This window comes from Vreelandella venusta (genome assembly GCF_015689495.1).
Lineage (GTDB): Bacteria > Pseudomonadota > Gammaproteobacteria > Pseudomonadales > Halomonadaceae > Vreelandella > Vreelandella venusta.
Genome location: NZ_CP065135.1, coordinates 3847652 through 3905040, shown reverse-complemented (window position 1 = coordinate 3905040; position 57389 = coordinate 3847652). Strand labels below are relative to the sequence as shown.

General features: G+C 55.1%; 49 protein-coding genes and 1 pseudogene (2 of these 50 running past the window's edge). 28 read left to right on the top strand and 22 right to left on the bottom strand.

Annotated elements, in window-relative coordinates; all coding sequences use genetic code 11:
* Together pxpB and IR195_RS18135 are read right to left on the bottom strand one after the other, a co-directional pair.
* A protein-coding gene (pxpB, locus tag IR195_RS18140; RefSeq protein ID WP_172422187.1) for a 5-oxoprolinase subunit PxpB crosses the window boundary here: on the bottom strand, nt 1-256 show its beginning. 449 nt of this gene lie to the left of the window's left edge; only the first 256 of its 705 coding nucleotides appear in the window; its start codon is at nt 254-256; its stop codon lies beyond the left edge, outside the window.
* Nucleotides 253-1005, bottom strand: coding sequence for a 5-oxoprolinase subunit PxpA (locus tag IR195_RS18135; protein WP_206048247.1), 753 nt, complete (start codon nt 1003-1005; stop codon nt 253-255). Before IR195_RS18135 ends, pxpB begins: the two co-directional genes overlap by 4 nt.
* Nucleotides 1006-1445: 440 nt before the next feature.
* On the opposite strand from IR195_RS18135, the gene IR195_RS18130 reads away from it, so the two are divergent.
* The 5 genes from IR195_RS18130 (at nt 1446) to IR195_RS18110 (ending at nt 5678) form a co-directional block, all read left to right on the top strand.
* Nucleotides 1446-1661, top strand: a complete 216-nt coding sequence (locus tag IR195_RS18130) for a hypothetical protein (RefSeq protein ID WP_125752152.1) — start codon at nt 1446-1448, stop codon at nt 1659-1661.
* 8 nt (nt 1662-1669) lie between these two features.
* Nucleotides 1670-2659, top strand: a complete 990-nt coding sequence (locus IR195_RS18125) for a LysR family transcriptional regulator (protein ID WP_125752148.1) — start codon at nt 1670-1672, stop codon at nt 2657-2659.
* Between the two features lie 32 nt (nt 2660-2691).
* Nucleotides 2692-3681 (top strand): TRAP transporter substrate-binding protein, encoded by a 990-nt coding sequence (locus IR195_RS18120; RefSeq protein ID WP_146944439.1) that lies wholly within the window; start codon nt 2692-2694, stop codon nt 3679-3681.
* A 105-nt stretch (nt 3682-3786) separates the two neighbouring features.
* Nucleotides 3787-4350 carry a TRAP transporter small permease gene (locus IR195_RS18115; RefSeq protein ID WP_125752142.1) on the top strand — a complete coding sequence of 188 codons (564 nt, stop codon included), beginning with the start codon at nt 3787-3789 and terminating at the stop codon, nt 4348-4350.
* A 23-nt stretch (nt 4351-4373) separates the two neighbouring features.
* Nucleotides 4374-5678, top strand: coding sequence for a TRAP transporter large permease (locus tag IR195_RS18110; RefSeq protein WP_125752139.1), 1305 nt, complete (start codon nt 4374-4376; stop codon nt 5676-5678).
* 14 nt (nt 5679-5692) lie between these two features.
* Here the strand turns inward: IR195_RS18110 and IR195_RS18105 are convergent, their stop codons facing one another.
* Nucleotides 5693-7225, bottom strand: coding sequence for a GGDEF domain-containing protein (locus IR195_RS18105; protein WP_125752136.1), 1533 nt, complete (start codon nt 7223-7225; stop codon nt 5693-5695).
* 218 nt (nt 7226-7443) lie between these two features.
* Between IR195_RS18105 and IR195_RS18100 the strand changes: the two genes are divergently transcribed.
* The 9 genes from IR195_RS18100 (at nt 7444) to IR195_RS18060 (ending at nt 18639) form a co-directional block, all read left to right on the top strand.
* A complete protein-coding gene (locus IR195_RS18100) occupies nt 7444-10143 on the top strand; it encodes a bifunctional diguanylate cyclase/phosphodiesterase (protein ID WP_206048246.1) in 2700 nt (899 codons plus the stop codon).
* Nucleotides 10144-10260: 117 nt separating this feature from the next.
* Entirely contained in the window at nt 10261-10989 is a 729-nt protein-coding gene (locus IR195_RS18095; protein WP_125752130.1) for an HAD family hydrolase, read from the top strand.
* Nucleotides 10982-11692 carry a UTRA domain-containing protein gene (locus IR195_RS18090; RefSeq protein ID WP_206048245.1) on the top strand — a complete coding sequence of 237 codons (711 nt, stop codon included), beginning with the start codon at nt 10982-10984 and terminating at the stop codon, nt 11690-11692. The genes IR195_RS18095 and IR195_RS18090 overlap by 8 nt, the downstream gene beginning before the upstream one ends.
* A gap of 140 nt (nt 11693-11832) precedes the next feature.
* Nucleotides 11833-12882, top strand: coding sequence for a putative 2-aminoethylphosphonate ABC transporter substrate-binding protein (locus IR195_RS18085; protein ID WP_125752124.1), 1050 nt, complete (start codon nt 11833-11835; stop codon nt 12880-12882).
* A 43-nt stretch (nt 12883-12925) separates the two neighbouring features.
* A complete protein-coding gene (locus IR195_RS18080; RefSeq protein ID WP_206048244.1) occupies nt 12926-14050 on the top strand; it encodes a putative 2-aminoethylphosphonate ABC transporter ATP-binding protein in 1125 nt (374 codons plus the stop codon).
* Complete coding sequence (locus IR195_RS18075; RefSeq protein ID WP_146944427.1) at nt 14047-15741, top strand: putative 2-aminoethylphosphonate ABC transporter permease subunit; 1695 nt, start codon at nt 14047-14049, stop codon at nt 15739-15741. Before IR195_RS18080 ends, IR195_RS18075 begins: the two co-directional genes overlap by 4 nt.
* A gap of 53 nt (nt 15742-15794) precedes the next feature.
* On the top strand, nt 15795-16931 hold the full coding sequence (locus IR195_RS18070) for a 2-aminoethylphosphonate--pyruvate transaminase (RefSeq protein WP_206048243.1): 1137 nt from the start codon (nt 15795-15797) through the stop codon (nt 16929-16931).
* A complete protein-coding gene (gene phnX, locus IR195_RS18065) occupies nt 16931-17749 on the top strand; it encodes a phosphonoacetaldehyde hydrolase (protein ID WP_125752112.1) in 819 nt (272 codons plus the stop codon). The genes IR195_RS18070 and phnX overlap by 1 nt, the downstream gene beginning before the upstream one ends.
* Nucleotides 17746-18639, top strand: coding sequence for an EamA family transporter (locus IR195_RS18060; protein WP_206048242.1), 894 nt, complete (start codon nt 17746-17748; stop codon nt 18637-18639). The genes phnX and IR195_RS18060 overlap by 4 nt, the downstream gene beginning before the upstream one ends.
* Before the next feature lie 7 nt (nt 18640-18646).
* Here the strand turns inward: IR195_RS18060 and IR195_RS18055 are convergent, their stop codons facing one another.
* The 4 genes from IR195_RS18055 to IR195_RS18040 form a co-directional block, all read right to left on the bottom strand.
* Entirely contained in the window at nt 18647-19390 is a 744-nt protein-coding gene (locus tag IR195_RS18055) for a sulfite exporter TauE/SafE family protein (RefSeq protein WP_206048241.1), read from the bottom strand.
* Between the two features lie 101 nt (nt 19391-19491).
* On the bottom strand, nt 19492-20295 hold the full coding sequence (gene iolB / locus IR195_RS18050; RefSeq protein ID WP_206048240.1) for a 5-deoxy-glucuronate isomerase: 804 nt from the start codon (nt 20293-20295) through the stop codon (nt 19492-19494).
* 86 nt (nt 20296-20381) lie between these two features.
* Nucleotides 20382-21377 carry an inositol 2-dehydrogenase gene (iolG, locus tag IR195_RS18045; RefSeq protein WP_206048239.1) on the bottom strand — a complete coding sequence of 332 codons (996 nt, stop codon included), beginning with the start codon at nt 21375-21377 and terminating at the stop codon, nt 20382-20384.
* A gap of 37 nt (nt 21378-21414) precedes the next feature.
* Nucleotides 21415-22284, bottom strand: coding sequence for a MurR/RpiR family transcriptional regulator (locus IR195_RS18040; protein WP_146944415.1), 870 nt, complete (start codon nt 22282-22284; stop codon nt 21415-21417).
* A gap of 239 nt (nt 22285-22523) precedes the next feature.
* Here IR195_RS18040 and IR195_RS18035 point away from each other — a divergent pair, with 239 nt between their 5' ends.
* From IR195_RS18035 to IR195_RS17995, 9 genes are all read left to right on the top strand, one after another.
* Complete coding sequence (locus IR195_RS18035; RefSeq protein WP_206048238.1) at nt 22524-23462, top strand: sugar ABC transporter substrate-binding protein; 939 nt, start codon at nt 22524-22526, stop codon at nt 23460-23462.
* Between the two features lie 55 nt (nt 23463-23517).
* Nucleotides 23518-24648, top strand: a complete 1131-nt coding sequence (locus IR195_RS18030; protein ID WP_125752091.1) for an ABC transporter permease — start codon at nt 23518-23520, stop codon at nt 24646-24648.
* A gap of 1 nt (nt 24649) precedes the next feature.
* Nucleotides 24650-25537: an ATP-binding cassette domain-containing protein gene (locus tag IR195_RS18025; protein WP_125752088.1), complete on the top strand. Its 888-nt coding sequence runs from the start codon at nt 24650-24652 to the stop codon at nt 25535-25537.
* Nucleotides 25538-25546: 9 nt separating this feature from the next.
* Nucleotides 25547-26344, top strand: coding sequence for a TIM barrel protein (locus IR195_RS18020; RefSeq protein WP_206048237.1), 798 nt, complete (start codon nt 25547-25549; stop codon nt 26342-26344).
* Nucleotides 26345-26434: 90 nt separating this feature from the next.
* Nucleotides 26435-28393 carry a bifunctional 5-dehydro-2-deoxygluconokinase/5-dehydro-2-deoxyphosphogluconate aldolase gene (locus IR195_RS18015; protein WP_206048236.1) on the top strand — a complete coding sequence of 653 codons (1959 nt, stop codon included), beginning with the start codon at nt 26435-26437 and terminating at the stop codon, nt 28391-28393.
* Between the two features lies 1 nt (nt 28394).
* A complete protein-coding gene (iolD, locus tag IR195_RS18010) occupies nt 28395-30242 on the top strand; it encodes a 3D-(3,5/4)-trihydroxycyclohexane-1,2-dione acylhydrolase (decyclizing) (RefSeq protein WP_206048235.1) in 1848 nt (615 codons plus the stop codon).
* 86 nt (nt 30243-30328) lie between these two features.
* Nucleotides 30329-31231, top strand: coding sequence for a myo-inosose-2 dehydratase (iolE, locus tag IR195_RS18005; RefSeq protein ID WP_206048234.1), 903 nt, complete (start codon nt 30329-30331; stop codon nt 31229-31231).
* Between the two features lie 36 nt (nt 31232-31267).
* Nucleotides 31268-32770 carry a CoA-acylating methylmalonate-semialdehyde dehydrogenase gene (locus IR195_RS18000; RefSeq protein ID WP_206048233.1) on the top strand — a complete coding sequence of 501 codons (1503 nt, stop codon included), beginning with the start codon at nt 31268-31270 and terminating at the stop codon, nt 32768-32770.
* A 299-nt stretch (nt 32771-33069) separates the two neighbouring features.
* Nucleotides 33070-34197, top strand: coding sequence for a Gfo/Idh/MocA family protein (locus IR195_RS17995; RefSeq protein ID WP_206048232.1), 1128 nt, complete (start codon nt 33070-33072; stop codon nt 34195-34197).
* Between the two features lie 153 nt (nt 34198-34350).
* Here the strand turns inward: IR195_RS17995 and IR195_RS17990 are convergent, their stop codons facing one another.
* The 9 genes and pseudogenes from IR195_RS17990 to hemP form a co-directional block, all read right to left on the bottom strand.
* The gene (locus IR195_RS17990) at nt 34351-35727 is read right to left on the bottom strand and encodes an aldehyde dehydrogenase family protein (protein WP_206048231.1); all 1377 of its coding nucleotides are present in this window, start codon (nt 35725-35727) and stop codon (nt 34351-34353) included.
* 323 nt (nt 35728-36050) lie between these two features.
* The gene (gene mgtE, locus IR195_RS17985; RefSeq protein WP_125752062.1) at nt 36051-37406 is read right to left on the bottom strand and encodes a magnesium transporter; all 1356 of its coding nucleotides are present in this window, start codon (nt 37404-37406) and stop codon (nt 36051-36053) included.
* 216 nt (nt 37407-37622) lie between these two features.
* Nucleotides 37623-37997 (bottom strand): YbaN family protein, encoded by a 375-nt coding sequence (locus IR195_RS17980; protein WP_232060280.1) that lies wholly within the window; start codon nt 37995-37997, stop codon nt 37623-37625.
* 121 nt (nt 37998-38118) lie between these two features.
* Nucleotides 38119-38820, bottom strand: a pseudogene (locus IR195_RS17975) (ATP-binding cassette domain-containing protein); the annotation flags it as partial.
* Between the two features lie 53 nt (nt 38821-38873).
* Entirely contained in the window at nt 38874-39914 is a 1041-nt protein-coding gene (locus tag IR195_RS17970; protein ID WP_125752052.1) for a FecCD family ABC transporter permease, read from the bottom strand.
* On the bottom strand, nt 39911-40780 hold the full coding sequence (locus IR195_RS17965; protein ID WP_206048229.1) for a heme/hemin ABC transporter substrate-binding protein: 870 nt from the start codon (nt 40778-40780) through the stop codon (nt 39911-39913). The genes IR195_RS17970 and IR195_RS17965 overlap by 4 nt, the downstream gene beginning before the upstream one ends.
* Complete coding sequence (locus IR195_RS17960; RefSeq protein WP_206048228.1) at nt 40777-41829, bottom strand: ChuX/HutX family heme-like substrate-binding protein; 1053 nt, start codon at nt 41827-41829, stop codon at nt 40777-40779. The genes IR195_RS17965 and IR195_RS17960 overlap by 4 nt, the downstream gene beginning before the upstream one ends.
* A gap of 31 nt (nt 41830-41860) precedes the next feature.
* On the bottom strand, nt 41861-43834 hold the full coding sequence (locus IR195_RS17955; protein WP_206048227.1) for a TonB-dependent receptor domain-containing protein: 1974 nt from the start codon (nt 43832-43834) through the stop codon (nt 41861-41863).
* Between the two features lie 110 nt (nt 43835-43944).
* On the bottom strand, nt 43945-44112 hold the full coding sequence (gene hemP, locus IR195_RS17950; protein ID WP_125752040.1) for a hemin uptake protein HemP: 168 nt from the start codon (nt 44110-44112) through the stop codon (nt 43945-43947).
* Nucleotides 44113-44369: 257 nt separating this feature from the next.
* On the opposite strand from hemP, the gene IR195_RS17945 reads away from it, so the two are divergent.
* Nucleotides 44370-46502, top strand: a complete 2133-nt coding sequence (locus IR195_RS17945; protein WP_206048226.1) for a PhoX family protein — start codon at nt 44370-44372, stop codon at nt 46500-46502.
* A 119-nt stretch (nt 46503-46621) separates the two neighbouring features.
* On the opposite strand, the gene IR195_RS17940 is transcribed toward IR195_RS17945, so the two are convergent.
* A complete protein-coding gene (locus IR195_RS17940; protein ID WP_125752034.1) occupies nt 46622-46942 on the bottom strand; it encodes a hypothetical protein in 321 nt (106 codons plus the stop codon).
* 185 nt (nt 46943-47127) lie between these two features.
* On the opposite strand from IR195_RS17940, the gene IR195_RS17935 reads away from it, so the two are divergent.
* Entirely contained in the window at nt 47128-48021 is an 894-nt protein-coding gene (locus tag IR195_RS17935; protein WP_206048225.1) for a LysR substrate-binding domain-containing protein, read from the top strand.
* Between the two features lie 92 nt (nt 48022-48113).
* Here IR195_RS17935 and IR195_RS17930 read toward each other — a convergent pair whose 3' ends face one another.
* Nucleotides 48114-48752: an NAD(P)-dependent oxidoreductase gene (locus IR195_RS17930; protein WP_206048224.1), complete on the bottom strand. Its 639-nt coding sequence runs from the start codon at nt 48750-48752 to the stop codon at nt 48114-48116.
* 110 nt (nt 48753-48862) lie between these two features.
* On the opposite strand from IR195_RS17930, the gene IR195_RS17925 reads away from it, so the two are divergent.
* Nucleotides 48863-49762 carry a LysR family transcriptional regulator gene (locus IR195_RS17925; protein ID WP_206048223.1) on the top strand — a complete coding sequence of 300 codons (900 nt, stop codon included), beginning with the start codon at nt 48863-48865 and terminating at the stop codon, nt 49760-49762.
* Nucleotides 49763-49789: 27 nt separating this feature from the next.
* Here IR195_RS17925 and IR195_RS17920 read toward each other — a convergent pair whose 3' ends face one another.
* Nucleotides 49790-50443: a TetR/AcrR family transcriptional regulator gene (locus IR195_RS17920; RefSeq protein WP_125752024.1), complete on the bottom strand. Its 654-nt coding sequence runs from the start codon at nt 50441-50443 to the stop codon at nt 49790-49792.
* A 100-nt stretch (nt 50444-50543) separates the two neighbouring features.
* Between IR195_RS17920 and IR195_RS17915 the strand changes: the two genes are divergently transcribed.
* Both IR195_RS17915 and IR195_RS17910 read left to right on the top strand, forming a co-directional pair.
* Entirely contained in the window at nt 50544-51704 is a 1161-nt protein-coding gene (locus tag IR195_RS17915; RefSeq protein WP_206048222.1) for an efflux RND transporter periplasmic adaptor subunit, read from the top strand.
* Nucleotides 51691-54789 (top strand): efflux RND transporter permease subunit, encoded by a 3099-nt coding sequence (locus IR195_RS17910; protein WP_206048221.1) that lies wholly within the window; start codon nt 51691-51693, stop codon nt 54787-54789. The genes IR195_RS17915 and IR195_RS17910 overlap by 14 nt, the downstream gene beginning before the upstream one ends.
* Before the next feature lie 68 nt (nt 54790-54857).
* Here IR195_RS17910 and IR195_RS17905 read toward each other — a convergent pair whose 3' ends face one another.
* The 3 genes in view from IR195_RS17905 to IR195_RS17895 are tightly spaced (at most 33 nt apart) and all read right to left on the bottom strand, a layout consistent with a single transcriptional unit that may run on beyond the window.
* The gene (locus IR195_RS17905; protein WP_198350388.1) at nt 54858-55619 is read right to left on the bottom strand and encodes a M15 family metallopeptidase; all 762 of its coding nucleotides are present in this window, start codon (nt 55617-55619) and stop codon (nt 54858-54860) included.
* A gap of 33 nt (nt 55620-55652) precedes the next feature.
* Nucleotides 55653-56930: a TRAP transporter large permease gene (locus tag IR195_RS17900; protein WP_206048220.1), complete on the bottom strand. Its 1278-nt coding sequence runs from the start codon at nt 56928-56930 to the stop codon at nt 55653-55655.
* Nucleotides 56927-57389 carry the 3' portion of a TRAP transporter small permease gene (locus tag IR195_RS17895; RefSeq protein ID WP_120386249.1) on the bottom strand. The gene runs 29 nt beyond the window's last position, so 463 of the gene's 492 nt are visible here — the last part of the coding sequence; the start codon falls outside the window, past its right edge; it ends in the stop codon at nt 56927-56929. Before IR195_RS17895 ends, IR195_RS17900 begins: the two co-directional genes overlap by 4 nt.

Genomic DNA, 57389 nt, shown 5'->3' with positions numbered 1-57389 from the left:
TCTGCGATTCGCTAGGCTTTAAGTGGCGCAAGGCACTGCGAATCAGCGTCGCGACTTGGCCAAAGGTGAGTTGCTGGCTGTCGTAGTGCACCAGCAGCGTGGTGTAAGAGGGAATCAGGTCAATGAGTGCCTCACCCAGCGTATCGCGCAGGGTTTGATCGGCAGCGATGATCCACGCCATATTGGATTCATCAATAGTGTCAAACAGCCGTACCGTTACGGCGTCCATGGCCGCCGTTTCTAAACGCAGTTTCACGCAGACTCCAGCGCCGTAAAGGCATCACGAATAGCACGCACGGCAGCGACTGACTCAGGGTTGTCGCCGTGCACGCACAGGGTGTCGCAGGGCAGGTGCAGCGCGCTACCATCACGGGAGGTCAGTGCTTCGCCTTTGGCGAGTGCAACGGCTTGCGCAACGATAGTGGCTTGGTCGTGATGGACAGCGCCTGCTAGGCGGCGAGAAGCGAGGTGGCCGGTTGCTTCATAAGCGCGGTCAGCGAACGTTTCAAACCATAGGGTAACGCCCATTTTTTTCGCCAACTGACGATGAGGTTCCGGGTCGGCAGTTGCCATGACCATCAGCGGAAGACTGGCATCATAAGCGCGTACCGCGCGCATGGCACCTTCCAATAGCTCAAGATTCGCCGCCATGTCGTTATACATCGCCCCATGGGGCTTTATGTAGCTCAGCGTCGCACCTTCGGCTTGGCAAATTCCGGCCAGCGCACCGACCTGGTACAGCATCATATCCTCTACTTCTGCGGGCGAGCAGGCCATAGAGCGACGACCAAACCCCATTAAATCGGGATAGCCGGGGTGGGCGCCAATACGCACGCCATGCTGGCTGGCCAGAGCGACCGTGCGGCGCATTACATGGGGGTCTGAGGCATGATAGCCACAGGCGATATTGGCGCAATCGACATAAGGCATTACGTCGGCATCTAAGCCGATTGACCAATTACCGAAGCTTTCGCCCATGTCGCAGTTGAGCAGTGGGGTTGCCATATCGTCTCCTAGCCTGTTTTGAATTTATTGGAGTCACTTGTTGGTTAACAGCGAGTTGTTCGTTAGCTGCGTTGGCAAAGAACGCTTATTTTTAATTAAGAAATGCTAATGTTGAAGAATTTGTTGTTAAAGGTGCGATTGTCTGTGTTTGTTATGACTGACCAGTGTAAATAGTTAGCTTGATTATTACTGTGACGTCTTAAAACCAATATATGAACCTATCTTGTTAAGTTCCAATCGTTTTTAGCGATACTTAGTATCGGTGCTTCCTATCGTGCTGTTATTTATTGGGAAAATGGTTGACGCTAGGGGGGAATGCGATTATCAAATAAATAAAGCAGCTCAATAAAAGATTATAAAAAACGCTCACGCCAGCCCTAACGAATATCCGCAGCGCTAATAATAATCGGCGGCCAGTGAGTCGTTTTGAGGAGTGAAACATGCAAACATCGGCCATGAGTCAGCTTGTCACTGTTCGGTTAGACGCTGTTCAGCGAGAAACAGAAGGTAATCTCACGATGCTGGCTCTAAAATTGCATGACACAGCAATGCGACTATTTAACCCAGTGACACATCGCGCTAGGGAGCGGCACTGCGCGCGACGTTACCTGTGCTGTGAAGGAACCCACGCCGATGTTACTGCAACCGTTGGTTAGGCAAACGTATGCTTGATTTCAAGGAGCTAGACGCTTTTGTATGGGCGGTAAAACTTGGCTCTTTTCGTAAGGCGGCGGTACGCCTGCATATCACACAGCCTTCTGTTTCCGAACGTATTTCACGCTTGGAAAGCACCGTAGGCGAGCTGTTGCTTGAGCGCTCGGCGCGCCCGGTTCAGCCGACCATGCGTGGCCGCGAGTTCTTTCTGCACGCTGAGCGCATACTGCATCAGCGTGATGAGGCGCTGAAGCTGTTTGATAGTGCCGAAACTTTTTCTGCGCCACTTAGGCTTGGCACCATTGAAACCATTGCGCATAGCTGGTTTCCCGCATTCATTCAGCAGCTTACTGCGCGTTTTCCTGAGCTTATCATTGAGCTAACCGTCGATTACTCGCCGGTCCTCAATGATCGGCTGATGCGCAACGAACTTGATATTTTGCTGGCAATGAATGGTTACTTGGCCCCGGAGCAAATTGAGTGTGAGACGTTAAGTCCTTATGAAATGGGTATGTTTGTTTCGCCTCGTCATGCCGCGTTGCTAAACGAACACCCTAATGCTTGGTGTCAGTCGTTGCCGTTTATTTCCTTTGGCCGGCAGGCTCGCCCCTACGAAGAGCTAGTCCGTTACCTTTCTGACGTGGGCGTTCGACAGCCTCGTATCCATAGCGTTAGTACATTGATGACCATTGCGCGGATGACGATGGAGGGGCTGGGAATCGGCGCGCTCCCGGTCGCCACCGTATTAGATGAGTGGCGACGGGGTGATCTATACCGTTTAACGCTACCCGTACCGTTGCCGCCTATGAACTATGATGTGATATGGCGCAGTGCAAATCATCCGCGCTTTTGTCGCAGCGTGGGCCGAATTGCCCAAGAGTGTGCAGTTAACTATGCCAGAGAGCGGCGCGCTGATATGGCAAACACATGTGTTACCGGTCGCTGGGTTCGTCCTAGCGCAATTTCTACCACTCCCGAAGCAGCACCTCGATCAACCTGAGCTTCCATTAATATGAATAAGAGGACGTCCCCATGCATAAACGTATAACAACGCCGTTACTATTAGTGACCGCTTGCAGCCTTGCCGCTGCGGCAACCGCCCAGGCGGCTGAATGGACCATGGCAACGCCTTATGGTGATGCAAGTTTCCATACTCAAAACAATAAACAGTTTGCAGAAGATGTGGCTGAGGCCACAAACGGCGAGTTAACTATTACGGTGCACAGCGGTGGTTCGCTGGTCTCTCATGGTGAAATTAAACCGTCGGTGCGCCGCGGTACAATTGATGCTGGCGAAGTATTCCTCTCGATTCTTTCAAATGATGACCCTATTTTCGAAGTGGATACGCTGCCGGGGGTAGCCGGTAGCTATGAAGATGCCTATGCCTTGTGGGAAGCCACTAAGCCGATGATTACTGAGCTATTTGCCTATGAAGGAATGGTGCCTTTGTATGCTGTTGCTTGGCCAGCCCAGGGCATTTACACCTCTGCGCCGTTAACGGATCCCGGCCAGTTCGACGGCTTGCGGGTGCGTGCGCCGAATATTAATACCCAGCGCTTCGTCGATAATTTAGGTGGCAGCCCGACAGAAACCGAAGAGTCCGATATTCCTACCGCTTTTAGCACCGGACGTGTGGATGCCATGATTACGTCCAGTTCTACCGGTAACTCCATGGCAGCCTGGGACTATGTAACCGATTACACCGATGCCAACTTGTGGCTGCCTAAGAACATTGTGTTCATGAGTCAGCGCAGCTTTGATCGTTTAGATGAAGCTACCCAAGAGGCGTTGATGGAAGCCGCAGCTCGTGCCGAGGAGCGTGGCTGGCAAATGAGCCGCGAGAATAATGAAGCTAGTCTGGAAGCACTGAAAGAAAATGGTATTTCGGTTTCTGAGCCTAACGAAGCGGTTTCTACTGCCCTGCAAGCGGCAGGGGATGAGCTATTTGCCGACTGGGAATCCCGTGCTGACGATGACGCAAAACAAGCCTTAGAGAGCTATCGCGAACAGCGCGGTAACTAAGTCTTAATGGCTAGTTTTAAGCGCTAGCTTTAATCACTAATGCTGGCTTTAAGGGCGGTTTTTTGTACCGCCCTTACCACCCACGCGCTCAATGAGACTGCGAACATGATGTTTAAATTCGACAAACTCTACCGCCTCGGGGCTTGGGGTGCTGCCGCGTGTATGGTGGCTATTTGTACACTTATTGCACTGCAGGTTACGTTTCGGTTAGTAGATGCGTTGCTTGTTTTGGTTGGCCTTAGCCGGCTCGGCGTGAGCATCACCGGCGTTTCTGAGATGGCGTCTTATCTGTTAGTTGGGGCAACGTTTCTTGGGCTTGCCTACACCTTTGTTCACCATGCGCATATTCGGGTGACGCTGCTGATCTCGCGCCTACCTTCTGCTATACGCGTCTGGTTTGAGGTGTTTGGGCTGCTCATTGCGGTAGTAATTAGCCTGTTGCTGGCCTATGGCTTGATTGGGCTGGCAAGAGAAAGCTTTCAATATAACGATGTGTCGTCGGGCTTTTTATCGATTCCCTTGTGGATACCGCAATTGGTATTGGTTGTTGGGGTAGGGCTCTTAGCATTGGCTCTTCTGGAAGCCTTATGGATAGCGCTGCGGATTGCTATCCACGACCCTGCGAGCTTCCGTGAAGCAACTGCTATCGACGATAACGAAGCGCATTAAGACGCTACCCAGGAGACACCCCCGTGTTATTACTTAGTTTGGCTACCATCATGACTCTTGTGGTGCTGTTGGGCAGTGGCGTCTGGATTGCCTTTGCTCTGATTGGCACTGCTTGGATTGCGCTTCAGTTTTTTAGTCCCTTCGACCCCGGCCCTATTCTTGCCTCGGATTTTTGGGGAGCAAGCTATGGTTGGGATTTAACGGCACTGCCGATGTTTATCTGGATGGGTGAGATACTGTTTCGCTCAGGTCTTGCCGACAATATGTTTCGTGGCTTGTCGCCCTGGTTAAATCGCTTGCCGGGACGTTTGCTTCACACCAATATCATTGGCAGCGGCATGTTTGCCGCCGTATGCGGCTCCTCCGCGGCGACCTGTGCAACGGTGGGGAAAATGACCCTGCCGGAACTCGAGCGACGCGGCTACGACAGCAACATGGCGATTGGTACATTGGCCAGCGCTTCAACGCTAGGCTTGCTGATTCCGCCTTCCATCGTACTGATTGTTTATGGCGTCGTGACTGAGCAGTCCATTACTCGGCTATTTATGGCAGGTATTGGGCCAGGGCTGATGATCTTAGCCATGTTTATGACTTATCTGGTGCTGTGGGCACTGTTGAAAGGTAACAGAAACGGGTTAACCGGTGCTGATGAGTCGGGCATGAGCTTTGTTGAGAAGCTGCGCAATACCTGGTCGCTGGTGCCAATCCTGCTACTTATCGGTGGCATTATCGTATCGATTTATGGCGGCCTAGCATCACCAACAGAAGCCGCTGCGGTAGGCGTTGTACTGTCGATGGTTATTGCGCATTTTAATGGCCACTTTAATCGAGAAATTTTTACCAGCTCGTTATTTGCCGCCGTACGTACCGCATGCATGATCGCTTTTATTATTGCTGGCGCGTCATTTTTAACCTCTGCGATGGGCTTTACTCAGGTGCCAATGCAGTTAGCTCGGGCGATTGGTGAAATGGGGCTGTCCCCCACGATGCTGCTGGTGGCCTTAACGGTGCTGCTGTTGATCATGGGCTGTTTTTTGGATGGCATTTCACTGATTCTGCTAGTCACGGCCATTATTATGCCAGTGGTTAGCGCCGCTGGATTCGATCTGATCTGGTTTGGTATCTATCTGGTGATTGTGGTTGAAATGTCGCAAATTACTCCGCCAGTGGGTTTTAACCTGTTTGTCATTCAAGGACTTACCGGGAAAGATATTGTCACCATCACGAAAGCCACACTGCCATTCTTCCTACTGATGCTTTTGGCGATTGCTTTTATGCATCTCTTCCCTGAAATCGCCTTGTACCTTCCCCAGGCAATGAACAGGTAGTCGACGACTACCCGTTAATCTTGGCCATGAATGGAGATTCCCCGGCGGCCAGAGCGTTTGATGGCATACATGCTCTGGTCGGCGGCATCTATTAGCTCCCGCTCATTACTGAAATTACCATCGCTTAAACACGCAATGCCCATCGAAGCGGTGATATATAGTGCTGTCTGGTCGATTTTCAGCATAGGTTGCTCGTTTAAATGCTGCGCGATACGTTCGGCTAACTGTCTCGCGGTTTGAGCCGTCTCATCGGGTAAGATAATTAAAAACTCTTCACCGCCGTAGCGCCCAGCCAAGTCGCCTGAGCGAGTTAATGACGCTAGTGTTTTACCAAAGCGCTCGAGAATTAAGTCGCCTGCCTGGTGGCCATACTGGTCGTTAAGCACTTTGAAATGATCTAAATCGATAAACACCACTGACAGTGTGCGACCTTGCTCACTGCAAAGCGCAAAACGTTCTTGGAGCTGCTGCTCTAGCCACGCACGGTTAGCCAGTTGAGTGAGTGGGTCAATACGACTGCGTGCTTCTAATGCAGAATTATGCAGCTGTAGAGTGTCCAGCTGCTGTTGCTGACCATCTAATCGTGCGGAGAGCGTCAAAGAGTGCTGATAGAGCAACTGCTGTGCGTCCGTCAGCAGGGCATGACTATCCACAGGCGCGGGTACGGTGAGATCTAGAATATCTGTTAATAAATCAATTTGTTCTGACAAGTGATGGAAAAGCGCCTCAATGACATTGGTGGGCAGTGTTTCTGTGACTGCTAACTGCCTAAGTAACATTGCTAAGGTGGTGGTTGGCTCAGGGCTGAGCCATGCATCGGCGATTGGGCCGGATAAGCGTAGGCAGAGTGTTGTCATGTCATCGGTTAAAAAGCCGTCATGGCTTTGGCCAATAGCATGCACGATTGAGGACGGTAGCCCCCATTTGGCGGCTAACCAAGCGCCAATCAGTGCATGGTCACTGCCAAAGTGGCGGCGCTCAGCGTTGATTAACTGTGTGTGAGACATTTTGCGTTCAGCGTATAGTGCCTCTGCCTCATCTGGGTAGGTGGAGAGGATCGCCAAAATGCCGATATCTTGCAGTAGGGCAAGCGTGAATGTGCTGCCAACCTGTGTGGGGCAGAGTTGGTGCGCCAGCTTGCTTGCTACCACGGCGGCAACAATAGCGCGTCGCCATGTTTGTAGAGCCGCATTCTCTGTGGGTGGCCAGGGGAACAGAGTGAAGCTCAATACGGTGGCGAGCGTTGCGTCTAATCCCAGTCGCTGGGTGGCTTCCAAACTGGTTTGTGCAGGATGAGCTGAACGTAGGTAGTGCACGCTATTCGCTGCCGCAATAAGGCGCGCCGTTAACCCAGGGTCGCGTTCAATAACGCGCGCATAGTCACTCAGAGAGGCCTGAGGGGAGCGTGCGATTTCAAGCGCTTGTATGGCAATAGCAGGAAGCGAAGGCAGATTGGCCGAGCGTAATAATGCATTACCAAGGAAGCTGGGAAGCTCGCTAGTCAGTGAAGTGTAAAGTGTTTCGTCTACCGCTGAACGGCTCGTCATATTATCCCTCAACGTGCTGTCCAGCATAGCGAGCAGCCACTAAGTTATGTACTAGGTAATCAATTCTAGCGTCTGCGTGTGTTAGCAGGATCATAGATAGGCATGGTAAATCAGTAAAATAACTGTTTATGCTGTAGCCCGCTGCATTTTATTGCAATAGCTTATTACAACAGTGCACTGTAAGCAGCTGCTTTACGATGACAAAGGTGAGTGCGCCAATGCACACCAGAAACGAAGCGTCGGAGATTTTCCGTCAGTTGGCGGAAGGTTTAGGGCGTAGCGGAAGACCTGACTTTTATACGACGCTTGTCGAGCAACTGGCTCAACTACTAGGGGTCGATCATGCGTTGATTGCGGTGGTCACCGAGCCGCATATGGCCACAACGTTGGCCGTTTGGTCAAATAACGATCATCAGGAAAATATTGCTTATCCTCTCTCTGGAACGCCTTGTGAAACGGTTGTAGGTAGAGAGCCTTGCTTGTATGCCTGCGATGTTCAGGCGCGCTTTCCTAAAGACGAGCTGCTCAGCGAACTGGGTGCAGAGAGTTACATGGGGTTGCCTCTTTTTTCACCTGATGGCTCGGCCATTGGTATCTTGGCGGTGTTAAGCAATAAACCGATGCAGCTCGACGGGCTTGAAAACGAAATCTTGCGCATTGTGGCTGCTCAAGCAGGGGCAGAACTTGGCCGCTGCCAAGCCGAGCAGGCGCTTCGTCAAAGTGAAGAGTTGGCCCGGGAGAGTGAGCGGCGTTTAAACACATTGCTTAATCACCTTCCTGGCATGGCCTACCGTTGCCTAAATGATCAACACTGGACGATGCAGCTGGTCAGCCAAGGGGCTGAGGCGCTCACGGGCTATCATCCGGATGAACTGCAAAATAACCGAGGCATCAGTTTTGTCTCCCTCATACACGAAGCCGATCAAGACCGCCTTCATCTGGCTGTAAAACAGGCAATCCAGCAGCGTCAGCCATACCGTGTGGTGTACCGATTGCGCCATCGGGACGGCAGTTACCGCTGGATGTGGGAGCAAGGGCAAGCCGTTATCAATGATGATGGGCAGGTGGCCTACCTCGAGGGCTTTATCTCAGATGTGACCGATCAACATGAATCACAGCGCGTGCAGGACGCGGTGGTACAAGTAGCCTCTACAGTTACCTCACGCGTAGGAGACGATTATTTTCACCAGTTGATCGTCACGTTAGTTACGTTATTAGAAGCAGATGCCGGGTTTATCGCGTTACTGGATCAGCCCGTTCCGCGGCCTTTGGGAACATCTAATAAGATAAACACGCTGCGGCCCGCAACTGCAGCTCATACCGTTAGTTTAGTCGCTAATGGCCAGTTAATAGATAACCAAACGTTTATGCTGCAGGGAACGCCTGCTGAACGGGTGGTCTTTGAAGTCGAGAGCGTTGTGCAAAACGGTCATGCGTTTACGCTGCCGGGAACCTCGTTCAGTACCCAGGCGTGGATAGGCCGTCGCTTGGACAATGCTAAGGGCGATGCTATTGGGGTGATGATGGTGTTTTATCAAACACCACTAAACACGAATGCGTTTGCAACTTCCGTGCTGAAAATTCTCTCTACGGGTGCGGCCGGTGAGCTTGAACGTCGCCGTGATCATCGTCACATGCAACGTCTGGCTTACACAGACAATACAACAGGATTGCCTAATCGTGCGTGCTTTATTGAGCTATTGACTAGCATGGGAAAAGAGGTCGCTAGTCAGGGTGACTCCCTTTCACTGCTGCTGCTGGATATCCGACGCTTTAAAGAGGTAAATGATTTACATGGCCACGAGGTAGGAGATCAGTTACTCGCGACCGTGGCCGAACGCTTGCGGCAAGCCAACCGATATCAAAACGCTGTCGCGCGACTTTCCAGTGATGAATTTACCGTGCTGTTACCCAGCATTGGGGATGTTCGCCTTCAAGAAGTGGTGTTTCAGTTATGCGAAATTATCAAACGCCCTATTCAACTGGGACATCGTATTTTTAATCTCGATGTCAGTATTGGAATTGCTAGCTATCCAAGCGATGTAGCGGAGGTCGATGAGCTGTTTAATGCAGCCAGTATCGCGCTCCATCACGCAAAACGCCGTGAGAATAGCGTATGCCCCTATACACAAGCGATGCGTCAGACGCTGGAGCGTCGACAATGGATGACTGAGCGCCTGCATCAAGCCATTACTGAGCGACGCTTACAGCTTTATTTTCAACCGCAGTTCAGCCTTACGAGCAAAACATTAACGGGGGCTGAAGCGCTGTGCCGCTGGTTTGATCCTGAGTGGGGCTGGGTAAGCCCTAGCGAGTTTATTGCTCTGGCGGAAGAGCGTGGCTTGATCCGCAGCCTGGGAGACTGGGTGCTAGAAGAAGCAGCGCGTCAGTTAAGTGTTTGGCAGGTCGGCAATACGCCACTGCCAGGTAGGCTCTCGATCAATATTTCAGCTCAACAGTTTGCCGACCCCCAGCTAACCGCACACGTGGCTAAGCTAACTACCTGTGTACCTCCGAGCACCATTGCACTTGAACTGACTGAAAGTGATTTTATGCGTGACCCTGACCAGGCGGTCACTATTACTCAGGCGATGCGTCAAGCTGGCTACGCGCTGTTTATTGATGACTTTGGTACGGGTTACTCATCGCTCTCGTATTTACGGCGCTTTGCTGCGGACGCGTTAAAAATCGACATTTCGTTTGTGCGAGACATGCTCGATAACCACCATGATCGGGCGATTGTGCAAACCATTATCGCCATGGCTAACACGCTTGATATGAAGACCCTTGCAGAAGGCGTTGAAAATCTTGCCCAGGCTGATTTGCTCGCCAAAATGGGCTGCAGCGAAGCTCAGGGATACTGGTTTGGTCGCCCACTACCCGCCGATGAGTTTGCTGCAATGTGGTTAACCCCTTAAGCCATTTTATGGGTAAAAGAGGAGAGCAATTTCTATTCTCATCAATGGCGTCATCGTCCTGTCATCATCGTTGGCATACCCTACGCGCCGCCGAACTCGCGAAAAAAGGAGTGCCACATGCGCCTCGCTCTGTTTGATCTTGATGACACCCTCCTGGATGGAGACTGCAGCGACCGCTGGAATTTATGGATGATTGAGCAAGGGTGGATCAGTGATGCCGAGACCTTTATCGCCCGTGCCGAACAGATGCAGCAGGCTTACCACGCCGGTAAGTTAAAGCTAGAAGAGTACTTGGCAATGACCTTGGCACCGTTGCGGGGTCGCCGGGTAATCGATGTACAAAAAGAAGTTGAGCGCTTTGTCGCTACCCATTTACAGCCGCGTATTTTTGATCAAGCCTGGCGCTGCTTGGATGCACACCGTCAGTCAGGCGATATCCTAATCCTCATTTCTGCGTCATCGCATCACCTGGTCGCGCCGATTGCGACAATGTTGGGGATTGAGCATGTGCTGGCGGTAGAGCTAAGTATTGAACAAGCGGCAAGCGGGGCAAGTTACACCGGCCATAGCAAAGGCGTGCTCTCTTACCGTGGGGGGAAAGTAGTGCGTTTTCAGCAGTGGTTAACCGAGCAAAAAATTACCCCCAGCCATACAACGTTCTACTCAGATTCCCGCAACGATATCCCGCTGCTGCAGTATGTCGATTGCCCCGTGGCCGTTAATCCTGATCCCGTGCTGGCGGAGGTGGCTAGTGTAGAAGGGTGGCAGCGCTTAGACTGGCGGATGGCAGCGTCGACAGGCGCTTCATCGGTCAATGATTTGTCAGGAAAATCGGCGCATGCCTGATGCCTACTACTTACAGTTAACGGAACAGCTTCGTTATTTAATTACCCAGCATGCCACGCAGTGGGAAGGTAGGTTGCCCGCTGAGCGCGCCTTGGCTGAGCGCTTCTCTACGACTCGGGTGACGCTGCGCCAAGCCTTAGCGCAACTGGAGGGGGAAGGGCTCATCCATCGCAGCAATCGGCGTGGTTGGTTCATTTCACCCGCCCGGCTGGTGTATGACCCCACCCGGGATGCAGGCTTTAATGATTACGTGAGCGCTCAGGGAAGGCAACCACGCACGGCGGTTCTAAAGCTGGAAACCCGCTCACATCTGACGGCTGCCCGTGCCTTGGGGCTGCCCGATGATCAGCCGTTTCATCATATTCGCCGTCGTCGCTACGTGGATGATCGCGCTGTGCTGGTGGAGTCGCTTTGGGTGGTGCCAGAGCGTGCGCCAGAGCTGCTAGACATCTACAGCGGGCAATCACTCTGGGGGTTGTTAAGAGGGCGATGGGGACATCACTTGGCCAATCGCTCGATCCGCATGGTGTCCGAAGCGCTGTCGCCATTAGATGCAGAAGAATTACTCGTTACCCCAGGCGCGGCAGGGCTCAACATTTGCCGTGCCATTTTTGATGACCAACAGCGCCCCATCGAATATGACGAAGAGCACTGGTTGCACGATTCGTTATGCATCCGTGTTGAGCTGTCGGGTCAGCAGTAGCCTAGCAAAGACAAGGGCGCTCACGAGTTCCCATCCATACGCGTACATAACAACTTAAAGAATTGGTCAAACAAGCGTCATCGCACTGTCATTTAACGACGGCAAACTCCTGGTCTATACCAAAACGCTGGGAGCCTACCATGTCAAAACTTCGCTGTTTGTTCCAACCGACTCAGACTGCAGCTGCTCTGCTTGCAACGGCTGCTGTTGCCTTCACTACTGCGGCTAGCGCCACTGAGCTAACGGTGTACACCGCCGTTGAGTCAGATGACCTGCAAAAATATGCCGAACGCTTCAATGCCGCCCATCCCGAGATCACCATTAACTGGGTGCGAGACTCTACGGGGGTGATTACTGCGCGCTTGCTGGCGGAGAAAGATAATCCTCAGGCAGACGTCGTCTGGGGCTTAGCTGCCACCAGTCTGTTGGTACTTGAAGAGGAGGGCATGTTGGAACGCTATGCGCCCGCTGGCGTTGAAAATCTTGATCCAAAATTTATTGATGCCGCTTACCGGGATGGTGAAGACCCTGCGTGGGTAGGCATGGATGCCTGGGTCGCGGCCATTTGCTACAACACCATTGAAGGCGAGCGTCAGGGCGTGCCGATGCCGACTTCCTGGGAAGACCTGACCCAGCCTGAGTTTGAGGGGCATGTGATCATGCCTAACCCCAACTCTTCCGGTACCGGTTATCTGGATGTAGCCAGCTGGTTGCAGCTATGGGGCGAAGATCAGGGCTGGGATTACATGGACCGCCTGCATAACAATATTTCCCGTTACACCCACTCTGGCTCTGCTCCTTGTAGCCTAGCGGCCACCGGTGAGGCGGTAGTTGGCGTATCGTTTGCCTTCCGCGGCGCACGGTTAAAATCCCAAGGCGCACCGATTGAAGTGATCTTCCCGCAAGAGGGGCTTGGCTGGGATATGGAAGCTGCCGCCATCGTTGCGGGTACCGCCAAACAAGAAGCTGCACAAACGCTAATGGATTGGGCCGTTTCCCGCGAGGCTAACGAGCTCTATAACGAAGGTTACGCCGTGGTGGCTTACCCCGGTGTGGCACAGCCGATTGAAAACTATCCCGCTGACATTGGCGATCGCATGATTGATGCCGACTTCCAGTGGGCCGCGGTTAACCGCGAACGTGTGCTAGCAGAGTGGCAGCGCCGCTTCGACGGCAAAACCGAACAGTAAGCACGAACAGCTGCCCCGGCCAAGGCTGGGGCTTGGAGATGTTATGCAGACCACACTGACATCGCCGCTGACAGCTCACTCGGCGGCGAAAACCCTCTCACCTTCCGCGCACCTAAGCATAGATGGTGTCACCAAGCGCTTCGGTAGCTTTACCGCGCTGGACAACATTGCGCTACAGATTCAGGAAGGCGAATTTGTATGTTTTTTAGGGCCTTCAGGTTGTGGCAAAACAACCCTGTTGCGCACTATTGCGGGCTTAGCTCAGCAAACAGCAGGTAGCTTAATTCAGCGCGGCAAGGATATTTCCACGCTGCCCCCGCAGGCGCGGGATTTTGGCATCGTGTTCCAATCCTATGCATTGTTTCCCAACCTGACGGTGTTCGACAACGTTGCCTACGGGTTATGCAACCGTCGCAGTGATCGAACGGCGATTGCTGCCCGCGTGGCGGAGTTACTTGCGCTGGTTGATCTTAGCGGTAGCGAGTATAAATATCCTGCCGCACTTTCTGGTGGGCAGCAGCAGCGGGTTGCGTTGGCGCGGGCGCTGGCTACCGAGCCTGGCCTGTTACTGCTCGATGAACCGCTCTCAGCGCTGGATGCGAGAGTACGCGGCCATTTGCGGCATCAGATCAAAGCGCTACAGGCGCGTCTTGGCGTGACCACCATTATGGTGACCCACGATCAAGAAGAAGCACTCACCATGGCGGATCGTATCGTAGTGATGAACCACGGGGTGATCGAGCAAGTGGGCACGCCTGCCGAGATCTATCACCAGCCCGCCAGCGCTTTTGTAGCGTCATTTATTGGCACCATGAACTTTCTAGAGGTGACCGCTCAGGCGAATAACCACGCGTTGCTAGGCACTACTTTATGCCCTTGCTTGCCGCACGCCTATACACAAGGCCAAGCCGCTCAACTGGCCATTCGCCCCGAAGCAGTCGCGCTTAGTGCTAGTGCCGGCGAGCTGAGCGGTGATGTCATGGGTATTGAGTTTTTAGGTGCATTCCAGCGGGTATCACTGCGCCTTAACAATACCGAACAATGGTTGCTGGCTGATGTGCCCAGCCGTGATAGCGCCACATTAGGATTACAGCTAGGGCAAACCTTAGGTGTCCATTTGCCAGCCGATGCAGCTCGTTTATATCCGGCAGGGAGCAACCAGTCATGAAGGCGAATACATTTTCAGCGACGGCAGCAGCGCCTTCGTTGGAAGCATTGATACGCCTGATCGTGCTGCTAGCGGCTGTGGCGCTGTTAGTGTTCGGCCTGCTGTTTCCGCTATTTGCAATGTTGGTGAAAAGCCTGCAAGACCGCAGCGGCGACTTTATTGGGCTGGCGAACTTTGTGCAGTATTTTCAAACGCCAGCACTGGTCAATTCGATCGCCAATTCATTGCGCGTTGCGCTCACCACGACGGTGGTCGTCGTAGGGCTCGCCTTTTTATGCGCCTACGGCATTACCCGTACCTGCATGCCGGGCAAACGGCTGTTTCGAATGTTGGCAATTTTGCCCATTTTGGCACCCTCGTTGCTACCCGCCATTAGCTTGGTTTATCTGTTTGGTAACCAGGGGTTTTTGAGCGACGTGCTGGCAGGTCATTCGATTTATGGGTCGATTGGCATTGTGATGGGGATGAGTTTCTGGATTTTTCCCCATGCGCTAATGCTGCTAACCACTGCATTGACCAATAGCGATGCACGCCTCTATGAAGCAGCAGAAGCACTAGGAACGCCGAAGTGGCGTACGTTTTTGACGATTACGCTGCCCGGGGTGCGTTACGGGCTGATTTCATGCCTGTTCGTGGTCTTTACGCTGGCGATTACCGACTTTGGTGTGCCGAAAATTATTGGCGGCCAATTCAGTGTGCTCGCCACCGATGTGTATCGCCAAGTGGTGGGGCAGCAGAACTTCCAAATGGGCGCGGTGGTTAGCGTTATGCTACTGATGCCTGCAGTGCTATCGTTCATCGTCGACCGCTGGATACAGAAACGCCAAGTGGCTCAGCTTTCGGCTCGGGCAGTACCCTGGCAGCCAACGCCTAGCCCGCTGCGAGACTGGACGTTTGCGCTACTGTGCTATTCCGTTGCGGGCATTATTCTGCTGGTCATTGGTACCGCGGTGTATGCCTCGCTCATACAGTTTTGGCCCTATAACCTGTCGTTCACGCTGCAGCATTACACCTTTCAGGGCTTAGCCGGCGGTGGTTGGGGAGCGTGGTTCAATTCCCTAAAACTGGCCTTTAGTGTCGCGTTAGTGGGTACGCTGGTGATTTTCTTCAATGCGTGGCTGATTGAAAAGAGCGAAGGCTATCGCCCGCTGCGCCAGGGCCTACATTTTATGGCCATGCTACCCATGGCGGTGCCGGGTATGGTGCTGGGTTTGGCTTATATCTTCTTTTTCAACCAGGCAGGTAACCCCCTTAACTGGCTTTACGGCACCATGGCGATTCTAGTGCTCAATACGCTAGTGCACTTCTATACGGTGTGTCATCTCACCTCTGTCACCGCGCTGAAACAGCTCGATCCAGAATTTGAAGCCGTGGGGGCCTCGTTAAAAGTACCGTTCTGGACCACGTTTAGCCGTGTGACATTGCCGGTATCGTTGCCCGCCGTGCTGGATATTTCTGTCTACCTGTTCGTCAATGCGATGACGACAGTATCTGCGGTCGTGTTCCTCTATAACAGTGATACGCGGCTTGCTTCAGTGGCGGTGCTGCATCTGGACGAGGCGGGCTATTTTGCTAGCGCTGCGGCCATGGCTGTGCTGATTTTCCTGACCTCGCTGGTGGTTAAACTGCTCCACACGGCGCTTACTCACGTTCTCTTAAACAACGCTCAGCGTTGGCGTCAGGCGGGCTAAACAGCTCGCTACGCCAATGGCTAATATGTGCTTAAAAACTGGTATAGACCAAAATGATGAATCATTCACAAGCGCCTTACCTCTTAACCCCAGGGCCACTCACCACCTCCCACGCGACCAAAGCAGCCATGTTGCGGGACTGGGGCTCCTGGGATGACGACTTTAATCGCGTCACTGCCGATGTGCGTGCGCAACTGCTTGCCATGGCCGAGGCGGCAAGTGATGTCTATGCCTGCGTGCCGATGCAAGGCAGCGGCACGTTCGCCGTTGAAAGTGCGCTGGCCTGCGCAACCGACCCCAACGGCAAGGTGTTGGTGTTAATGAACGGCGCTTACGGCAAGCGGGCTGCTCAACTGCTCGATATGATGGGCCGCCGTTATGTGACGCTGGACAAAGGTGATTACCTACCACCGCAACCCGACGAAGTAGCGGCGCTGCTACAGCAAGATGCTGACATTACCGCTGTATTTCTAGTTCACTGTGAAACCAGCTCCGGCATTTTGAACCCGCTGGAAGCCATCGCTGAGGTGGTGCGCGATCATGGAAAAACGCTGATCGTTGACGCCATGAGCTCGTTTGGAGGCGTACCGATTAGCCTGGCAAAAACGCCTATTGATGTGCTGATTTCATCGGCCAATAAGTGCATCGAAGGCGTACCGGGCTTTGGTTTTGTGATCATTCGCCAGACGCTACTTGCTGCTGGTAAGGGGCGTGCCCACTCGCTAAGCCTGGATTTACACGCTCAGTGGGACTACATGGAACGCACCGGCCAGTGGCGCTTTACTCCGCCCACGCACACGGTGGTGGCCTTTCAAGCGGCGCTTGCCCAGCACCGGGAAGAGGGCGGCGTGGCGGGGCGCTGCGCCCGTTATACCCATAACCGTGATGCGCTGGTAAAAGGCATGCGGGCGTTAGGCTTCAGCACGCTTTTAGAAGATGAGTGGCTATCGCCGATCATCACCACCTTTTTGAGCCCTAGCGTCCCTGCGTTTGAATTTAAGACGTTCTATGCAGCGCTGAAGACGCGCGGTTTTTTGATCTATCCGGGCAAGTTAACTGACGTCGACAGCTTTCGCATCGGCTGCATCGGCCAATTGGATACGGCAGTGGTTGAGCAGCTACTCAGCGTTATTCAAGACGCTCTAACGGATATGAATGTTTCTCTCTTCACTGAATCAAGGAGTGCCTGATGCACTATCAATCTCCTCAATGCCTGCAGGCGGTGATTTGTGACTGGGCGGGTACGCTGGTCGATTTTGGCTCCTTCGCACCGACCCAGATATTTGTCGAAGCCTTTGCCGAACTGGGTGTGGCGATCAGCCTAGAAGAAGCACGCGGCCCGATGGGCATGGGCAAATGGGATCATATCCACACGCTGTGCAATCAGCCTGAGATAGCCGAGCGCTTTCTCCAAGCAGTCGGCCACCTGCCGACTGATACCGATGTGACGGCACTTTATGAACGCTTTATGCCGCTGCAGATCGCCAAAATTGCCGATCACTCGGCGGTGATTCCTGGGGCGCTGGATACGCTCACTTGGTTGCGAGAGCAGGGGCTAAAGATCGGTTCGTGCTCCGGCTATCCGGCCGTGGTGATGGAAAAGGTGGTGGCGCTAGCCGCCGATAATGGCCTGAAGGTGGATCATGTAGTGGCCACCGATGAGGTACCCAACGGTCGCCCACACCCCGCCCAGGCGCTGGCCAATGTCATTGCGTTAGGCATCAGTGATGTTGCTGCTTGTATTAAGGTTGACGACACCACCCCAGGCATACTTGAAGGGCGCTGTGCAGGAATGTGGACGGTCGCACTCACTTGCTCAGGCAACGCCTTGGGGCTGAGTTATGATCAGTATCAAGCGCTAAGCGATCGCGAGCGGCATGCCGCCCACGAGCGAGTAGCCGCACAGTTTGCTCCCTCAAAACCGCACTACAGTATTGCCACTATCGCCGAGCTGCCAAGCGTTGTAGATGACATAAATGCCCGTTTACAGCGAGGAGAACGGCCTTGAGCCCAGCCGCACTGGCATTAGTACTGTTTTCGGTGTGTATGCATGCTGGGTGGAACGTGCTGGGTAAGCGCAATGCGCCGTCGCTGGCATTTTTTACCTTGGCATACGGGGCAGGCGGCGTGTTGTTGCTACCGCTGGTGTGGCTTGGGCCATCATTAGCGGCGCTACCCAATGCATTTTGGGGATGGCTGGCGCTTTCAGGGCTGTGCCAAATGCTCTATATGGGTGGCTTAGCCTGGGCTTATGCGCGTGGGGAAGTCAGTGTTCTCTATCCCATTGCTCGGGCGCTGCCAGTGGTACTTGTGCCGCTCGTATCCATTGCACTGCTCGGCAACCGCACGCTGGATGTAGCCGATGGCATTGGCATGGCTTTGGTGGTGGCGGGGGCGCTGTGCCTGCCGCTAAGCCACCCCGAGGCGCGTAGGCTATCGACCTATTTAACACCAGCCATGGGGTTTGCACTGCTGGCAGCCGCAGGCACGGTGGGCTATTCGCTGATAGATAAGCAGGCACTGGTGTTAATGCAGCTAGCCGGTCATAGCAGCTTGACCGCCGGCGCGGTGTTTATGGCGTTACAAGCAGTGATGACCTTAACCTGGGCTATCCCACTGCTGATGCTGCTACCCACGGAGCGTCGTCGGTTGCCCGCCATCCGCCGGCAAGGGCTAGTGATGCTGGTCGTCACAGGTTTAATGATGACCTGCACGTATGGTTTGGTACTCATGGCCCTGGCGCTAACCGACGAAGTGAGTTACGTGGTGGCGCTACGCCAACTCTCCATTCCGGTGGGGGTATTAATGGGTGTGTTGTGGCTAAAAGAGCCTGCATCGACGGCAAAAGCCGCTGGTACACTGATCATGTTGAGTGGGCTGCTGCTGGTGGCACTTTAAGCTCGTGCTAGCTGACCGCTTGCCAGATTAGGTTGATTCCCACCAGGAACATGGCCAGGATCACGAGGCGGTAAAATAGCGCTTCGTTGACGCGGCTTTGCAGCCACAGCCCGTTGCGCACGCCGATCCAAGCGACGGGTACCAACAGCAACGACGCCCAGGCGCTGGTGACATTGATTTCACCCAGCCACATATACGGCGCTAGCTTGATCGCGTTGACTACGGCAAAGGTCACCGCGCAAGTGGCAATAAAGCTCTCTTTCGATAGTTTGCGCGGCAGGAGATAAACGTTTAGCGGCGGCGCGCCCGCATGGGCCATAAAGCTAGTAAAGCCGCAGACACTTGCCGCTGGCAATGCCCAACGGGTGGAGATCGGTTGCTTGGCCACGGGCTTAAGTAGCATATAAGCGGCGAACAGCAAGGTGATAACGCCGAGGGTCAGACGTAAGCCCTGTTCACTCAAGCTGCCAAACAGCAGCGTGCCCACCGTCACGCCGATAAACAGGCCCGGTACAAAGCGCCAGACCTCAGCGGCGTCCTGCTTGCCCCACCATGCCTTCACCGCAAAAACATCCATCACCAGCAGTAGCGGTAGCAGCAGGCCTGCCGCTTGGGTGGGGCTGATCGCCAGCGCCATGAGTGGCACCGAGAGCGTGCCGAAGCCACCCGCGAAACCGCCTTTGGAGACGCCGGTCAGATAAACGGAAAATACAATTAACACCCAAGCGATGGTGGAGTAATCGGGAAGCATAGGGCCTCTATGGTTAAAGGTAATGCACAAAAAAGCCCCGAATCAGCGGGGCCAGTTAGCATAGCATTAGATAAATGTTAGCAGGCAAATTGTGCAGCCTGTTAGGCTTTCATTAACCACTCATGGTCGGGGTCGTTGTGAAATTTCCACGCCCGCTTGGGCCCCGCCATGACATTTAAGTAGTAGAGCGAGTAGCCATGAGAAGCGCCCACCGGGTGGTAGCCCTTGGGGACCAACACGCAGCAACCGTTCTCTACTGCCATGGTTTCATCAAGGCTTCGGTCATCGGTGTAAACGCGCTGAAAGGCGAACCCTTGTTCAGGGTTAATGCGGTGGTAGTAGGTCTCTTCCAGGTAGGATTCGTGGGGTAAGTTATCCACATCGTGTTTGTGAGGTGGGTAGCTCGACCAGTTACCCGCGGGTGTGAATACTTCAACCACTAGTAGGCTATCGGCAAGCTCGGTTTCCGGCAGAATATCGTGAACATGGCGGGTATTAGTGCCTTGGCCTCGGGTGCTCTGTTTGATGTTGTCGGGGGAAATCAGCCTTGGGATGTGGTTGCCATGTCCAGGAGCAGCGCACACCGCTAGCTCTAAATCCGTGGCCGCTTCCACCGCATAGCTAACATGGTCAGGCAGATAAACCGCGTAGGGAGGGATCTGCTCAAAGATATCCATGCGCTTGCCGATGTCTTCAAAGCGGTGCTCGCCGCAGGTCACTGTGGCCCGCCCGGTGAGCAGCACCAGGCAGACTTCCTGGTTATCGCTGCTGGCCTCCAGGCGCTGGCCCTTGGCGAGTTTATGCACCCGAAAGCCAACGTACGTCCAGCCAGCAGATTCAGGAGTAACGTCAATTACGGTGCCTTGAGCATCTGGGGCGGTGGGGCGTACCAGTAGTGAAGCCATATATCGCTCCTTCTGATGGCTAGCTGCTTGGTTGACAGCTAGTCGTTGTCGATATGAAAGGTCTACACAGACCTGTCTGCGTCTGTTTACACCGAGGCGTCGAGCAGGATTTTGCGACCTTCACGCAGCGAACGCTCCGCTGCATCGGCTAGGCGCAACGCCTCTAGGCCATCTTGGGCACCTGCGAGTGGCGCACGCTTCTCTTGCCAGGCGGCGACAAAGTCGCCAATTTCAAGTTGGTAGGCTTGGGCGTAGCGCTCCAGGAAGAACCACTTGGGTTTATCCTCCACTTGTCCTGCTTCACCTGTAAAACGCAGCCGGGTATCGCTCTCGTTCTGAGCTTGCAGCATGCCCAGGCTGCCAAAGGCTTCGATACGCTGATCGTAGCCGTAGCTGGCGCGCCGCGAGTTGCTGATTTGGCACAGCTTGCCACTGGGGGTGGTCAGGGTGACCATGGCGGTATCCACATCACCAGCTTCGCCAATCGCTGGGTCAATGATGCTACTACCGACGGCAAAGACGCTTTCAATGGGCTCATCAAGCAACCAGCGAGCCATATCAAGGTCATGGATCATCATGTCGCGAAATAGACCGCCCGACTTAGCTACATACTCGGCAGGCGGGGGAGAGGGGTCGCGGCTAATAATCGTCAGCGTTTCAAGTGCGCCAATACGCCCTTCGGTAATCGCTTTTTTCAATGCCGCAAACTGTGGGTCGTGGCGACGGTTAAAGCCTAACGCGCAGGTCACCGGGTGTTCACTAAGTACCTGCAGGGCATCGCGCGTGCGCGCTAAATCCAGGGCGATAGGTTTTTCGCACAGAACCGCCTTGCCTGCACGGGCGGCACGCTCCAGATACTCCGCATGAGTAGGCGTGCTTGAGGCGATCAGCACGGCATCAATCTCATCATCTGCGAAGATTTCATCCACAGAGGCTGCTCGGCTAGCGTACTGCTTGGCCAGGGCTTCTGCAGTAAGCTGATGAAAATCAGCCACAGCAACCAGCGTCACGTTTGGATGTGAGTAAATCGCCTGGGCATGCACTTTGCCGATGCGCCCAGCGCCGATAAGCGCGAGTTTCATAAGCACTCCTGTTTTGTTGTTGCTGTTGGCTTGGTGTTTATGTCTTACGTTTTTTAGTTGAGGCTTTTTCCAGGGCTTTGTCCCGGGACTTGTCTTGTCGCACGCCCAGGGCAATGGCCAAGGCTTGGGTTAAGCAGAGCGATGCGGTCAAGCCGCGAAAGCTTTTCACTTCAGCTTCGTTAACTACGAAAGCAACATCTGCGAAACGCGCCAGTGGGCTAAGGCTTGAGTCGGTAATCACCACAATGGGTAGACCGCGCTGATGGGCGTCTTCGCAGGCTTTTTGGCTCTCTTCGGCATAGGGAGAGAAGCTGATGGTCAGTAGGGCGTCGTGTTGGCTCATCGCGCGCAGTTGCTCGCCGTACATTCCTCCCAAACCACTGACCAGCAGCGCAGGTTTATCCACATGCGCCAGGGCATAGGTCATGTAGCTGGCGACCATGAAGCTACGTCGTGCGCCCATCACATGAATCGCATGGGCTTTTTCAAAAATATCTAGCGCCTTCTCTAAGCTCTCTGGATCAATGCGGCTGGGTAACTGCTCAAGCACGGCGCGGTTGGCGTCAGCGAACTCCCATAATAGTTGGGTGCTATCGGGTGTTTCTCCGGTGGCGCTGCGTACCGCACGAATTCGCTCGGTGTAGTTAGGCAACTCATCGACTAGGCGGCTGCGAAAAAGCTGCTGCATTTCGGAAAAGCCCTTAAAGCCCAAGCTATTGGCCAAGCGAATTAAGGTGGATGGGGTGACATCCGCCTGTTCGGCAATTTTGGCCACGGTCGCTAAAGCAACTTCCTGAGGGTGATCAAGCATAAAACGCGCGGTTTGCTGTAAGCGTTTGCTCAGTGTGGCGTACTCAGCGGTGATCAGCGTTTCCAACTCACGGTAGCTCTGTGGTGGTTGTGGCATACAAATTCCTTCGCGTTGGCCCATCTAGCAGCCTTCTGCTTATGTACCCGTGGATATGCAGTACTGAGCAAAGTGACTCGTTGTTGTGCAGTCTAGTTGATTGGAATAAATATTCCATTTATACCAAAGTATAGAATAAATAATTTGCTATAACTGATGTTTGGAATCTATATTTCATGACGCCAAGGCATTTAATGCCACTTCCCTACCAACAACGATAACGTTATGAGGAATTATTTATGGCACGTCTATCTCAATGGCTTCTAGCCTCTGCTGCCACCACGGCATTAATGGCAGGTGCCGTACAAGCACAAGAAGAGAGCCGTTTCGTCATGGTGACCCATGGTGTTCCCTCTGATCCTTTCTGGTCGGTGGTGAAAAACGGTGCAGAAGCCGCCGCTGAAACCGTTGGGGCTAGCTTGGAGTATCGCGCACCTTCTACCTTTGATATGGCTAAGATGCAGCAACTTGTAGAAGCCGCAGTGGCATCTGGTCCTGATGGGTTGATTCTCTCTTTTACCGATGAAAATGCCTTGGGTGGCGCTGTGCAAAATGCTGTCGATAACGGCATCCCCGTCATCACCATTAACTCCGGTGGCGACGTGGCTCGGGATTATGGTGCCCGGCTGCACGTTGGGCAGAGTGAGTATGAAGCCGGTAAGCAGGCTGCTGAACGCATGCAGGAGATGGGCGTTGAGAAAGGCGTCTGCGTTAATCATGAACAAGGCAACCAAGGACTTGACCAACGCTGTGATGGTTTTGTCGACGGCTTCGATGGCAATGCTGAGCAGCTAGCGACCACTTACGACCCCACCAATATTCGTAATGCCATTGTCGCTTACCTTAACGAGAACAGTGATGTGCGAGGTGTATTGACCTTGGGGGCATTGGCCGCTGATCCGATGATTCGGGCCATGCGTGAGCAGGGGGCAACCGATATGTTCACCCTGGGTACTTTTGATCTTTCACCCGGTATTTTGGAAGCCTTGGATGCGGGTGAGCTGGACTTTGCGATCGACCAACAGCAGTACATGCAGGGCTACCTACCTGTCATGTTCCTAGATCAGTTCGTCAAGAGCGGTCTGCTGCCCGCAGGGGATGTTGCCACCGGACCAGGATTTGTGACCCAAGAAAACGCTGCCCAGGTCATTGAGCTGAGTAGTCAGGGCATCCGCTGATAACTACCTAATCGGAACAGGCTCGGCGGTGTCGAGCCCTTGGGAGTCGATCGCTATGAATTCCACTGAAACGAAACCATCGGCTGCGCCAGCAGCGGCTGATCAAGATGAGCGCATCCAGAGAGTCTCTTTCTGGAAGAAAGCGCTGAATCGCCCGGAGCTGGGGGCGCTGGCCGGTGCGGTATTGGTGCTTGCCTTCTTTATTGCTGCCTCCAGCGGCACCGGGATGTTTACTCCTGCGGGTATTATTAATTTTCTTGAAGTCGCCGCTCAGCTGGGCATTATCGCCACGGCAGCTGCATTGCTGATGATCGGCGGAGAATTTGATCTGTCAATTGGCTCGATGATTGGCTTGGCAGGCATTCTAATTGCCATCCCTGCGGTGGAGTATGGCTGGCCGCTATGGGCCGCAATTTTATTGGCGTTCGCCTGTGCAGGTTTGGTGGGTTGGATTAACGGTAATCTAGTCAATAAAACAGGCTTGCCGTCATTTATCGTTACCCTGGGCTTCCTGTTCATTCTGCGCGGCTTAGCCATCGGAATCAGTCGGTTATTGACGGGGCGTACTCAGGTAGGAGGAGTGCAGGAGCATATCCCCGGAGATTGGTTTGCGGCGCTTTTCTCTGGAGAAGTCGCTACGGGCCTATTTAGCTGGATGGCAGAAAATGGCTGGATGGCGACCAACTTTGCGGGTAACCCCACGGTTACCGGTATTCCCGTCTCGATTGTCTGGTGGCTAGGCTTAACCGCTGTAGCGACTTGGGTGCTGCTGTGCACGCCTTACGGCAACTGGATATTCGCTAGCGGTGGCGATGCCAATGCAGCACGCAACTCAGGCGTTCCCGTCCAGCGTGTCAAGATTTCACTGTTCATGTTCACCGCTTTCTCCGCCACCATCTTTGCTTGCATACAGGTGATGGATACTGGCTCGGCGGACACCATTCGTGGCCTGCTAAAAGAACTGGAAGCCATTATTGCGGTGGTAATTGGTGGCGCTTTGCTAACCGGTGGTTATGGGTCTGCCATTGGTGCGGCGCTGGGGGCACTGATCTTTGGCATGGTGCAAATGGGCATCTTTTACACCGGTGTTAATACCGACTGGTTCCAGGTTTTCCTCGGCGTGATGTTGTTGGTGGCGGTGCTATTCAACAATTACATGCGCAAAAAGGCGATGGAGGCCAAATAACATGACCACACGTACGCCAATGATTGAAATGCGCAGTGTCAGCAAACACTTCGGCAGTGTTATCGCCTTAAGCGATATCTCGATGCAGGTCTACTCAGGTGAGGTTATGTGCCTGCTAGGGGATAACGGTGCTGGCAAATCAACGTTGATTAAAACTCTTTCCGGTGTTCACCAGCCTACCCACGGTGAAATGCTATTGGATGGCAAACCCGCTCGTTTCAAGTCCCCAGCTTATGCATTAGACGCTGGTATCGCGACCGTTTTCCAGGATCTGGCGATGGTGCCGTTGATGTCGATTACCCGTAACTTTTTTATGGGGCGCGAACCGACGGTGGGCTGGGGGCCTTTAAAGCGAATTGATTGGAAGTATGCCGACCGGGTCGCCAAAGAGGAAATGGCTAAAATCGGTATTGATGTACGCGACCCAAGCCAGCCGGTGGGCACTCTTTCCGGTGGGGAGCGCCAGTGTGTGGCGATTGCTCGTGCGGTCTACTTTGGTGCCAAAGTACTGATTCTGGATGAGCCTACGTCCGCGCTTGGGGTTAAGCAGGCGTCTGTTGTACTGCGCTACATTGCCAAAGCCCGCGCCGATGGCCTGGCGGTTATCTTTATTACCCACAACGTCCACCATGCTTACCCAGTGGCCGATGCGTTCACCCTATTATCACGCGGCGGTAGTTTGGGTTCCTTCCGCAAAGAAGAAGTCAGCCGCGAGGAAGTGCTCAATATGATGGCGGGGGGCGCTGAGCTTGAAAGCCTGGATGCAGAGCTTGCGGAATTCCAGCGGGAGGATAAAGCCAAGAAAGCCAGCTTAGCCGGTCAAGATACTCAGCCTGTCGATGCAAGCAGTGCGGAGCAATCTTCACCGCGAGCGGCAAGCGGTTATTAAGGAAGCGTGATGAATAAGTTGACCGCATCATCACCGTTCACGCTGGCTGTCTGTGCTGAAATGATCTTCTGCGATTTGCCGGTACTGGAACGCGTTAAGCGTATCTCTGAACTGGGCTTTCAAGTCGAAATCTGGGACTGGACGAAGCACGACATTGATGCGCTGGCCAATAGCGGGGCGACGTTTTCGTCCATGACCGGCTATGTCACCGGCACCCTGGCAGATGCCCCCGGAGCAGATGAATTGCTACGCACCGCCGCTGAGTCGGTCGAGGTAGCAAAGCGCCTAGGCATTCCGCGCCTTAACCTTCACGGCACCGGGCTAGATGGTAATGGGTTGCCCGTTCAGCCTTGCCAGCAGATGACGGGCGCTATGTGGCTAAAAGCCCGCGAAACGCTCAATCGGCTGGCAGATCTCGGCGAGCAGCACGGTGTCACCTTCGTACTTGAAAACCTTAATACCGAGGTTGATCACCCCGGCGTGCCGTTTGCTCGCCTGGAAGATGTGCTTGCGCTGGTGGAGAGTATCGACCGGCCTAGCTTGCGCATCATGCTAGACGTTTATCACGCCCAAATTGGCGAAGGTAATCTGATTGAATTGATTCGCCGCTGCGGGCCGTACATTGGTGAAGTGCAGGTAGCCGATGTGCCTGGGCGCTGCGAACCGGGGACTGGCGAGATTAACTACCCGGCCATTGCTCAAGCGCTGAACGACATAGGCTATCGCGGCACGGTGGGGTTAGAAGGTTGGGCCTCTGGCGATGACGGCCTCGCCCTTGATCGATTCCGTGCTGCCTTCTCCTTTTAGGTACGCCTCATCGATAGCTACCCAAGACGCTTTTATGCCCAGCGCCCTCTTTTGCCCGATACCACGAATTTGTGACGTGGGGAGACATTTATGCTGAATAACAATAGTCAACACCGGCCGCTTGATCTGATTTGCCTGGGACGTGTGGCGGTCGACCTGTACGCCGAGCAGATTGGCAGTCGTTTAGAAGACGTGGCGAGCTTTGCCAAGTACCTAGGTGGTAGCTCGGGCAATATGGCTTACGGTACCGCTCGTTTGGGATTGAAGTCTGCCATGCTCTCGCGGGTGGGGGATGAACAAATGGGCAACTTTGTTCGCGAGGAATTAGCACGAGTGGGGGTGGATACCTCCGCGCTACAAACCGACCCCGAGCGCCACACCGGCTTGGTACTGCTGGCGTTAAAAGATCGCGAAAGCTTCCCGCTGCTATTTTACCGCCGCGACTGTGCCGATATGGCCATCGATGCCGACGCCATCGACCCTGAGTTTATCGCTCGGGCCAAGGCGCTGGCGATTACCGGCACCCACCTTTCTACCGATACCACTCGCCGGGCGTGCCGCAAAGCACTGGACGCTGCCGCCCAGTATGGCGTGAAGCGAGTGCTGGATATCGATTATCGCCCCGTGCTGTGGGGGCTGACCAACCCCGGCGATGGCGAAACCCGCTTTATCGCCGATGCAACCGTGACCACCGACCTGCAGCGCTGGCTGCCAGATTTTGACCTGGTTGTGGGCACCGAAGAGGAGTTTCATATTGCCGGTGGCAGCACCGACACCTTGACGGCCCTGCGCGCGGTGCGTGAGGTTAGCCAGGCGACCCTGGTATGCAAGCTGGGCCCCATGGGCTGTGTCGTGTTTGAAGGGGCGATTCCTGACCGCATTGAAGATGGCATTCTGGTCAAGGGCGTTCAGGTCGAAGTCCTCAATGTACTGGGCGCTGGCGATGCCTTTATGAGTGGGCTGCTACGTGGCTGGCTACGCAATGAATCCTGGCAAACCAGTGCCAGCTATGCCAATGCCTGCGGCGCGCTGGTGGTCTCCCGCCACGGCTGTGCCCCCGCCATGCCCACTGAAGACGAGTTATTTGATTACTTGGCGCGCCGGGATGAGGTACCCCGTCCGGATATCGATCAACGCCTGAATCATCTGCACCGAGTCACTACCCGAGTGCCCGTTCAATGGCCCGAAGTGTTGGGGTTGGCATTTGATCATCGTCGCCAGCTCACCGATATGGCCCGCGCAGAGCATGCCAGCTGCGCGCGGCTGCCAGCACTCAAAAAACTCTTGGTCAGCGCCGCTGAAGAGGGCGCCAAGCTGGGCGGTATCTCCACTCCCGCGATTCTGGTTGATGACGTGCTGGGTCAGGACGCGCTCAATCATGCCAGTGGAAAAGGCTGGTGGATTGGTCGGCCGGTAGAGCTGCCAGGCTCACGCCCGCTGCGTTTCCAGCATGGCGATGACTTAGGCGCTTGCCTGCGCAACTGGCCTAGAGAGCAGATCATTAAATGCTTGGTGTTTTACCACCCTGACGATGAACTCTCACTACGCCTAGAGCAGGAGGAGCGTCTGCGTCAGCTCTATCAAGCGGCCTGTGCTTATGGGCTAGAGTTGCTGATTGAGATAATCCCACCCGCTGATATGCCAAGTGATAACACGACGCTACCGCGCAGCCTTCAGCGGCTCTACAACCTAGGCATTCGCCCAGACTGGTGGAAGCTACCTGCCATGTCAGATGCAGCTTGGAAAGCGGTGGGCGAGACCATTGAGCGTGAGGATGCTTACTGCCGTGGGGTTGTACTGCTCGGGCTCGACGCCCCTATGGACGACATGAAACGCGGCTTTGAAGCAGCTGCCAATCATGCCTGCTGTAAGGGGTTTACCGTTGGCCGCACGCTATTTGCCAGTGCGAGTCGTGATTGGCTGGCCGGACGTATCGACGACGCTAGCTTGGTAGAGCGCGTCGCCCAGAACTATGCCGAACTGATAACGGCGTGGCGGCAATTAAGGCAGGCGCAGCCGCACACGCTGGCCCATACCGAGGAGGCGTAAGATGAGCACCATTCGACTCACTATGGCTCAAGCACTGGTCAAGTACCTTGCCGCTCAGCGTATTGATATCAATGGCCAAGAAGTGGCGCTTTTTGAGGGAGTGTTTGCGATTTTTGGTCATGGCAACGTGGCGGGCTTAGGCGAAGCGCTGTACCACGTGCAAGACGAATTGCCGACCTTTCGTGCCCATAACGAGCAGTCCATGGCCCACGCGGCGATTGCCTTTGCCAAAGCCAATGGTCGCCAGCGCCTAATGGCGGCGACCAGCTCCATCGGCCCAGGGGCGACCAATATGGTCACCGCTGCGGCGCTCGCTCATGCCAACCGTTTGCCGATCCTACTGCTGCCGGGGGACACCTTCGCCACCCGCGAACCCGATCCGGTACTGCAGCAAGTGGAACATTTCGGCGACCCGACGATTAGCGTCAACGACTGTTTTCGCCCGGTATCGCGCTATTTCGACCGCATTAACCGCCCCGAGCAGTTGCTGACCAGTCTGCCCCAGGCGATTGCCACCCTGCTTGACCCTGAACACTGCGGCCCCGCGACTCTGGCGCTGCCCCAGGATGTGCAAACCTTTGCCTACGACTATCCTGCGGCATTTTTTGCTCCCAAAGTGCACCGCATTCGCCGCTCGCCACCAGATGCTTACGAGCTTCGTCAAGCCATCACCGCACTGCAGCAGGCTAAGCGCCCGCTGATCATTGCTGGCGGCGGCGTGCATTACGCGGCTGCCTGCGACGCCTTAGCTGAGTTTGCCAAAAAGCGCGCTATTCCGGTGGCTGAAACCCAGGCGGGCAAGGGTGCGCTGGCCGATAGCCACCCTTGCGCTGTGGGTGCCATTGGGGTGACCGGTAGTGCCGCGGCTAACCAGCTAGCGGAGCAGGCGGATGTCATTCTGGCGGTGGGCACACGACTGCAGGACTTTACCACTGGCTCTCGGGCGCTGTTTGAAGGCAACGATAAAACACTGATCGCCCTTAACGTTGGCCGTTTCGATAGCTTGAAGCATCAAGCGTTGCCGCTTAGCTGCGATGCTTTGATCGGGCTGGGGCAACTCGACGCAGCGCTGGGCGAGTGGCGCGGCAGCGATGAATGGCGCGAACAAACCGGCACGCTCAAACGCGAATGGGTCGAAATAGTACGCCGTGTAACCGCAGATCAAGGGCTAGCGCTGCCCACCGATGCTCAGGTAATAGGGGCCGTCAATCGCCAGGCTGGCAACGATACTACCGTGGTCTGCGCTGCCGGTGGTTTGCCCGGTGAGCTGCACAAACTCTGGCAATGTTCGGGCCCTGGCAGCTACCACGTTGAGTACGGTTTTTCCTGCATGGGCTATGAAATTGCCGGCGGGCTGGGCGTCAAGATGGCCAAGCCCGACAGCGAGGTAGTGGTGATGGTCGGCGATGGCAGCTACTTGATGCACAACTCGGAGCTGGCGACCTCGGTGATGCTGGGCCACAAGCTGACAGTGGTGGTGTTGGATAACCGCGGTTATGGCTGTATCAACCGCTTGCAGCACGCCACTGGCGGCGCGGGGTTTAACAACCTGCTGCAGGATTGCCGCAGCGTCGAGGCGGGTGCACCGAAAACCGATTTTGCCGCCCACGCTAAAGCGTTGGGCTGTGAGTCTGAATCAGTGAACGGCATTGCGGAGCTAGAGCAAGCGTTGCTGCGCGCTCGCCGCGCCTCTTCGACCTACGTGATTGCCCTGGACACTGATCCACTGCCCAGCACCCAAGAAGGCGGTGCCTGGTGGGAAGTGGCTGTTCCCGAAGTCTCCGAGCGTAAAGCCGTCAATAAAGCCTATCAAGGTTACCGCGAAGCCAAGCAGCGCCAGGCCCGCTAATCGAATGCAGAACATCAGAGAGTTGGCGATAGGGTAAAACGCCCTAACGCCAAAAATACTCAGACAAAAATGACAAGGAATACGCTATGCCAACGGTTACTTTAGGCATCAATCCGCTCACCTGGACCAACGATGACTTACCCAGCTTGGGCGGCGCAACACCGCTGGAAACCTGCTTGAAAGAGGGGCGCGAGGCAGGCTTTAGTGGTTTTGAATTAGGTAACAAGTTTCCTCGCACGCCTGACGCTTTGACTCAGGTGCTTAGCGCCCATGACTTGGCGCTTGTGTCGGGCTGGTACTCCGCGCGGCTGTTGGAGCGCACGACTGAAGAAGAGATTGGCGCTATTCAGGATCATATGAACCTGCTCAAGCAGTGCGGCGCTAAGGTAATGGTGCTATGTGAAGTTACCCACTGTGTGCATGGCGATCAGGAGCGGCCGCTCTCACAGCGTCCGCATCTTTCCGAGCAACAGTGGCAGCGCCTGCTGCATGGCCTTGAGGTGGTGGGTGACTACCTGAAATCCCAGGGCATTCAACTGGTGTATCACCACCACCTGGGCACGGTGATCGAAAGCCAGGCCGACGTTGAACGCTTAATGGATTACACCGGCGAGGGCGTAGGTCTGCTGCTTGATTTTGGTCATCTGCGCGGTGCTGGCGGCGACCCGCTGGCCATCGCCAAACGCTACAGCCAGCGCATTCACCATGTGCACTGCAAAGACCTGCGTTTCCCTGTGCTGGACGCAGTGCGCAACCGCGACAAAAGCTTTTTAAACGGTGTGCTAGACGGCCTGTTTACGGTGCCGGGGGATGGCAATGTGGATTTTCTGCCCACCTTAACCCACCTGTGCGAACAGGGCTACCAGGGGTGGCTAGTGGTTGAAGCCGAGCAAGACCCCGAAGTCGCCCATCCGTTGACCTATGCTCGCCTGGGGTATCGCAACTTGCGCCAACTTGCCGAGCAGGCAGGTTTTGACGTTGCCAGCTAAACAGTGCCAGTCGCCGTCTTTTAAACAGGAGCTTTTATGAAGATGTTATCCCATTATCTTAATGGTGAGTTCTCAACCGGTCAGAGCCAGCGCTCTGCGCCGGTTTATAATCCGGCCACCGGCGAACAAAGCGCCCAGGTAGCGCTAGCCACCGCCGATGAAACTCGTGAAGCCGTGTGTATCGCCGACGAAGCCTTCGCCGTTTGGTCAAAAGTCTCGCCGCTAAAGCGCGCGCGTATTCTGTTTAAGTTTAAAGCGCTGGTTGAGGAGCACACCGATGAGTTGGCGCGCCTCATCTCCAGTGAGCACGGCAAGGTGTTTTCTGACGCCAAAGGCGAAGTGACCCGCGGCCTGGAAGTGGTTGAGTTTGCCTGCGGCATTCCCCATCTGCAGAAGGGCGAGCACTCCATGAACGTCGGCAGTGGCGTTGATAGTTACTCGATGATGCAGCCGCTGGGCGTGTGTGCAGGTATCTCGCCGTTCAACTTCCCCGCGATGGTGCCCATGTGGATGTTCCCCATCGCTTTGGCCTGCGGCAACACTTTCGTCATGAAGCCTTCGGAAAAAGATCCCTCCACGCCGCTGCGCCTAGCGGAGCTGCTTAAAGAGGCGGGCCTGCCGGATGGTGTCTTTAACGTCGTCAATGGCGATAAAGAAGCTGTCGATGTGCTGCTCACCGATGAGCGTGTTCAGGCGGTAAGTTTTGTGGGTTCCACCCCCATCGCCGAGTACATCTACGCCACGGCGTCAGCACATGGCAAGCGTGTTCAGGCGCTGGGCGGGGCTAAAAACCATATGGTGATTATGCCCGATGCGGATCTCGACCAAGCCGTGGGTGCCCTGATGGGCGCGGCCTATGGCTCAGCAGGCGAGCGCTGTATGGCAATTTCCGTTGCTGTACCCGTGGGCGAAGATACCGCCAACCGCCTGCGTGAAAAGCTGGTGGCTGAGCTGGATAAATTGACGGTCGGGCCTGGCCTGGTTGATGGCCCTGATAATGATATGGGGCCGCTCATCACCCGCGAGCATCGCGACAAGGTGGCGGACTATATTCAGGTTGGTGTGGATGAAGGCGCAGAGCTCGTGGTCGATGGTCGCCAGACAACGGTTGATGGCGCAGGCGATGGTTACTTTATTGGCGGCACTCTGTTCGATCATGTGACGCCAAAAATGCGTATTCACTCGGAGGAGATCTTTGGCCCGGTGTTGGCTATTGCTCGCGTGGCGAGCTTCGACGAAGCGGTCAGCATGATCAACGCTCATGAATACGGCAACGGAACGGCAATCTTTACCCGCGATGGTGATGCTGCGCGTCAGTATTGCGAGCAGATCCAGGTCGGTATGGTCGGCGTTAACGTACCGATTCCGGTACCCATGGCGTTCCACAGCTTTGGCGGTTGGAAGCGCTCGCTGTTTGGCCCGCTGCATATGCACGGCCCCGATGGTGTGCGTTTCTACACCCGCATGAAAACCATCACCCAACGCTGGCCCAGCGGCATTCGTGAAGAGACTAACCACTTCACCATGCCGACCATGTAAACAGCCTACGGGGCACGACACCATTCAACGCCGGGCCCAGCCCGGCGTTATTGTTTTAAAACCGGCCAGTGTATCAGGTGATGAGGGCAGGTTTCCGCGAGGGCGCTGTGAACCCGTCCATGGGCGCTACTTTCGCCATCTGACCGCCATGGATGGCGGAAATGCCGGAATTGTTGGGAACACTTTCCGGCCATGGCGAAAGACCCTCGCTTCAACCTGCCCTCACACCCCTTCATCGAGTGTTTGTAAAAGCAATTATTTTTTTACCGGCAATTAACTTGTTAACAGGGATAACCACAATGAAAACCCTCAAGATTGGCCTGATCGGCACTGGTTTTATGGGTAAAGCCCACGCCATTGCCTTTAATGCAGCATCCAGTGTTTTTGAACTGCCTGCCAAGCCCGTTTGCGAGCTGCTGGCGGACGTTGACCTTGCCACTGCGGAGAGCCGAGCGCGGGCCTGGGGATTCGCCCGCGCCACCGATGACTGGCGCGCCCTGGTAGCCGATAGTGACGTGGACGTGGTGGATATCTGCGCGCCTAACTTTCTGCATAAAGAGATGGCGCTGGCCGCCATTGCCGCTGGCAAGCATGTTTACGCTGAAAAACCGCTGGCGTTGAGCACGGCAGACGCCGACGAGATGGTTAACGCGGCTGAAAAAGCGGGCGTCAAAACCCTGGTGGGCTTTAACTACATTCGCAATTCCGCCACCCAGTTGGCTCGTCAGATTGTCGCCAGCGGTGACATTGGCGAGCTGATCCATTTTCGTGGGCGGCACAACGAGGATTACCTGCTCGACCCGCACAAGCCCCACGACTGGCATACCAAGCGCGCCACCGCAGGCGCCGGTGCATTAGGCGATGTGGGGTCGCATATCCTTAATATGGCCGAGTTTTTAACCGGGCAGCGGATTAGCGAGGTTTGCGGTCAGCTACAGACTGTCATCCCCACTCGGCCCGGTGCCGACGGCAGCGGTATGGCCGCGGTGGAAAACGATGATCAGGCTCAGGCTATGCTGCGGTTTGATAAAGGATTAATCGGCAATATCGAAACGTCTCGGGTGGCGGCTGGTCGCAAAATGGGCTTGGCCTACACGCTAACGGGCACCAAAGGCGCTATTGTGTTTGATCAAGAGCGCATGAGCGAGCTGCAGTTATATCGCCACGACGGTGCCCATGGCAGGCGTGGGTTCACTACACTGTTAGCTGGACCGGAACACCCCGACTATGCCGCGTTCAGTCCCGCGCCAGGGCATGGTCTAGGCTATAACGATCAGAAGATTATCGAGGTGCGCGATTTGGTGGAGGGGATCATCAACCATCGCCCCCTTTACCCCGATTTCCGCGCAGCCGCACGGGTGAATCGCTTGATAGATGCCATCGAAACGTCAGATCAAACGGGGCAGTGGGTTCATGTGTCATCTTAGCAGCCCTGTGCCTGATGATGCCGATGGATAAAGGCGTACTTCACTTCAGGCTTTTTGCAAAGTACACCGCGGCGGCCTCCTCCAGTTGCAACGCTACAAACAACAACCAACAGGACAAGGCCGCTAAGGATGGCGAGAAGGGGAACCTTTATGTCAGGAAAACGGCGCCAGCATCGCGCTAATATCTTTGTCCTTGTAGGGCGGATAGACATCGACGGTCTTGTCCGCGGGCGAGATCAGCAGCGATTTGGTGTTGCTGAGTGCATCGAACCCCGTCTTGCCGTAATACTTCCCTATCCCTGAATTGCCGACCCCGCCGAAGGGCAGCGAGCCGACCCAGCAATGCAGATTGGTCAGGTTTACGCAGCCGCCGCCGAAGGACACTGACTGAAGAAAGTGCTCGATCGTCGCCTCGTCGCGGCTGAAGATATAGGCGGCCAGCGGTTTGTCTCTTGTCTTCAGCATGTCGATCAGCGTGGCCATGTCGCCGTAGCGCAGGATGGGCAGCACCGGACCAAACACCTCCTGCTGCATCGCTGGGTCCGACCAATCGGAAGGGTAAAGCAGGGTGGGCTCGACGTAGCGGGCAGGCACATCGAAGCGGCCCCCGAGTACAGTCTTGTCCGGCAGGATGTAGGAAGCAACGCGCTGCGCATCTTTCTCGCTGATCATGCGCGCGAAGTCAGGGCTTTGTGAGGGATCGGCCCCGTACATGCGCGTGACCGCAGCTTTCAGTTTCTCGACAAAAATGTCTGCGATACTATCATGTACGCAGACGAAACCGGGCGCGATGCACCATTGACCCGAGATCGCATTATGCCCCCAGGCGATGGCGTCGGCGGCACGATCAAGGTCTGCGGTTTCGTCGACGATTGTCGGGTTCTGACCACCCAGCTCTAGAATCACAGGCGTCAGGTGCTCGGCAGCGGCACGCATGACGACTTTGCCCACTGCCGAACTGCCGGTGAAGAAAATGAAGTCGAAGGGCAGCTCCAGCAGCGCAGAGATCTCCTCGCGTCCACCAGTAACCACGGAAACGTCCTCGGGCTCGAAATATTGTGGCACCAGTTCCGCGAAAAGCGCGGCAGTTGCGGGCGTAGTGTTAGCTGGTTTCAGGATCACGGGATTACCCGCTGCCAACGCCGCAATGGCTGGATCGAGCAACAGGAGGATCGGCGCATTGAATGGCCCGATCACCAGTGTCACGCCGAAGGGTTCACGTCGGATCACACCGCGCTGGCCGAGCTTTGCCAGCCCTTCGGGGATTTCGATCTCTTCCGGTGCCATCAGCCGGTCCAGATTGTCGCGATAATAGGCGATATTTCCCATCGGCACCGTGATCTCGAACTGCTGTTCGAACGGCGGCTTGCCGAAATCTTGATGAAGTGCCGCACACCAGCGTTCGCGATGTTCAAGCAGCATGCGCTCCATTCTCGCGAGCTGATCTAGCCGCCAGTCGCGTGATTTAGTGCGGTCGCTGAGAAAAGCTGTTTTCTGGCGGTGGAATAGCGTCTCATACGGATTGTTCATATGTCCGGTTCCCCATTAGCGTGCAGGTGTTAACGGTCATTCACTCGACTTCATCCTGTGTTGTTGTTGTCCGGTGAAGTCGGTCTATTTATTTCCTTCGTTCTTTCCCTCGGCCAGCAGCTTTCCGTTCGACAGTTGTGCCCTGAGCATTGGCATCTTGTTTAAAAGATGACTCGCTCATCAGAATCGCCCTATTGCCTGATTCCCTGCGCTATCCGGAGTCGTGCCGCACATAGCAGAAATATATGGGCACCTTCTCCAAGTCAAGCGGTGCTTAGCGATTTCTCCTTTCAAGTGTTGCAGTGCCCGCCAGGGGCACATGGTTATAGGATAATTAAAGTAGCTAACCCCAAGAACGACATAAAGCCGACCACATCCGTAACGGTGGTTAAGATGACGGCACCTGATAATGCGGGGTCTATTTGTAACCTTTTCAACACTAAGGGAATTAGCACGCCTGATAAGTTCGCTAGGCTCATATTCACAAAGATGGCCAGCGTAATCACCAACGTAATCAGCGGATCGCCAAACCACAAATAAGAAATTCCACCAACGACGAGCGCCCACACCAAGCCGTTACTCATCCCTACCCACAGCTCCTTGTTGTAGAGCCACTGTTTGTTGTTACCGGCAATTTGCCCCAGCGCTAAACCGCGGATCACCACCGTGAGGGTTTGGCTGCCCGCAATTCCGCCCATACTCGCGACCACTGGCATCAGGATGGCTAGCGCTACAATTTGATCCAGCACCTCTTCAAACTGTCCAATCACAAAAGCCGCTAAAAAGGCCGTGAGCAGGTTAATGCCTAGCCAAATGCCGCGGCTCTTTGCGCTGCGCAGTATCGGAGTGAAGACTTCTTCTTCGTCGCTGACGCCCGACATGTGCTTTAACGTCATATCAGCATCATCTTGGGTGATTTCTAATACATCAGCGGCGTTCAACTGGCCCACTAACAGGCCGTCACTATCGCAAACCGGGACAAAAGGCAGCTCTTTAGAGCGGAGCAGTGCGGCGGCCTCGTTTACCTTCATCTGGTCATTGAGTGTGAAGGGGGCAACCATGTACTCATCAACGACGCTCTCCTGCGGTTGTTTGACGAGGTCAATCAGCGTCAGCGTGCCCAACAGGCGTTTATCCTTATCGGTCACCATGATTTGTTGCGACTCATCATCCAACAGCTGATGAATACGGATATAGCGTTGTACGGCTTCCAGCGATACGCCCTGTTTTACATTGACCGTTTCTGGGTCCATGTAACGCCCAACCACGTCATCTTCATAGGAGTGCAGGTTCTCAACCTGGGCGCGGATCTCCTGATCTAGGCTGGCATAGACAGTTGTTTTGATCTGTTCGTCGGCGACGTCGAGAACTTCAGCCACTTCCTGGGCATCAAGGCCTTTTACGATTTGCTCTACATCGCTGGCAGAAAGGTCTTCAATATAGTCGGCACGAATATCTTCATCGACTTCGGCGAGTACTTCGCCGAGCAGTGCCTCAGGAATGTACTCCCACAATCGGTCGCGAGTTTTGGTTGGGAAAGACTCGAGCGTGCGCGCAATCGATAAAATATCGAGTTCAGTAAACAGTTCGCTTAGAGCGGCGGTATCTTCCTCATCTAACCGTTTTTGAATATAGAGCAGTTGCTCCTCTGAATTTGTGTATTTTTCCTCATCGCGCATAGAGTCCGTCCTTATTGGAAGCTTAGTGTTAAAAGCTTAGTGTTAAAGAAGTGCAAACTCCTGGCGGCTCGCTTTATGAATGTTATAGACAGGTAGGGTTGAAAGCCATGGCGGTATTGTGATGCAAGCACACGATATACCAGCCCATATCAAGCCCAAGCAGCTCTACAGCTGGAAGTGGCGATCACCTCACTAAACGATGAACTATCAGTCACATCAGCTATGAGACGAAGGCTCTGGCCGGGTCGCCAACCAAAGTGCAATCAGCATCAGTAGAGCCACTACCGAGCCGCTTAACCAACCAGGGCCAAGTGACCAAACGATAATTATCGCGCTCACTGCTATTGTGCAAACGGCAACAATCTTAGCGCGCTTGGGGATGGCGCGTTCTTGTTCCCAAGTAACCAGCAGCGGCCCGACATAGTGGCGGGAGCGAATCCAGGCTTCAAAGCGTGGCGACCCCCTTGAGGCACAGTAAATCGCTATTAGCATAAACACGGTGGTCGGCAATAGAGGCAGAAAAATGCCTAATACGCCGATGCTGAAACTCACCCCTGCCAGCATTACCCACATGAGGCTGATCAGTCTCATTCTTGCTCCCCGATTGGCACACGGTAATGCATATATTGCCCGTTACGTATGGATAAGTATGGACTTATATGAAGGCTTTGCCACTCTGCGGGATAGCGTTTGTTGGCTGCTGACAGTTAGCTTAAGGCGTTAGAGCGAGAAGCGGGGCAGTAGCGTTACCGCTACTGATAGGCAGCAGCTCTACGTCATAAACCTTGGCGATGGTGGCGGGGTCAAGCACTAGGGTGGGCGAGCCGTGAGCAATCCGCTGGCCCTGATGTAACAGCCATACCCGGTCGGCGTAGGTGCTGGCGAGATTGAGGTCGTGGAGCACGCAGACAATCGCCATCTGGTGCCGTTCTGCCCAAGCGCGCAGTTGGCGCATTAAGCGCTGTTGCTGGCCGATGTCGAGTGCGCTGGTAGGTTCGTCCAGCAGTAAAAGCCCGCCATCTTTAGCGCTAGAAGAGCGCCGTGAGAGTAGCTGGCAGGCACCTCGTGCAATCATTACCCGTTGGCGTTCGCCGCCAGAGAGTGAAAGCACGCTGCGTTTAGCTAAATGGATCAGATCTAGATCATGTAGCAGTTCCGCAATCAGTGCGCTGCTGGGGTTGCTGCCTAAGCCCACCAGCTCGGCGAGCTGCCAATCAAAGCCGGGCAGCTCTTGCTGGGCAACCAGCGCCCGACGATTGGCAAGCTCGCTGATTGGCCACTCACTCAGGCGTTTTCCGTCCAGATGTAGCTCGCCCTGTTCACAAGGGCGAAATCCCGACAGCATACTAAGTAGCGTGCTTTTACCCGCGCCATTGGGACCAACAATGGCGAGTAGCTCACCAGGGCGCAGAGTGCCGTCCAGCGGCGCGATTGAGGGCGTGGTGGTAAAACCCGCCTGGTGTAGGGTTAGCATGCCCGGTTCCGACGCATTAGCAGGTAAAGAAAATAGGGGCCGCCCAGTAGGCTAGTTAATAGCCCAACGGGAATTTCGGCGGGGGCACCGAGGGTGCGCGCCAGGGTATCGGCCACCACTAGCAGTAATGCACCGCCTAACATAGAGGCGGGGAGCAGCAATCGATGGCCAGGCCCGAGCCACAGTCGCAGGCAGTGGGGGACGAGCAAACCAAGAAAGCCAATCACGCCGGTAAGCGCGACGCACAGCCCTACACCCAGCGAGGTAGCAACGACCACGCGGCGTTTTAAACGCATCGCATCCAGTCCTGCTGCATGGGCGGTAGATTCGCCCAACTGAAGTAGGTCAAGCTCACGAGCACTGCGTATTAACAGCCATAGGGCAAAAGCAATCAGGGCAAGGGCTACGGCTGTGGTGCGCCACAGAGCGTTGGTAAGCGTGCCCATTCCCCATAAGCTGAGCTGACGAAGTTGCTCGTCGCTGGCAATAAACGCCAGTATGCCGCCTCCAGCGCCTGCTAACGTGTTGATTGCCAAACCTGCTAGTAGCAGTGACATGACGGCTGCACTGCCACCCCCTTGGCGCTTGGCAATGCCAAACACCACTAAGCAAACGCTAAGCGCACCGAGAAAGCCCGCTGCAAACTGGCCATAGAGGCTACCGGCAGCGCTGCCCTGAAATAGCACAATCCAAAGTGCTACAAATAGTCCTGCACCACTGGCAAGGCCTAATAGCGTTGGGTCGGCCAATGGATTTCTAAATAACCCCTGCATAGCAGCGCCACTGCCCGCCAGCATCGCTCCCACGGCAACCCCCAAGAGTAGGCGCGGTAGGCGTAGCTGCCACCACACTTGGACACTGAGTTCATCTGCGCTGCTATTGATGAGTGCCCAGGGTGACACGCCTAACGCGCCTGAAGCAGCACCCCAGCCAAGGGCGACCAATAATGCCAGGGTAAGGCCGCTTAACACCCGTGTTGTTCGGCTAAGCGGTAATAAGGGACGATAGCGATCATGGGAAGCGCTGGTGATCATTGGCTAGCCTGCTCTGTGCCAAGCAGCGCTTCAATGTCCTGGCGCAAGGTGAGTAGCTGGTCAGGCGTGCGGGGGCCAAAGCCGAGCAATGCCTGATCATCAATCACCATAAGCCGCTGTTCGCGCCCTGCGGGAGTTAAGCGCATGCCCGGTAACTGCCAAAGCGCATTTTCACCGCCTAGCGCGTCTAACCCACGTTGGGACATAATCACTAGCGCGGGAGCTTCCTTCGCCAGGGCTTCGGCACCCACGCTGTGGTAGCCCTGCATCTCGGCAAAGGCATTTTCCAGCCCCACCGCTTCAAGCGCAGTGTGCGCCGCCGTATTGCTCCCCGCTGCACGTGGAGTTAAGCCGCTATGCTGCATGATAAACATCGCACGGATCGAAGGTAGGGCGGGCAAGTTGGCCAGCCGCTCAAGCTTATCCGTTAAGACGGCTGCTAGGCGTTCACCAGCGTCGTCACGCTCTGTTAATCGCGCGACAGATTGGACTTTTTCAGGAATCGCTTTAAGCGAGGTGGGCGCGTCAATCACATCAACCGTTACGCCTACAGCCTCTAGCTGTTCCAGCACTTCCTTCGGGCCGGAATGCCCCGCTGCTAACACGCGATCCGGTGCGACGGAGAGGACGCTCTCCGCCGACAGCTGGCGCAGGTAGCCGACCGAAGGCAGGGCGGCCATTGCTGGTGGGTGGAGTACCGTATCGTCGCGGGCGACGACCTCGATATCCGCGTCAAGCGCGGCGATGGTTTCAGCGATATCGCCGCCCAAAATGACCCAGCGTTCGTTGGCTAGTGCCCCGCCAGTGGTTAACCAGCCAATCAGTAGCGCGGCAAGCGAGCGGCGTGCGAAGCGTGAGGCGCTCATGCCACGGCCTCTTGACTGCCAAGCTCATTTAGCAACTGCCGCCACTCTGGACGCTCCACGCGACCTTCCTGGCGCTCGGCGTAAATTTGCAGCACCAAAGAGCCTTCGGCATCAAAGGCTTCTACACTGGTGACGCCACCGTCGCGGTTAGGCTTGCTGACCTGCCACACTTGCTCAATGGCGGTGTCATTAAGGTGCAGCGTGAACTGCTCGCCAAACAGGTTCAGCCAGCCGCGGGCGCGCTGAGGTTCAGGTAGCGTGCCCGTGCGAATTTGCACACAGCCAGGACTGGCTACGAACAGCATCAGTGGCAGTGCGCGCTGACTGGCTTTGGTTAACAGATTTTCCAGGGCATCGACGGGCAGCGCGCGGGTATAACGGCCTTCCATTAGCTGGTTGGCTTCAATGCGCTCTAGATGGTGGCGCTGGAGCAGGGCGAAAAATTGGTGCACATCGCGCATCGCCGCCCATTCGCTGGCGAGTGTCGGCGCTTCAGGAAGCGCACGCTTTAAGCGAGGCACGCTTTGGGTAAACGCAGGAGTATCTAGGGTGCCTAGAGCGGCTAATGCGCCCCATGGGCGGGGCAGCGGATTTTCCAGCGCAAAGCTTTTGTGGATGGCGCAGCCATGCTGATTGAAAATTTGCAAGCTCCAGCGCCACTGGCCTTGCTCGTTCTCCGTGGGCATGGGGTCACGAATTAGGCAAGCCCAGTGCCAGTGGGAGTACAGCAACCGTAAATCTAGGCCGCCTGGGTCAAGCAGCAAGCCAGTTTGCGGCCCGCCGTCCAGGTCAGGGTAATCACCGGTTTGCTCAAGCACAGCTAAACGGGAGCGGGTGAGCGCTTTGACTCGGCCTAACAGAGGGAGGCGAGACGCAAGGTCTTTCGGCGTGAGGGGCAGCGTCCATACGTCACGGCCTAAGCGCGCGGCCTGAAGTTCGCCTTCACTAATTGATAAGCGCTCGGCAATATCAATCGCTGGCAGGCGCGGCTGTGCCGCTCGTGCTGCGTCAAAGGCTTCGAGAATTGCGATCTGCTGGGACTCAATCATACGTCACCTCTAGGCTTAACATTGCAAGGAGTTACCACTGCCAGTTGAGGGTGGCGAACAGGCTACGTCCGTCGCCCAGACTGCCATCGGGCCGATACCACACTTTGTCGCCGAGGTTGGCGAGGCGCAGCGCGGTATCAATAGCGGGAGTGATTTGCCAGGCAAGATGGATATCGTGCAGCCCATAGCCTGGTAGGCGTTCATCGTCGCCCTGTTTGTCGAACGCCTGGGCAAAGCGGCCTTGCCAGCCGATCCGTACAGCGTTGTTATAAAGCGCAACATCACTGCCCAGGGTCATTTCCAGCGGTGTTTGGCTACCCAGAGCCTCACCACTATCGCGATCTTTGCCGGATACCTCTGAAAGACCTACAAAGCTGGTTAGTAGCGGGAATGCGCTAGGCTGCCAAGTAAGGCGGGCGTCATAGCCCCATAGCTGGGCACGCTGCACGTTTACGGCCTGAGTGGTGCCCGCCATGATATCGACCTGGGTGTCGATGAAGTCGTCTGCACGAGTGTCAAAGTAGCTGGCGCGCGCCTGCCAGTCGCCTTGGTGCCATACCACACCGCTTTCCCAGGTGCGGCTGGTTTCAGGCGACAGGTTCGGGTTGGGAATCCAGTAGTTGTCGGGCGTGCAGAAAGATGGCCCAGCGCAGAACCCGGCAAAGTGACGCTCGTTGGCGTAAAGCTCGGAAAGGCTGGGGGCGCGGAAGGCTTCGGCGTAGCCGGAGAATAGCATTAAGGTGTCATCGGGTCGCCAGGCAAGACGAAAGCGCGGCGACACTTGGTCGTGCACGCTGTCGGCATCGTTTTTACCACTGGCATCATAGCGGTCATAGCGCGCGCCAATGCCAACGTCAAACTGCCCCGCACCGCCCTCAGCTAAATAGCGGCCCGCGGTAAGGGTGGTGTCAAGATAGGCTGACTGAGTATCGATATCAGCCTTCGGGAAACCATTCGCTTCACCGTTAGGCCGTTGGCGGGCCTGCTCCAGTTCAGCGCCAAACACCAGTGTTTGTGAAAGCCAGCCATGGTCGATGCTGTGATAGCCATCGCTTTGCAAGCCGACTCGCTCAAGGGTACGGTTAGCCTGTGGCTCGTCGATATCCTGTTGGCTAAAGGTAAGCTGAGAGGTGATTTCAGTGGCCCCACTCGGTTGCCAGCGGTGGCCAAGTTGTACGTTATTACTCTCAACATCACGGTCGCGTAATGGGTTGCTAGCGTTGGTTGATAGCTGCTGCGGATTAGCGGGTTGGGTGGCGCGCTCAGCATAGTGCTGCCAGCTAATAAACACCCGCTGCTCATCGCTTGGTTCCCAGCCGCCTTTCAAAAGCAGGCTATTGAGGCTGGCATCTTCTACTGCTTCATCACCGCCCGCGCGACGAATATCGCCGGACTCGCTGCGACCCACCGAAAATAGCCCGTCCACTTGCCCATTAGCTGTATCGCGACGGCCAAATGCCGTTAGATTGCCGCGTAGCTCGTCGTTCGCTGTTGCCCCGCCTAGGGAAAGACGTGCACCGCTATCGTCACCTGGGGCTAATAGGTCGCTGGCCTCGACGCTGGTAAAGCTAACAACGCCACCCATGGCATTGCTACCGTACAGGCTGGAAAGCGAACCACGGGCAATCTGCACTTCTTGAATCAGCGCTGGGTCGAGGAAGAAGTTGCCCACATGGCCGGTGGAAATATCCTGGCGAACGCCGTCCAAACGCACCAGGACACCATTGCTACCGAAGCCACGCATACTCAGTGTTTGACCGTTACGGCGCCCTTGGCCAGCCACATGCAGGCCAGGCTGGCGGCTCAGTACGTCTTCAACGCGACTCGCGGTGGCAAGCGTTGCGTCTTGGCGGTCGATGATGTCGATAATCAGCGGTGCACGGGACAGGTCCGTCGGAGCGCGGGTACCGGTGACTGTTAGCGGGGCTAAGTCTGAGTCGTTGGCGTTGGCAGGCAAAAGAGGGAGTAAGGTAAGGCAAAAGCCTAACGTGTGAGTTGGTTTCATGGGCCAGACAGTTCCAGCAGAAAGTGATGGATAATGTTGCTGGCTGGGTGCGATGGGCTACCTGGCTGGCTAAAAGGGTTAGTAGTAGGTACGTGATTATTTAAAAAGGCTTACGCCGTTAAGATCAGCTTGCCGCTTTTCGTGCGTCGCAGCACATAGCGTCGCTGTTCATGGTGAATAACCAATTGACCGTCTTGATCAAGCAGCGCCTGACTTGTCACTTCGCGAGATGCGCTAGGCGAGCTTTCTGGCGGAATGTCTTTTTTTCTGGGCTGCATGAGAGGCCGTTTCCTGTGCTAATGATAACTATTAGCATTAATTTAGCAGATTTGGCTACCTCTCACAACCATCACTCCCAACCTTACCTAACCACTGTGCAGATGCTAAACCAGCCCGTTTTAAAAGGTGGGGAATAGCTTGCGAATGAGCGTTCACCTAACAGTAGAGTTCTCGTCATTACCCTGTCATTTAAATTGATTAGTGTCCTTTTAACATAAAACTAGCGCGTGTTAACCGTGACGAGAGGAGCGTTGTTATGAGCAAGGAAATTGAAGATCATCGCCTGTTTAATCAGAGCAGCAACCAGCCATTTGCGGATGTGTTAGCGCAGCATGTTTCTCGGCGAGCGGTAATGCGAGGCGGCTTAGGCTTGGCTGCCGCTTCAATGCTTGGCTTTGGCGGTGCCGCCCAAGCACTGGCTTCAAACGGGGCGCAAAAAACGCCGTTGACGCTGGCGTTTGAGGCAGTTCAAGGATCGCTAACAGATGCTGTCGTAGTGCCTGAAGGCTATGTTGCCCAAGTGCTGGTGCCGTGGGGCACACCGTTGAACGCTGGTGACAGCTGGCAGTCCGACCAGCCAATGACTGCCGAGCGCCAAGCCGCGAGTGTGGGTATGAACCACGATGGAATGGCTGGTTTTGCTCTGGATGCCGATAACGCCTCACGGCGCTTTGTGCTGGTGCTCAACAACGAATATATCGAACAAGATGCGCTGTGGGCTCCTCAAGGTGGCCCCACTGATGCTGAAGGCAAGCGCCCCGCCGAAGAGTCGCGTACTGAAATCAACGCTCACGGTGTCACTATTGTGGAAGTTGAGAAAGACGCTAACGGACACTGGTCGCATGTGCCTGGCTCCCGCTATAACCGCCGTCTTACCAGCGCGACGGTGATGGACATTGCAGGCCCAGTGGCAGGCAGTGACTATGTGAAAACGCGTTTCTCTCCAGCGGGTACGCAAACCCGTGGCACCAATAACAACTGTGGTAATGGGTTAACGCCCTGGGGTACTTATATCGCTTGCGAAGAGAACTGGCCCAATGTGTTTGTTAATCACGGCCAACTCTTCCAGGACGACGCGCGGATTGGTATTCCTACCGATAAAAGCCGCTATGGTTGGGATACCTCGGCGGGCGATGCCTCTGAAGAAAACGATGAATTTGCCCGTTTCAATATCACGCCACGGGGCGAGCGTGCTGAAGATGATTACCGCAACGAAGCGCGCACCTTTGGCTACCAGGTTGAGGTCGACCCCTATAGTGATGCTCACGCAGTAAAACGCACGGCACTTGGCCGTTTCCGTCATGAAGGGTGCTGGCTGGGTAAGCTGGAAGCAGGGCAGCCTGTGGTGTACTACTCTGGCCACGATTCCCGCAACGAGTACGTCTATAAATACGTTTCTGACGCTGCCTGGGATCCCGCCGATGCCAATCGTCCGGGTGAAGCGTATGACCGCCTCGCCATTGGTAGTAAATATCTGGATAACGGCACCCTCTATGTGGCTCGCTTCAACGCTGATGGCAGCGGTGAGTGGTTGCCGCTAACACCTAGCGCGCAAACACGCGATGGCCGCTCGTTGGCAACGGCTTTGGGCTTGGCAGAGGATGACTTAGCTGGGGTAATTATTAACACCTGTGATGCAGCGGATCTACTGGGAGCGACACCGATGGACCGCCCGGAGTGGGCAACCGTGGATCCTTCCTCTGGCGAGGTGTATCTAACGCTGACCAATAATTCGAAGCGCAGTGAAGAAGCCGCAGCGGCTACTTTCACCAATCAAGGCGATGACATTGCTCAGCTAGGGGTAGGCTATGAGACAGCCCCGGCCAACGCTGTTAATCCACGCGCTAATAACGAAGCAGGTCACATTATTCGCTGGCGTGAAAGCCGCCTGCCGAATGCCTTTCGCTGGGAAGTATTTGTGTTTGGTGCCGCCACTAATGATGAAGGCAATCATTCCGGCCTGACTGAAATGAACCAGTTTGCTAGCCCCGATGGTCTTTGGTTTGACCAGCGTGATGATGGTCAGGGCATACTCTGGATTCAGACCGATAATGGCTACGAAGGCATTACCGAGTACACCAACGACCAGCTATTAGCCGTGGTGCCTAAAAGCCTGGACGAGATTCAAGGTACTGGCCCGGTGATTAACAATAGCAATCAGCAGCAACTGAAACGCTTCGCCGTAGGGCCTAACGGTTGTGAAGTGACCGGCATTTTTGCGACACCGGATAAAACGGCGCTGTTTATTAATATTCAGCACCCCGGCAACTGGCCCGCGGATGGTAGCGCACTGACCCAAGATGCCACCGCTGAGACCAGTGGCCAAGTACGTCCTCGGGCATCTACCGTTGTTATTCAGAAGCGCGATGGTGGGCCTGTAGGAGTGTGAAAATAGCGGTTGAGTCTTAGTCACCATTGTGGGTGCTTAAAACGCTATTGAGAGCTTCCATTAAAAGCTTCGAACCTGTGAAAGGTTCGGAGCTTTTTTTGATCCTGGGCCTTTTGGGCTTACCGCTTTTTCTGCCGGGCTTCTAACGCGTGGATGGCGTCGATTTTCAATGGGAGCTTGTTGGCCCAGAGAATATCTTCGCGGCAATGGCCAATATCTATCAGCACCTGATCATCGTAGGCCAATAGCGGCAGTATATGGCGGCGGAAAAGACAGCGCCGCCGAAAACGCCACCAGCCCATATCTAGCGCGCGAATTAGCCTCATTGACGGCATGGCCGGCATGTAAAAATCTACTTGTGGCGGCTTTGGGGGCGGCGCCAATTGGCTAGCTTTTATCCATGCATTTTGGGCATGTTGGGCTGAATATTCACACTTCATCGCGCACCTCTTTTTTCACAACGACTGTGCAGGCAGCGGTGTCTGGGCACTGACTGGACAGGTATGGTTTGTGGTCAATAAGTGAGAGGGTCGCGACCTCTTGTGAACAGCTTGGAGCTTCGCCTTGGATCAATCAAACGAAAAGATCTACACTGATCGTTAAGTTTTTCTGAAGAGTGGGCGTGATGAATCAAATATCGACCATAGCTCCCAGCCGAGCTGCCTTGCCGCTACTCGATAGCGAGGTGCTACGCACCTTTGTGACGATTGCGGAGAGCGGCAGCTTCACCCGCGCCGCCCAGCAGCTATTTCGTACCCCATCTGCGTTGAGCATGCAGATCAAACGGCTAGAAGAAACGCTTGGGCAAACGCTATTTGTGCGAGAGGCGCGCTATGTGCGCCTGACTACCGAGGGGGAAGTACTCCTGGGCTATGGTCGAAGGCTGCTTAAGCTCAATGCTGAAGCCGTGACTCAGTTTTTATCTCCCTCCATAGAGGGGCGCGTGGGGCTGGGGATCACTGACGACGTCGTTGGGCGTATTTTACCCAATGTGCTTGCGCAGTTTGCTCGCTCGCATCCAGCCGTGCAGATCGATGTCGTCGTTGGGCGCAGTCAAGATTTGCTCGCTAGGCTGGATGAGGGAGAACTCGACTTAGCATTGGTGATGGGGGGAGAGCCTGGTCAGGCGGCGCGCGGTGATGTGGTGCATAGCGAACCGTTAGTGTGGGCGGGTCGTGAGGATGGCGTTGCCGTGGAGCGAACACCACTGCCGGTGACTTTGGCTCAACAGGGGTGTACGTGGCGGAGGATCGCGCTAAACGCCCTTGACCATGCTGGGGTTAATTACCGGATCGCTTACTCCTGTGACCATTGTGCTGGTCAGGAGGCGGCTATGCTGGCTGATCTGGCTGTGACGGCTTTTCCGAAAAGCTTGATTCGCCCACCGCTCAAACGGTTAAACAACGATTCTCTACCGCCGTTGGGCGATTATCAGGTATTTCTTGTCAAGCGTGCGGGCAGTCGCGATGCCTGCGAGGTATTAGCTGAACGTGTTGTAGAGGCGTTTCGTAAGGGATGAGTTCATAGGGAAGTTCGTTGCGTATCTTTGACCGGCGTAGCTCTGATAGTCGACCCGACACTATGTCGGGTCGAGAAAGCGTTCCTGGCCACTCAATACGCGACGCAGAAGCGCTGATTGGTGTGTCGTGGGTTTTCCAGTTCATCGATCATGGCGATGGCGTAATCCTGCACGGAAATACGGCTGTTGCCTTCGCTGTCGGTCAGTAGCGTATCGCCGCCCAGCCGGAAGTTGCCTGTGCGTTCGCCGGGGAAAATCTCAGCAGCAGGGGATAGAAACGTCCATGCTTGGGCTGTTTGTGCGCGTAAGATTTCAAGAGCTGTTTGCGCCCCTTCCGCCGTGGCCCGGTACTCTGCTGGAAAACCAGGTGCATCTAACAAAAGCTGACCCGGCGCTACCTCGAGTGTTGCTGCGCCACCCACTATCAGTAGCCTAGGTACTGAAGCTTGTTGAGTGGCTGACAAAATCGAGCGAAAGCCTTTGAGGTAATACTCGTAAACATCCTCCTGGGCGTGGCCACTAAAGGCGCTGATAACCGCCTCGGAACCGCGTAGCTGCTCGGCAAGCGCATCGGTATTTAACACGTCACTTTTAACGGTAGTGAGATTCTCCTGTGGCGCTACCCGCTCGGGCCGGGTCACTAACGCCGTCACGTGATGGCCGCGGGATAGCGCTTCGGTTAATAGGGCAGATCCAATGAATCCGCTAGCGCCAATCAGTGCAATCTTCATAACAGTTCTCCTTAAGTAGGTTGTCGCTGCATTGTCTGACGCTTTATTGATTTGAAAAATAGCGATTAACGTAATTTACTGTTATTGATTTCATAACAGTAGGGTGATGAATGACCACCGCCAATGAGTTCGATTTAAACGGTTTGCCGATCTTTGTCGCGCTGGTGGAAGCCGGTAGCTTTACCAAGGCAGCTGAGCGGCTAGGTTGTACAAAAACCCGCGTGAGTCTACAAATTCGCCAGCTGGAAACGCGCCTGGGTGTCACGCTGTTCCATCGCACAACGCGGCGGGTGCAACTTACCCAAGCTGGGGAAGCACTCTACCATCAGTGCCACCCGCTATTAGCAAGTTTACAGGGCGCGCTTGAGAGCACCGTGAGCGATACTCAGCAGCTACATGGTGAACTGCGTATAACGGCTCCAGAAGATTACTCCTCCGGGGTGCTGAGCGACGTGGTGGTAGCGTTCAGCCGTTTGCACCCAGCGTTGCATATCGAACTGCGTAGCGGCGACCAAGTCAGCGATATGGTGCAAGAGGGAATCGATTTAGCATTTCGTTTAGGCTGGTTAAAAGATTCCACTCTGCGTGCCCGTCGGTTAGGCACATTTCAACAGTATGTAGTGGCTGCTCCCAGCTACCTAAAACGCCACGGCATACCAACGCACCCGAAAGCCCTGGAAGCTCACGACTGGATTGCCTTCACGCCATTAAAAGCGCCTTTAACGTGGGCGTTTAAGCAACAAGCAACCTTGGTCAATGTGCAAATGAACGCAAGGTTAGCAGCCAATTCGACGGTGAGTTTAGTGGCTTTGACCGCTGCCGGAGGCGGGTTTTCAGTGCTGCCCGATATTACCGCTGAACCGGAAATAGCGGCCGGACGCTTGGCTCGCGTTTTGGCCGAATGGTCTCTGTCCGAGGGGGGCGTTTATGCGGTTTACCCGCCTGGACGGCATATGCCCGCCAAAGTACGTGCGTTTATGACATTTTTTGAATCGCAAATGCAGCGCTAAAAGTGACAGCCGCGATTGCCGTTCTCATCATGCTTGTTTCCCATACGCCGCCAAAAACACATCCACTGCGCTACTGACCTGACGATCAATCTCTTCATCACTGGGGAGCTGGCGAACCCCCATACGCACCTCCATAACCAACATGCCTTGCCACATGCTACAGAGTTGGTCAGCGGCCAGTGTGGGAGCGTTAAGAGTTAAATGTCCGGTGCGGGCTAGCCCCTCAAGTTTTTCCTGCAGCCACTTTTTAGTGGCCCAGGGGCCTGATTCGAAAAAGGCCAGTAGCAGTTCGGGGTACTGACTTCCCTGTGTACTCATAACGCGCTCAACGGCTAACACGTGGGGCTCCAACAAAAAGCGCACGAGGCTTGTGCCGACTTCAATCAGTGACTGACGCACGGCTTCATGGGTGTCGGGAAGCTGTTCTAGGCCATGACGGAGGAGGGCTGTTTCACGCTGAATGACGCTGCCAAACAGCGCTTCTTTGGTGGCAAAGTGGCCGTACACGGTCACTTTGGAAACACCCGCTTCACGGGCAACGGCTTCCATGGTCACCCCTTCGAGTCCAAAGCGAAAAAATAGGCAGGTCGCCGCGTTTAACATCGCGTCGCGCTTAGCCATATCCTTGGGGCGGCCGACGCTGCGTTTTTTGTCAGGCGGTAAAGGTTGCGAGTCCGTCATGCGTAAAATCCGTGCCTATCGAATAAATAAATATTGAACGCTAGCGTACACATATTATAGTGAACCGAATCGTTCAAGAATAAACCATTTCGAGGCCATTATGGACACTTCCTTCAATACTTCCTGGCGCCACCGAAGTCGTGGCACGTTGGCGGCCTTAATTATGATGAGCATCACGGCAGTGGCGGTGGTTGCGCTTACTAGCCAGCACAGTCGTGCCCAGCTGGCGAATCAGCAGGAAACGGATAACGCTTTGTTGCAAGTGGTGACGCAGTCTCTTGCTCACTCCGAACAGCTGGAACGGGACGTGCGCTTAACGGGGCGAGTGGTTGCACGCCAGTCAGTGGCGCTTGCTTTCGAACCCGCTGGCCGTGTTAGCGAAGTGTTGGCTGATAGAGGGAGTGCGGTTGAACAGGGCGATGCGCTGGCGATACTGGATACCCGTCGTCTTGAAAGCCGTTTGGCAGAAGTGGCCGCACGCAGTGAGGAAGCCCGCGCCAGCCTAGCTTTTGCTCAGCGTCAAGAAGAGCGCGAAGCGCAGCTGAATCAAAGTAACTTTGCCAGCCGTACGGCGTTGGACCAAGCGCGCACGGATCGGTTAACGCTTCAAGCCCGCCTTGCCGCACTGACGGCTGAGCGAGACAGCCTTACTGCTGACCTTGAGGACAGCACGTTAAAAGCGCCTTTCGCTGGGCGTGTTATTGAGCGTCATGTCAGCGTTGGTAGTTTAGTGACCAGTGGTACCGCCGCGTTTGAGCTTATCGACGTTGAGCAACTGGAAGCACATTTAGGGTTGCCTGCTCGGTTAGCGTCGACGTTTACACCAGGCGAGACAGTCACGCTCAACGTTAATCACCAGGCTATTGGCGGTGTGGTGCGTGCTCGATTACCCCATATCGACAGCGACAGCCGCACGCAAACGCTGGTTGTCTCGCTTGACGCCTCAAACAGCGCGGTGCCTGGTGATCTCGTTGAGCTTAGCTACGCAGTTGTCGAGCCTGCCAGTGGTTACTGGGTGCCGCTAGATGCCTTACGTGCTGCCGAACGAGGATTGTGGAACGTGTTGGTGGCAGAGCCGCTGGAAGAGGAGCGTTTTCGTGTGGCACGGGCGAGCGTGGAGCTGCTGCACACCGAAGGCGATCAAGCCTTTGTGCGCGGAACCCTTGAGCCAGGAATAAGGCTAATTACTAGCGGCATTCACCGCATCGCCCCGGGGCAGCAGGTCACCCTCAGTGAGGATATGGCTTATGCAGCGGATTGAGTGGTTATTTAACCGGCGTTTAGTGGCATTAACCTTGGGGTTGCTGGTTGTAGCTGGACTATCGGCTATTCAAACGCTTCCTCGGGCAGAAGATCCTCATCTGATTGCACGTATGGCTACTGTGCTTGCGCCGTTTCCCGGCGCTACGCCTGAACAGGTTGAAGCGCTGGTAGCGCGGCCCATTGAGAACGAGCTGCGCACTATTTCTGAAATCCAAGTGCTTGAATCTACGTCGCGCCAGGGCATCGCTGTTATCAGTCTTGAATTAGAAGACGCGGTTGTTGATGTCACCCCCGTATGGAGTCGAGTACGCGATAAGCTAGGCGATATCGCGCCAACCTTGCCAGCCAGTGTGCAGACACCAGAGCTTCTGGATGACCGTGGTTACGCCTTTAGCATAGTGGCTGCCCTGCGCTGGACACTAGATTCTTCGCCCAACCCGCAGTTAATGGAGCGCTACGCCGAACGGCTGGAAGATCAGTTTAGGCGTGTTGCAGGCACGGAATACACCCACCGATTTGGTATCGCAGGGGAGCAGGTCGAAGTTATGGTCGACCCCTTAGAGCTAAATGCACTGGGGCTTTCCGTAGGCCAGCTGGCCGCCGCCATTGAAGCAAGTGATGGCCGTCGCACAGCAGGCGAAGTGGTTACCCAAGGCCATCGGCTAACGGTCGGGTTGAGCGGTGAGTTTAATACGTTAGACAGGTTGCGCGATGTCGACGTGGCTATCCGGCAAGGCCAAACGGTTAAGCTAGGAGAAATTGCCGAGCTGCGTCGCGGCGTGCAGGATCCGCCCGCCGCTATGGCGCTGCTTAACGGTGAACGAGCCGTGTTTGTGGGTGCCCGTATGGCTCCTGGCCAGCGTATTGATGTTTGGGTTGAACGGGCTCAGCAACAGCTAGTGGCGTTTGCTGACGAGTTGCCTGTAGGCCTTGAAATTGAAGTGGTGTTTGAGCAAGCCAGTTACACCAATCAGCGCTTAAGCGATGTCGCTAGCAGCCTGTTGATAGGGTTAGTGCTGGTAGTGGCTATTCTGTTTTTAAGCATGGGTTGGCGCTCGGCGATCACGGTGGGGCTAGCGATTCCCGCTACGGCGCTGCTCACGTTGGCGTTTTTTAAGCCGCTGGGCATTGATATCCACCAAATGAGCATTACCGGCATTATTGTAGCGCTGGGCTTAATGGTAGATAACGCCATTGTCATGACCAACGCCCTTCGGGAGCGCTTCTTGCAAGGGGACTCAGTGGTGGCTGCGACCCGAGATGCCTTGCGCCATTTAGCGGTGCCATTACTCGCCAGCACTCTGACCACTATTCTGGCATTTATGCCAATTGTGCTAATGCCAGGGCCCGCCGGGGAGTTCGTAGGGCCGCTAGCCATGGCCGTCATGGTGGCGCTGGTGAGTTCTTACTTGGTATCGCTGCTGTTAGTGCCAGCGCTTTCGCCGATGCTGCTGGCTAACGTGGCGCAGAAACCGTCGGGCTTACAAGATAACGTGATTAAGCGTGGTTTTCGGCGTGTCGTAGGTAGTGCGCTGCGTCATCCGGTGGCTGCCATGATCATTACCTTATGCGTGCCTGTGAGCGGTATCGCGCTAATGCCAACGTTAGACGTCGCGTTTTTTCCACCGGCAGACCGTGACCAATTTCACATTGAAGTACGTCTGCCCCCGGCTAGCAGTATCGCCAATACCGCAGCGTTGGCCGATGAGGCTGTCACCCTTATTCGAGAGCTGCCGGGCATCAAACGAGTATCTGCATTTATCGGCGAAAGCGCCCCCATGATGTATTACAACGTATTGACCAATGAGGATAACAACCCAGCGTTTTTACACTTGATTGTCGATACCGAATCGTTAGCGGTGACGAATCAGCGGGTGCCCATGTTGCAGCAGATGCTTGATCAACACTTTCCTCAGGCGCAAAGCGTGGTGCGTAAGTATGAGCAGGGGCCTCCGTTTAAAGCACCGGTTGAACTACGAGTCTATGGCGATGATTTGGACATACTGTCATCGCTGGGGCTTGAACTCGCGAAGCTAATGCATCAGTTGCCGCAGGTGACCCATGTGCGCGCAGGCATGCAGCGCGATTTGCCCAGACTGACGCTGGATATCGACCAAACGGCGCTTCACGATGCAGGTTTAACGCCACAACGCCTGGCGGAACAGGTTGGTGCTGCGCTGTCCGGCCAATCTGCGGGCATGCTGCTGGAAGATACTCAGCAGCTCCCTGTTCGAGTACGGTATGTTGGTGAGTGGCGCACCGATGCTGAACAACTTGCCGCGCTGCGCTTAGTCAGCGATAGCGTCGCAGAGGGGTTGCCACTAGCAGCAGTGGCGGAGGTATCGCTAACGCCAGCCTGGAGCGTGATTACTCGCCGTAATGCCGAACGGGTGCAGTTAGTACAAGGCTACTTGGTGGCCGATGCGTTGCCGGCAGTTTCCACGGCACAGTTAGAGGACGCGTTGCAGAATGCGCTGAAAGCAGGAGAGATCCACCTCCCTTCTGGCTATCGTATTGAAACCGGTGGCGAGGCTGCCGAACGTAGCGAAGCCGTGGGTAACCTGCTGGCCTCAGTGATACTGCTGGTGATTGCCATGGTGGCAACGGTGGTGCTGGCGTTTAATTCCTTTCGCCGCGCTGCCATTGTGTTTATTGCCGGTGCTCAGGCGATGGGCATGGGCATTGTAGCGCTGCTGCTCAGTGGCCATGCATTCGGTTTTGTCATTATTGTTGGCATTATGGGGCTGGTGGGTGTGGCGATTAATGCCACTATTATCATCATTGCTGCGTTTGACGACGATGAAGCTGCACGTCAAGGCGATATTGATGCCATGTTAGCGGTCATTAGCGGCCCCACCAGTCGCCATATTGTCTCAACAACGATCACCACTTTCGCTGGATTAATTCCACTGATGATAGCGGCAGGTGGGTTGTGGCCACCTTTCGCACAAACCGTCGGATTTGGGCTACTTCTGGCAACGCTGGTGTCGTTTTTCTTTACCCCAGCGCTGTATCGGCTTTGGATAGCAAGAGCAAGCTCGTCTATCGGTAGCAAGGATGCGGTAGCAGGAAACGCAATCTGAGCATCCTTGATCAGGGGGAAACTCTAGGCGCGATGCCCTTTAGCTAAAGCGGCATCGTGCCTAGTAAGCTACAGTTGCCGGCGCCAGCGATTCTCAATGGTATCCAGCTCTATCGGGCCGTAATGTGCCTGTTGATGTGACCCGTAGTAGGCCCATAATTGATCGCCGTAGTCGAAGTGCCACCACTCGCTGGGTAGGTTTGTGAAGCCTTGCTGTTGCATGGTGTGGTATAGCAGGCGGCGGTGATCTCGGGCGTTAACTTGCTGAGGCGTTAGCGTTTCCAGGTGCTCGAAATAGTCGCTATGAGAGGCGGGAATCGCTTCATCAAACAGTGTCCCCATATCCAGCGGCAGGCCATCGGCATCACATAGCGTGACATCGACGGCACCACCGGTGAGGTGTGGGCTCGGTTCTAGTGGATTGCGGCTGGGAACCGAAACAAACTCCCTTGTGCGCTCCAGTAGCTCCGCCTCGCTGAGGCCGGGCTGATGATGCTGGATAGCTTCGTGCAGGGTATCAAATAAGTACTGCTGTACCCGCCATGGACGCCAGCCGTCCAGCACGATTAGACCGATCCCTTCGGGCAAGCTGCGCGCTGCGGCGAGTAGCGCCCGATAAACGCCTTCCCGAACGAAACACTCTGGTACCGCGCCGGGAATGCCCAGCCGAGCATAGGCGGGGAATACGCTAATCGGTGCCGGAGCGAGGCTCATTGGCACCAAGCGCTCACCATTATCTTCAATAGATGTTCGGCGTAGCTGTTCCCAGTTTGGAGCTAGGTGGCTGGGTAGAGGCGGTAAGGCCTTCACTAGTGTGTTCAAAGGCATCATGTTATCCAAGCAAAGGATTATTCAAGAAGAGCACTATCCAAACTGTGTAGGCAGCCAAAGTGTGAGTGGCGGAAACAGGATGAGTAGAAGAAGCACCGCAATCGCTGTTAGCACAAAGGGCCAAATGGTTCTGAATAGCGACACTATCTCCAGCCGACTGACCGCGGCGGCGACAAACACGCAGGCGCCCAGCGGCGGGGTAATTAGCGCGATGGTAATGTTAAGCGTGATGATGACACCCAGGTGAATGGGGTCGATGCCCGCCATCATCGCCACCGGCGCAAAGATCGGCGTCAGTAGCATCAGCGCTGACACTTCTTCCATAAACATGCCTGTTATAAAGGTAATGGCACTCAGTAACAGTAGAATCACTACTGCGTTGTCTATGTAAGGAGATAACAGCGAGACAAATTGCGCGGGTACCTGTGCATAGGAGAGTAGCCAGCTAATCGTCGCGGAGGCGGCCATAATCAGGAAAATTGCCGAGGTTAAGCGCGCCGTATCGACAATAGCTTTCCAGCACTCTTTGAAACGCAATCCTCCCAACACGACTCCGCACAACGCGACATAAAGCGCTGTCAACGCGCCCGACTCGGTCGGCGTTACAAAGCCCAGCACAATGCCCGCAACAATAATAAAAGGGGCGATAAGTGCAGGCAGAGCGGCCACAAAGGCTATACCAAGTTGGCTGAGCGAGGGCAACTGACCACTTTTGGGTAGCCGATGGCGCCAGGCATACCAAGCGTTCATGCCCATAAAGGCAACGCCCAGTAGCAGCCCAGGCACGACGCCTGCTAGAAATAGGTTGCCGACCGAGGTATTGGTCAGTGAGGCGTAGAGAATCATAAAGATGCTGGGGGGAATAATCGGGCCGATTAACGAACTGCCAGCGGTCAACCCTGCGGCAAAGGCTCGTGAGTAGCCCTCTTTCTCCATAGCAGGCACTAATAGCGACCCAAGTGCCGAGGTGTCCGCTACCGCTGAGCCATTAACACCTGCGAAGAATACGCTCGACACCACATTGACGTGCCCCATGCCGCCCCGCAAATGCCCTACCATCAGGCGGGCGAGCCCCATCAAGCGTTCGGTTAAGCCGCTGACGTTCATCAGGTTGCCAGCGAAGATAAATAACGGAATCGCCATTAAGGAGAAAACATTGATACCACCAAAGAATTGCTGGGGCAGCATGCGTGGAATCATTGAGGGGTCGACAAACAGAAAGCCGACTATCGCGGTGGTCAGCAAGGCGATAAACAGGGGCAGTCCAAGCAACACGTGGCCCAGGAAAACAACCAGCATAGTGACAATCATAGGTCGTCCTCGATGGTCTTGAGTGGCGCAGGGCCATAAAGAAGCACATGCCAAGCCAGCAGCAAAAAACCAATCGGTAGCGAAAGCAGTGGCACTGTACGGCTAATGCCGAGCCCGGAAGTGGTAAACATACTGACCGACAGCGCATAGCGATAGCTAACCCATGCCCCGCCTGCCGCAATGAGCAGAGTGAGTAGCCATTGGTACACGTTTAGCAGCCGAGCGAAGGGGGCGGGCAGTCGTTTCTCTAACAGACCAACGCGCATATGTCCTCCTTCAGACCAGACAGCGCCAGCTGCAAGCATCACGGTGGCGATGATCAAGAAACGTGATAGCTCATCTGTCCAGATAGGCGCGCCACCAGCGATGTAGCGTGCAAACACCCCAAACAGAATAGCCGCAACATTGAGCGATAAAAGTGCGCCCGCCAGGGTTAAGGTAACAGGGCGGCTGATCGCT

What these genes read in the sequence shown, in the direction of transcription:
- IR195_RS18025 (WP_125752088.1), top strand. Translation starts at nt 24,650, where the DNA reads ATGACCACACGTACGCCAATGATTGAAATGCGCAGTGTCAGCAAACAC.
- IR195_RS17970 (WP_125752052.1), bottom strand. Translation starts at nt 39,914, where the DNA reads ATGATCACCAGCGCTTCCCATGATCGCTATCGTCCCTTATTACCGCTT.
- IR195_RS17930 (WP_206048224.1), bottom strand. Translation starts at nt 48,752, where the DNA reads ATGAAGATTGCACTGATTGGCGCTAGCGGATTCATTGGATCTGCCCTA.
- IR195_RS17955 (WP_206048227.1), bottom strand. Translation starts at nt 43,834, where the DNA reads ATGAAACCAACTCACACGTTAGGCTTTTGCCTTACCTTACTCCCTCTT.
- IR195_RS18115 (WP_125752142.1), top strand. Translation starts at nt 3,787, where the DNA reads ATGATGTTTAAATTCGACAAACTCTACCGCCTCGGGGCTTGGGGTGCT.
- iolD (WP_206048235.1), top strand. Translation starts at nt 28,395, where the DNA reads ATGAGCACCATTCGACTCACTATGGCTCAAGCACTGGTCAAGTACCTT.
- IR195_RS18105 (WP_125752136.1), bottom strand. Translation starts at nt 7,225, where the DNA reads ATGACGAGCCGTTCAGCGGTAGACGAAACACTTTACACTTCACTGACT.
- hemP (WP_125752040.1), bottom strand. Translation starts at nt 44,112, where the DNA reads ATGCAGCCCAGAAAAAAAGACATTCCGCCAGAAAGCTCGCCTAGCGCA.
- IR195_RS17920 (WP_125752024.1), bottom strand. Translation starts at nt 50,443, where the DNA reads ATGACGGACTCGCAACCTTTACCGCCTGACAAAAAACGCAGCGTCGGC.
- IR195_RS18130 (WP_125752152.1), top strand. Translation starts at nt 1,446, where the DNA reads ATGCAAACATCGGCCATGAGTCAGCTTGTCACTGTTCGGTTAGACGCT.
- iolG (WP_206048239.1), bottom strand. Translation starts at nt 21,377, where the DNA reads ATGAAACTCGCGCTTATCGGCGCTGGGCGCATCGGCAAAGTGCATGCC.
- IR195_RS18070 (WP_206048243.1), top strand. Translation starts at nt 15,795, where the DNA reads ATGATGAATCATTCACAAGCGCCTTACCTCTTAACCCCAGGGCCACTC.
- IR195_RS17935 (WP_206048225.1), top strand. Translation starts at nt 47,128, where the DNA reads ATGAATCAAATATCGACCATAGCTCCCAGCCGAGCTGCCTTGCCGCTA.
- IR195_RS17900 (WP_206048220.1), bottom strand. Translation starts at nt 56,930, where the DNA reads ATGATTGTCACTATGCTGGTTGTTTTCCTGGGCCACGTGTTGCTTGGA.
- IR195_RS17910 (WP_206048221.1), top strand. Translation starts at nt 51,691, where the DNA reads ATGCAGCGGATTGAGTGGTTATTTAACCGGCGTTTAGTGGCATTAACC.
- IR195_RS18095 (WP_125752130.1), top strand. Translation starts at nt 10,261, where the DNA reads ATGCGCCTCGCTCTGTTTGATCTTGATGACACCCTCCTGGATGGAGAC.
- IR195_RS18020 (WP_206048237.1), top strand. Translation starts at nt 25,547, where the DNA reads ATGAATAAGTTGACCGCATCATCACCGTTCACGCTGGCTGTCTGTGCT.
- IR195_RS17940 (WP_125752034.1), bottom strand. Translation starts at nt 46,942, where the DNA reads ATGAAGTGTGAATATTCAGCCCAACATGCCCAAAATGCATGGATAAAA.
- IR195_RS18035 (WP_206048238.1), top strand. Translation starts at nt 22,524, where the DNA reads ATGGCACGTCTATCTCAATGGCTTCTAGCCTCTGCTGCCACCACGGCA.
- mgtE (WP_125752062.1), bottom strand. Translation starts at nt 37,406, where the DNA reads ATGCGCGATGAGGAAAAATACACAAATTCAGAGGAGCAACTGCTCTAT.
- IR195_RS18125 (WP_125752148.1), top strand. Translation starts at nt 1,670, where the DNA reads ATGCTTGATTTCAAGGAGCTAGACGCTTTTGTATGGGCGGTAAAACTT.
- IR195_RS18015 (WP_206048236.1), top strand. Translation starts at nt 26,435, where the DNA reads ATGCTGAATAACAATAGTCAACACCGGCCGCTTGATCTGATTTGCCTG.
- IR195_RS17945 (WP_206048226.1), top strand. Translation starts at nt 44,370, where the DNA reads ATGAGCAAGGAAATTGAAGATCATCGCCTGTTTAATCAGAGCAGCAAC.
- IR195_RS18055 (WP_206048241.1), bottom strand. Translation starts at nt 19,390, where the DNA reads ATGCTTCCCGATTACTCCACCATCGCTTGGGTGTTAATTGTATTTTCC.
- IR195_RS17925 (WP_206048223.1), top strand. Translation starts at nt 48,863, where the DNA reads ATGACCACCGCCAATGAGTTCGATTTAAACGGTTTGCCGATCTTTGTC.
- IR195_RS17965 (WP_206048229.1), bottom strand. Translation starts at nt 40,780, where the DNA reads ATGAGCGCCTCACGCTTCGCACGCCGCTCGCTTGCCGCGCTACTGATT.
- IR195_RS17990 (WP_206048231.1), bottom strand. Translation starts at nt 35,727, where the DNA reads ATGAACAATCCGTATGAGACGCTATTCCACCGCCAGAAAACAGCTTTT.
- IR195_RS17995 (WP_206048232.1), top strand. Translation starts at nt 33,070, where the DNA reads ATGAAAACCCTCAAGATTGGCCTGATCGGCACTGGTTTTATGGGTAAA.
- IR195_RS17980 (WP_232060280.1), bottom strand. Translation starts at nt 37,997, where the DNA reads ATGAGACTGATCAGCCTCATGTGGGTAATGCTGGCAGGGGTGAGTTTC.
- iolB (WP_206048240.1), bottom strand. Translation starts at nt 20,295, where the DNA reads ATGGCTTCACTACTGGTACGCCCCACCGCCCCAGATGCTCAAGGCACC.
- IR195_RS17960 (WP_206048228.1), bottom strand. Translation starts at nt 41,829, where the DNA reads ATGATTGAGTCCCAGCAGATCGCAATTCTCGAAGCCTTTGACGCAGCA.
- IR195_RS18030 (WP_125752091.1), top strand. Translation starts at nt 23,518, where the DNA reads ATGAATTCCACTGAAACGAAACCATCGGCTGCGCCAGCAGCGGCTGAT.
- IR195_RS18135 (WP_206048247.1), bottom strand. Translation starts at nt 1,005, where the DNA reads ATGGCAACCCCACTGCTCAACTGCGACATGGGCGAAAGCTTCGGTAAT.
- IR195_RS17905 (WP_198350388.1), bottom strand. Translation starts at nt 55,619, where the DNA reads ATGATGCCTTTGAACACACTAGTGAAGGCCTTACCGCCTCTACCCAGC.
- IR195_RS18040 (WP_146944415.1), bottom strand. Translation starts at nt 22,284, where the DNA reads ATGCCACAACCACCACAGAGCTACCGTGAGTTGGAAACGCTGATCACC.
- phnX (WP_125752112.1), top strand. Translation starts at nt 16,931, where the DNA reads ATGCACTATCAATCTCCTCAATGCCTGCAGGCGGTGATTTGTGACTGG.
- IR195_RS18100 (WP_206048246.1), top strand. Translation starts at nt 7,444, where the DNA reads ATGCACACCAGAAACGAAGCGTCGGAGATTTTCCGTCAGTTGGCGGAA.
- IR195_RS17915 (WP_206048222.1), top strand. Translation starts at nt 50,544, where the DNA reads ATGGACACTTCCTTCAATACTTCCTGGCGCCACCGAAGTCGTGGCACG.
- IR195_RS18080 (WP_206048244.1), top strand. Translation starts at nt 12,926, where the DNA reads ATGCAGACCACACTGACATCGCCGCTGACAGCTCACTCGGCGGCGAAA.
- IR195_RS18120 (WP_146944439.1), top strand. Translation starts at nt 2,692, where the DNA reads ATGCATAAACGTATAACAACGCCGTTACTATTAGTGACCGCTTGCAGC.
- IR195_RS18000 (WP_206048233.1), top strand. Translation starts at nt 31,268, where the DNA reads ATGAAGATGTTATCCCATTATCTTAATGGTGAGTTCTCAACCGGTCAG.
- IR195_RS18075 (WP_146944427.1), top strand. Translation starts at nt 14,047, where the DNA reads ATGAAGGCGAATACATTTTCAGCGACGGCAGCAGCGCCTTCGTTGGAA.
- iolE (WP_206048234.1), top strand. Translation starts at nt 30,329, where the DNA reads ATGCCAACGGTTACTTTAGGCATCAATCCGCTCACCTGGACCAACGAT.
- IR195_RS18090 (WP_206048245.1), top strand. Translation starts at nt 10,982, where the DNA reads ATGCCTGATGCCTACTACTTACAGTTAACGGAACAGCTTCGTTATTTA.
- IR195_RS18085 (WP_125752124.1), top strand. Translation starts at nt 11,833, where the DNA reads ATGTCAAAACTTCGCTGTTTGTTCCAACCGACTCAGACTGCAGCTGCT.